Source organism: Ensifer sp. LC384, from assembly GCF_001695865.1.
Lineage (GTDB): Bacteria > Pseudomonadota > Alphaproteobacteria > Rhizobiales > Rhizobiaceae > Ensifer.
Map to the genome: position 1 here is coordinate 109,219 of NZ_MBST01000001.1, position 55,710 is coordinate 164,928.

Below are 55,710 nucleotides of genomic sequence, written 5' to 3' on the forward strand. Positions count from 1 at the left end.
CGGGCCCAAGCTTCGTGGTCACAGCGGCGCTGCGTATCGTTGGCGGCCTCATCTTCGCAGCACTCCTGCACCAGCTGTTCGCGGCGACCGGATGGCTCGCCGCACCTCTGAGCCCGGCATGGACACCGGTCAACCAGGGCTCCGACTGGATCAGCTTCACTTTCAGCACGCTGAAGACGCTCGCGACCATGCTCGTCGTCCTACTGGCCTTGAGCTGGATGATCGAGATCCTCAAGATGGTGGGCATCCTCGGCTGGCTGAACCGGGCAATGGCGCCGCTCTTCCGCCTCGCCGGGATCCAGCCGCAGACAGTGCCCTTCACCGCCGTCGGCGTGCTTCTCGGGATCTCCTATGGTGGCGCGCTGTTGATCCGCGAGGCGCGCACGGCAAGCGTCGAACCGCGCCAGGTCTTCCTCGCCTGCGTCTTCATGGGCTTCGGCCACAGTCTCGTCGAGGACACGTTGGTCGTCGTCGCGCTCGGCGCGGATTTTGCCAGCGTGTTCTTCGGCCGGCTTATCTTTGCAATCGTCGCGACGGCCTTGATCGCCAGGGTCATCGGCTCGGCGCCCGACGCGGTGTTTTTCAGGACATTCTTCCGCAAGGAAGGTTTCAAACTTGCTCCATCGGAAGCCGGTCTTGGCGGATGAAAACTTCGGCGGGGCGGCTCCTGCCGCCCATCTACAGCGCCGCGCGTCTTATCAGACGCGCAAGGGTCGCTGTAGCACTTTGAGTTGCTGCATGTTTTTATCCTTAAATCGGATACGATTTAAGGAAACATGCAGTAGCATCGAAGCCTTGCTTCACCCGACGACACGCCAAAACCAGCTTCGTAACTGTTACATCCTTGCCTAATTTTAGCATTCTGTAATCCTCCCCGTTTCACCGGAGGAGAAGCGACATGCTAAGACTTGGAACGCTATTTCTCGCCACGTTGAGTTTGACGGCAGCGTCGAATTTCAACGCTCATGCGCAGGAAACCACAGGTGAGTTGGGTTCGCCCAGCGCAACAACGACGATCGACGGCCGATACTTGCCCAACCCGCCAGCGGCCTTCGGTGGAGATATCGGACTCGACGCGAAAACCTCGAAACCCTACTGGCCGCCTCAGATCGTGCCGCGAAAGGGCGCTCCCAACATTCTGCTGATCATGACCGATGACGCCGGCTACGGCGTTGCGGGCACATTTGGCGGCGTTATTCCGACGCCGGCGCTTGACCGGGTTGCCAACGCCGGCTTGCGCTTTACGCAGTTCCATTCCACCGCGCTGTGCTCACCATCGCGCGCCGCCCTTATCACCGGCCGTAACCATCATTCGTCAGGCTTCGGCGTTATCTCCGAGCAGGCCACCGGTTATCCCGGCTATGACTCGATCATCGGCATTGAGAACGCTACGATTGGTGAAATCCTGAAGCAGAATGGCTACGCCACGTCCTGGTTCGGAAAGAACCACAACACCCCCGCCTTTCAGTACAGCACCGCTGGTCCGTTCGATCAGTGGCCGACGGGTATGGGCTTCGATTACTTCTATGGCTTCATGGGTGGCGATAGCAATCAGTGGGAGCCGTACCTGTTCCAGAACACGACCCAGATTTTCCCCTGGACCGGCAAGCCCGGCTACAATCTCGTAACGGACATGGCCGACAACGCGATCGATCATATCAAGCAGCTGAATGCGGCAGCACCTGACAAGCCGTTCTTCGTCTACTACGTGCCCGGCGCCACGCATGCACCCCACCATCCCACGAAGGAATGGATCGACAAGTTCAAGGGCAAGTTCGACATGGGCTGGAACGAGCTGCGCGAGCAGATTTTCGCCAATCAGAAAAAGCTCGGCGTTATTCCCGCAAACACGCAGCTGACCGAATGGCCGGATACCCTGCCGAAATGGGACACTTTGGACGCAGAAAGCAAGAAGCTGTTTGCGCACCAGGCTGAGGTCTTCGCTGCCTATGTTGCCTATTCGGATCACGAAATCGGCCGGGTCATCCAGGCCGTCGATGATCTCGGGAAACTCGACAATACCCTTGTCATCTACATCGAGGGAGACAACGGCACCAGCGCCGAAGGAAGCGCGATAGGAACCCCGAACGAACTGATCACGATCGAAGGCATGCAGATGCCGGTCGCAGAGCAGATGAAATTCTATGATAAATGGGGCTCCAACCAAACCTATCCGCACATGTCGGTTGCCTGGTCATGGGCCTTTGACACGCCGTTCAAGTGGACGAAGCAGGTTGCTTCACACTTCGGCGGCACGCGCCAGGGCATGGCGATGTCCTGGCCGGCACGGATCAAGGAAGCCGGTGGCGTTCGGACTCAGTTCCACCACATGATCGATATCGTTCCTACGATCCTCGAAGCAACAGGCACGACGGCCCCGGCGATGGTCGATGGCGTCGCGCAAAAGCCGATCGAAGGCGTCAGCATGGCCTATAGCTGGGACAACGCCCAGGCACCATCTGCCCGCAAGACCCAATACTTTGAAATGTTCGGCAATCGCGGCATCTACAACGACGGCTGGTATGCCTGCACGACACCGCCGGCAGCGCCTTGGTTGATGGGCAAGACAGCGATGCCCGACGTCGTCGACGGCTATAAGTGGGAACTGTACAACCTCACGGAGGACTATTCCCAGAACAACGACCTTGCTGCAAAAATGCCCGAAAAATTGCACCAGATGCAGGAACTGTTTCTGATGGAAGCGGCAAAATACGACGTCTTCCCCTTGGACAACTCGATCCTGGAACGCCTTCTTACGCCACGGCCGAGCGCCACCGCCGGACGGAAGGAGTTCAGCTACGCCGGCGTGATGTCAGGCATTCCGACAAGCAATGCACCGAGTGTCATCAACAAGTCCTATACGATCACCGCAGAGGTAACCGTTCCTGAAAACGGCGGCGAAGGTATGCTCGTCACCACAGGGGGCCGCTTCGGTGGATACGGGTTCTATCTCCTCAAGGGCAAACCCGTGTTTCTGTATAACTTCGTCAATATGGAGCGCTTCCGCTGGGAGGGTCAGGAAACCCTTTCATCCGGCAAGCACACGCTGGTCTTCGATTTCAAATCCGACGGACCCGGCATGGGCAAGGGCGGCACCGGCGTCCTGAAGGTGGACGGCAAGGAGGTTGCGAACACGAGAATACCGCACACGATCCCGGCATTGATGCCCTGGGATGAGACCTTCGATGTGGGCGTCGATACGCGCACAGGTGTCGAAGAAACTGACTATCAGGTGCCGTTCGCCTTCAACGGTGAAATTGCAAAGCTGACCGTCAATCTGCAGCCGTAACCCTTAATTTGCAGGCCCTGGACAGCCAGTTTCAGGGTCCGCGGTTCCGCTGCTGCATGTTTCCTTAAATCGGATCCGATTTAAGGATAAAAACATGCAGCAATTCAAAGTGCTACAGCGACCTTTGCGCGTTTGATAGGACGCGCGGCGCTGTAGGTCGGCGCTACGCGGCGTGAAGCAGCCACAGAGCCTCGAACGACACGGCCAGAAAACAGCAAGGTCGCCAGGACTGGCGGCTTTTGAACAACAGGTCGTACTTGACGCGCGGCGTTGTCGAAGCCGAGGCCGCGCCATTCGGGCAGCGCGGGCTCAGGATGGGTCATTCCGCGCCCGCCCCGGCGATCACGCTCGCAGGCGCCGCCGTCCGTCCGAACGTGGCGCGATAGGCCGCGGGCGTCGTCGAAAGCTGCTGGCGAAAATGGTGGCGCAGCGTCTGGGTCGAGCCGAAGCCCGAAACTTCCGCCACCTGCTCCATGCCGAGCGCGCTTTCCTCCAGCAGTTGCCGCGCCCGCGCCAGCCGTTCGCCAAGCAGCCAGCGCGCCGGCGTCGTGCCGGTGGCCGCTTCGAACCGGCGCAGGAAGGTGCGTTCGCTCATGCCCACGGATTTGGCCAGCGTCGCGATCGAAAAATCCTCGCCGAGCCGCGCCCGCATCCTGTCGATCAGCGGGCCGAGGCGCGCGCTCTCGTGCACCTCCGGCACCGCCCTTTCGATATATTGCGCCTGCCCGCCATCGCGGTGCGGCGGCACGACGAGGCGGCGCGCCACCCGGTTGGCCGCCTCGCTGCCGAAATCGCGGCGAATGAGATGCAGGCAGAGATCGATGCCGGCGGCACTGCCGGCAGACGTCAGCACCGCGCCGCTATCGACATAGAGCACGTCGGGCACCACCTCGATATCGGGGTAGAGTGTCTTGAGCTTGTCGGTATAGCGCCAGTGGGTCGTCGCGCGCAGGCCCGAGAGAAGGCCGGCTGCCGCCAGCACGAAGACGCCGGAGCAGATGGAAAGCACCCGCGCACCGCCGGCATGCGCCGCGCGCAGCGCCCGGCACAGGGCTTCAGGCACCGGCGTATCGGCACCGCGCCAGCCCGGCACGATGATGGTGCCGGCCTCTGCCAACAGATCGAGCCCGCCATCGGCCATCAGCCTGATGCCGCCCGTCGCCCTCAGTTCCCCCGGCTCGATCGCCGCGACGGCGAAGCGATACCACCCCTCGCCCATCTCAGGCCGCGGCAGGCCGAACATTTCCACCGCCACGCCAAACTCGAAGGTGCAGAGACCGTCATAGGCGAGAGCGACGACAAGGGGATTGGCGGGCGATTGTAGTGTCAAAGATGGTTTTGGCATGATCTTGAGCATATATGGCGAACCTGCCATCTGCCAGCCCTTTCCTGTGCTTGCTACAACCCTCTGCGTCAACCCGCCCACTTCGACCAAAGGAGAGCAAGATGAGCTACGTCACCGAAACCCCAGCCGCAGCACCCGAGATCGCCATTGCCCATTTCGCCCAGCGCCTGAGTGTCGAGACCGATTGTGCCGACGTCGCCCATGCCCTGAAGAGCGGCGAGCAGGACTTCGTGCTGCTGCACGCAGTCGGCACCGAGGCCGCCTATGCCCGCCGCCATGTGCCGGGCGCCATCCACCTGCCCCACCGCGAAATCACCGCAGAGCGTTTGGCCGAGTGGCCGGCCGATACCCTGTTCGTCGCCTATTGCGCCGGGCCGCATTGCAACGGAGCCGACCAGGCGGCGCTGAAGATCGCCCGGCTCGGACGGCCGGTGAAGATCATGATCGGCGGCATTACCGGCTGGGAAGACGAAGGTTTCGCTTTCGCCTCGGGTACCGCCCCGGGCGAGCCGAAGCTGCTGCTTGCCGCCTGAAGGCGGCGCTGAAGAGGCAGATGGCCCGCGGATCAGGCGATCGGCGGCCATTGCATGTCGCCCCGTCGATCGCGCGAAGCAATGCCGATCGCCAAACGGCAGCCTTGGCGGACCCGTGCGAACGCGCCAAGGTAGCCGGCAGGATCAACAATGCTTGAAGGCCCCGTGATGAGCCCGATGACGAATGCCCTTTCCACCCGCCCGTTCGAACATCGCGACGTGCCCGCGGTGCTGACACTGATGCGTGGCCTTGCCGTGTTCGAAGGCTATATCGACAAGTTCGCCGTCACCGAAAGGGATCTGATCGACCACGGTCTGTGCGATGCCCCACGCTTCGGCGTCTTCGTGGCCGAACACGACGGTCGTGTCGTCGGCATCGCCGTGCACTATGTCATTCCCTGGACCTACGACCTGAAACCGACGGTGGTTTTGAAGGAACTGTTCGTCGAGGAAGCTGCACGTTCCTCGGGCGCCGGCGCTGCCCTCATCGCCGCCCTGAAGCGCCACGCAGCCGCCATCGGCGCGCCGCGCATCAACTGGACGGTGCTTGCCGGCAACGCGCCGGCCAAACGCTTCTACCGGCGCCAGGGCGGTGGCCCCGACGAAATGTGGGAACCATGGACGATGCCGGTATCATCTGGCAGCTAACGAACTTCGAGGCAGTAAGGGCAGCGCTTTCGCAGAGACACTCATAAGCGGGCGGCCAGCACAGTGCGGCGGCGCAACGGCGCTGCGCTTCACGATGTGGAGGCGCCGCAACACATTAACCCTGCCGCATAATACCTTGAATCGATTCCGATTTGAGGCATTGTGCGGCGACGCTTGCGCCGCCCAGGCGATCGAGGAGCCGGAGGAGAGAGACCCAATGAACGCATCGGAACAGATCGACCAGTTGATTGCAGGGATCACCGACTGGCGTGGTGAAACGCTCGCCAACCTGCGCAAGATCATCCTCGGAGCGGACAAGGAAATAGCAGAGGAATGGAAGTGGATGGGAAGCCCGGTGTGGTCTCGCGAAGGGATCATTGCGGTCGGCAATGCCCACAAGGATAAGGTCAAGCTTACCTTCTCCCACGGCGCCAGCCTGCCGGACCCTGAAAACCTGTTCAACAACGGCTTCGGCGGCAAGGTGTGGCGCGCGATCGATGTTTTCGAGGGTGACGAGATCGACGAGCGCGCGCTGCAAAACCTCATCCGCGCCGCCATCGACTACAACCAGGCCAAGTCAAAGAAGAAAAAGCCTTCGGCCAGCCGGGCAAAGGCGGCCAAAAGCAAGGACGCGTGACGCCGCCGCCTCTCCTTGCACGCATCGACCCGACCTGCCGCTTCGCCAAGCGCGAGACGGCAGGCGTGGTTCGAACACGCGCCGCGCCGTTTCGCCTTCAACAGACGCCACGATCGATCAGTGCCCGCCGAGCACCAATGTCTGCACCGGCAGCATCACCGCCTGCATGCGGAGAATCATCGCATGCACCAGGCCAACCGCGTCGACCACGTGCAGATAGAACCAGCGCAACGTGCTCGTGCCCGGTGCTTCCATCTCGTCATGACTGTTGGTGTAGGCGTTGGCGATGCAACTGCTGCCGGGCGGAACGTCATCGAGCACGCCGGGGTAAAGCGGCTCCATGACCACGGTGAGTGTGCCGGGCTTTGATATCTGCGTGACGTCGATGAGTTGATCGCTGGCTCTCACCTGTCCGGAGGCGATCACCTCCTGCACCTCTGTGACGACAAGGGGGATGATGGTGAAGGGCTTGCCGACGCAGGTGGCCTCTCCGATCATGCCGACCTTCATCACCTGCGTCTCGATCTGCCCGAAGCCGGCAACCAACCGCGCCCGGCCGGCATCTTCAGGCACCAGCACGCCTGCCGGCCGCAAGAGCGGATTGACGACTTCGCCGACCCGGAGCGTGAACTGCTGCACCGTACCGGACACGCCGGCACGCACCGTGGTCTTGGTGATATCGACCTCCGCCTGCTTCAGGGCCGCTTCCGCGCTTGCCTTTTGCGAGGGCAGCAAGGACGAGATCTTCGTCTCCAGCGTCTGTTTGCTGGAAAGGGCAGCAGTGAGCGCGCCTTTGCGTCCTTCGAGCGCGACCTGCCGGCGTTCAATTTCGCGCCGCGCGACGACGTTGGGATTGAGCCGGTTCAGTTCCACCTGGGTGTCGTACTCGTCCTGGGCCTGCCGCACAGCCGCCTCTGCCTGCGTGATCGCGCCATCGGCGGCGACAAGCTCGGTGCGCGCAACGGTCATCTGTGCATCGACCTCGGCGATCTGGCGGCGCGCGACCTCGGCGGTGGCCTCCTCCTCGGTGCTGTCGAGCTTGAAAAGGGGCTGGCCAGCCTGCACCTTCTCAAAGAGCGTGGCATAGATTTCCGTCACGCGGCCGCCTGCCTCCGGCAGGATCGCCACCGTACGAAACGCCGAGGTGACGCTCTTGGTCGACGGATGGAAATAGAAGATGAGCGTGATCAGCGAGATCGTCAGGATGATGCAGGCGGTGATACCCCAGCGCAGTTCGAACCACACCGAATAGAGGGTAATCTCGCGTCCGAACCGCTTGCCCTGGACATAGCGCCGAAAGAGATAATCCGGAAAGATCGTCAGGAGCGAGCAAAGCAGAAACTCGAACATGTATCACGCCCTCCCTTCCACCGATTGAACTGGCGACGACTGATCTGGCGACGATTGACTGGCCGATGCTTTCGGCTCGCTCGCCACCGGGTCCGTCGCCATGCCCCCCGGCTCAGCCATAGTCGACTGATCGACCTTGCCCGCAATCCGCTCGAGCGAGCGGGAGATTGACGAGAGCGGCGAGGAGAAATCGGGCAGATCGATCAGCGCCAGGATCAGCGCCGCGATCCAGAAGATGTTGTTGTGGGTGAACAGGGAGATCAGCCCCAGAACCGCCACCAGCTCGTATTGGGTCTTGTGGCTCTTGTGCGCCAGCGTCTCGGGCAGAGAATGCAGCCGCAGATAGAAGGTACCGACCGCGAAGATCGCAACCACCAGAAAGATGACGACGAAATTGAATAGAAGGTCGGTTTCACCGGGTGCGGTGATGAAGACCGGCAGGTGCTCGATGGCCTTGGGATGCGCTAATTCTGCCAACTCCGTCTCCCCCAACGCAGATCAGATCATAGCCCGTTAGGCCCGTCGCGTCTGAACGGATTCAGGCGGCATGCTCGAGGCTCTCACATATGCCGCCGCCCCGAAACCGCTGCACACTCTCGGGCGACATGCATTATTTCAGATAGTTAGCATACAATTGATGCTTGTAAAGAGAAGTCTTTCTTGCCGCGCAGCCGATCACGGTTGTTATCAATCGGCCGCATCCGGGCGGACCTTGCCGATCACTGCAACGCACATCCGTCAACGCGCCGCAAGGCGATCCGTGCCTTGCAACGGCGCGTCTGTCGCACGCGATGCTTAACCCGCCGCCCTTGCCGCGACGCTATTGCCCGTCGCGCAAGGTTTCCTTCTGGGTGATCAGCCGGGCGCTGTGCTGGCCGCTGAGATAGGTCCAGAACCAGCTCCAGGCGACGGCAAAACGACTGCGCGTGCCGATGAGGAAGTAGATATGGGCGATGCCCCAGATCCACCAGGCAAGCGCGCCCTTGAGCTTGAACCGACCGAAATCGATGATCGCCGCCCGCCGGCCGATCGTCGCCAGGCTGCCCTGGTGACGGTAGCGAAAATCGCCGGGCGGCTTGCCGCCGGCAAGGCGCGCGCGGATAACCTTGGCGACATAGGCGCCCTGCTGCTTGGCGGCCGGCGCGATGCCCGGCACCGGCTTGCCGCCGTCATAGGTCACGGCGGCCGTATCGCCGATGACGAAGATATCGTCATGACCGGGCGCCTGGAGATCGGCGCCGACGATCGCGCGGCCGGCCCGGTCCTCGGCAATGCCCAGCCAGCGGGCGGCGGGCGACGCCTGGACGCCGGCCGCCCAGACGAGTGTACGGCTGGCGACGAAGCTTTCGCCGATCGTCACGCCTTCAGCGGTGCAGGCCGTCACCGGCGTTCCGGTCCTCACCTCCACGCCCAGCCTTTCCAGTTCGCGCTTGGCATAATCGGACAGGTCCTCGCTGAAGGCTGCCAGAATGCGCGGCCCCGCCTCCACCAGGATCACCCGGGCCTGACGCGTATCGATGCGGCGAAACTCGGCCGGCAGCGTACTATGGGCCATTTCGGCGATGATGCCGGCAAGCTCGACGCCGGTCGGCCCGGCGCCGATCACCGTGAAGGTCAGAAGCGCCTCGCGAACGGCGCGGTCCTCCTCGAGTTCCGCCTGCTCGAAGGCAAGCAGCACGCGGCGGCGAATGGTGGTGGCATCCTCCAGCGTCTTCAGCCCCGGCGCCACCGGCTCCCATTCGTCATGGCCGAAATAGGCATGCGTCGCGCCCGTGGCGATCACCAGCGTATCGTAGCCGATGGCCTGCCCACCCCTAAGCGTCACGGCTTTGGCGGCGGCATCGACGCCGGTCACCTCGCCCAGAAGCGTCGTCACCTCCGGCCGGTCGCGATAGAGATGGCGGATCGGCCAGGCGATCTCGGAAGTAGCGATCAGCGTGGTTGCGACCTGGTAGAGCAGCGGCTGGAACAGATGGTGGTTTCGCCGGTCGATCAGGGTGATGCGCACCGGCGCGCCCGCAAGCCCGTTGACGAGCTGCAGCCCGCCAAATCCTCCACCGACGACGACGACATGATGCCTGTCCTGCATGGCCATGATCCCGATTTGACTTTCCTCAAATGTGGGACAGCAGCGCGCCAACACAACCGCCGGCTTTGTATGTCACCCTTGCAAAATCGGTTATGGCGCTTGCGCAGGCACTGCAATAGGGTGGTTGGCTATCGGGGCCAGACCCTGCGCCGGAGCCGTCGCCGACCTTCCCGCACCGTCACTCCATCGACACGCCGCTGCCGTCAGGAAACCCAATCAAAAACATCTCGTGTAATGTCGGTGCAATCTCGCGTTTGCAAACGTCGCGATGCGGTAGGAGCGGTGTCGGCCGCCAGCTCACCGGTGCGAGACGACAGGCACGCCATCATTGCGCAGCTGAGGCGGCAAAAGCCGTCCCCCTCAGATTGCTGACGGCAAATCATGTATCTTGCACCACCGAGCGTTACGCTGTGCGGCGGAACGTTGAAAACCCAAGCTCACTGATGCTGACATGGGCGCAGTTAAGTACTCAAGGACCCTGGAATAAACGCGACGTATCGGTTTCCAGAAGAATTCTGCACGGATCGTTTCCTTGTAAGACGAATTCGGCCGTCCGATGCCGACGCTATCTTCGCTGGTTGGGCTACTGATCGTGAAGTGACGAAATATCCGACCTGGCGTCCGGATGCCGACGTTTCCCGACCGTCCACCGCCGATCCTCACCCCTTCTCAGAGCCGGCCTGCGTTGCATGAAGGAGATTGTCGCGCAACTTCACCACCGTTTGCTGCACGACCGGAAAATCATCCCCGAGGCCGATCGCATCCGTCAGCGCTGCACCAGGGTCTGTTTCGACCAGCTTGCGGCCGGCCGGCGTCAGCGTCACGCGGACCTGCCGTTCGTCGGCCGGATCGCGCCGGCGTTGCAGATAGCCCTCGGATTCGAGTTTCTTGAGGATGGGCGTCAGCGTGTTCGACTCGAGAAAAAGCTTCTCGCCAAGCGTGCCCACGGTCTGGCCGTCTTCCTCGGAAAGCGCCACCATCGCCACGTACTGGGTATAGGTCAGACCGAGCTTGTCCAGGATCGGCTTGTACGCGCGACCGAAGGCAAGGTTGGCGGAGTAGATCGCAAAGCACAGAAAGTTCGAAAGTTTCCTGCCGCCGTCTTCGGCCTGCGGTGAGGAAGGTCCGGTCGTCTCCGCACCTTTCGCTGCTGGGGATGTGGGCATGGGCATATCCTCTTCCATTGTCCTCGCTGTCCATCCCTATATAAATCGTATCCGATTAAATCGCAACGGTATTGACATCCGGATCGAGCCCGCGTATTTACATCGCATCCGATTGAAGCGGATACGCTAAAAATTAACCAGAAAGGATACCACCATGACCGAGAAGCTTCTTTTCACCGGCAAGACCCACAACACCGGCGGCCGCAACGGCGGCACGCGCAGCAGCGACGGCATGCTCGACCTCAAGCTGGCGCAACCGCACCCGGCCGCCGAGAACCTCTTCGGCGCTGCCTGGTCCGCCTGCTATATCGGCGCGATCGAGGTCGCCGCCCTGCAGAGAAAGATCAAGCTTCCGGCAGGCCTGGCGGTCGACACCGAGATCGATCTGAACGTCGATGACGGTTCCTACTTCCTGCGGGCTCGGCTCAATGTCAGCCTGCCGGAGCTGGACCGCGACGTCGCCCGCGAGCTGATCCATGCTGCCCACGACATCTGCCCCTATTCCAAGGCGACACGCGGCAACATCGATGTCGAGACCAACCTCGTCTGAGGCGGATCGTCTCTCCATTCGGCGAGAACCGTCGGCACATGCATGCAAATGAACCGGAACAATCGAAGGACGATCATGTCTGGCCCATCGCTATCGACAACACGATGGCCTGGTTGCCAGCACAGGGCGGCCCCGGAAGGGGCCGCCCAAGCCCTCCATGTCAAGCTTGCGGTTGCCTAGGGATAGGCGCTTCGCACCCGAGCCCTCACCCAAGCTCACCATTTCATCCCTGTCGCGACTGTTGGTGAAACAGCCAACGCCACCGGGTGAAATTCGCCGTGGAAATCACCCCGAAGTTCAGCCACGGCAGAACTGGCCACCGAATGTATTATCTTCGAATTAATCCGAAGTGATGGCAGAAATATCTTTCGGATGCACAGATAAAAAACAGCCACATTCGTAGCATCATTGAAATGAACGCCACCAAACGCAGATATGTACTTAGCTCTTACTTTTGACCCACAAGGGAGGGCATCATGCCTACCGTCATGGTCTATCACGATGTCAAAGACGCCAAACACTGGCTCGCTTCACCTCTCCGCAAGCAGATACTCGAACCCATCGGCGTCACGAACATTCGCACCTTTGTAGACCGCCAGGCGTCCAACCGGGTCGGCTTGGTCATGGACGTTGCCGACATGGCCAAACTGGACGCCTTCATGCAAACCAAAGCGGCAGCGGATGCGATGGCGCATGACGGCGTGCTGCCGGAAACCCTGGTGTTCCTCGTTCAATCCTAGCAATCGACGCCTCGCTGAGCCGGAACGGTTTTGCGGCTTCCATGACCAAGCCTCGGCACTGCAAAGCATCCCAAACGCGTTCCGAATTGGCTTTCTCCGCCCTGGATCAGATGCGTCCCGGACAGGACGCATGTCTCAAGCAGCTTTGGAAATACTACGCGGGAGGATGATATGACGACATTGTTCGTGAGGCACGAGGTCTCCGATTACGCGGCCTGGCGCCGTGTGTACGACGCGTTTTCGCCCATGCAAAAGGCAAACGGGGTTCTGGCGGAGGCGGTTTATCAAGCCGCCGACAATCCCAACGATGTGACGGTAACGCATGAGTTTGCGACGCTGGAAGCGGCTCAGGCATTCGGCAAGCTGGACGAATTGAAGGCAGCGATGCGCCAAGGCGGCGTGCTGGGCACACCAACCGTGTGGTTTACCAACAAGGCGTGAAGCAACCGGAAATGACATCTGCTTGGTCGGCCGGCCTCCGGAGCGCAGCAAACGCTCTTGCGCAAGGCCGCAGTCATGGCAACAGCGCATTCAGTTGCGCGTTCTCCGCCACCTGCGCCTGCATGGATCGGCGCTCGCAAAGCAGAGATTGCCTGACCTGATCATACGGTCGGCAGCCCAGCACTACCGCACCTGCGCAAGCGTCGGTTCGAAGCCGATCTCGTCGACGGTTCCCACCAGCATGATCTCGTCGCCGAGCGACCATTCGGCCGCCCGCGCCGCCATGCGCGCCGGCACTCTTTCCGAGCCGCCCGGCCCCGGTGGCACATCATAGGTGGCGTGCGCATCATGGGCGAGGATCACCTTACAGCGCCGCGCGTCAAATATGACGCGCAAAGGACGCTGTAACGCTTTAAACTTGCTGCATAATTTTCTCCTTAAATCGGATCCGATTTAAGGAATTATGCAGTAAAGCCGATATCGATCGCCCGGCGCGCCGTTGCCGCCAGGCACATTTCCGACAGCATGCCGCAGATCGCGAGGGTTTCGACCCTGTGCCTCCTCAGTTGCGCCTCGAGATCGGTGCCGTGAAAGCCATCGTCGACAGACTTGCGCACGACCGTTTCACCGGGCCTTGCATCGAAGAACAGCTGCCAGCCGTCCGTGCCCGGCTCATCCGGGGTGCCCTCGGGCCCGTCGTTCTGCAGGAACAGGACGGGGGCTTCCCTCTCCCGCGCCCGCTCCAGCAGCCGACCGACGGCCCGCTGCAGCGACAGGTGATCCGGCACCGCATCCCCGCCCGAGATGAAGGCGCGCTGCACATCGACGACCAAAAGCGCCTGCGCCAGTTTGACGTCGTTCTCGCTCACCGCCTCAATCATTCCGCATAATCGACCGGCACCGCCGTGCCGCTCTTCAGGATTTCCATCGAGATCGAAGCGGAAACGTCGAAGAGCTCCACCTTGCGCACGATCTGCTTGTAGACCACATCGTAATGCTCGACCCGCGGCAACACGACCTTGACGATATAGTCGTAGTTTCCGGTCAGTCGGTGCGCCTCGACAATCTCGGGAATGTCGCTGATCGCCCGCCGGAAGGTCTCGATCCACTCGTCGGAGTGATGCGCCGTCTTGATCATCGCGAACACGGTGGTCGGCACGCCCATGCGCTCGCGGTCGAGAACGACGATGCGCTTGGCGATATAGCCCGCCTCCTCCAGCCGCTGGATGCGGCGCGAACAGGCGGAAAGCGAAAGGTTCACCCGGTCGGCAAGTTCGCCGACCGCCATGCTCCCATCCTGCTGCAACAGCGCCAAAAGCTTCCTGTCCCGCTCATCCAGCACGCTCACCACTCCCACTTCATCGATATGCCACGCTGCATGTTTGCATAACATTGCTATCCAGCGCAATTGGATCGCGTCAAAATACCGTCCTCGCGCCATCAAAGCGAACCATTGCCGATGAAGGTCCGGCATAGTGTCCGCATCGAACAACAGCTGGCCGCATCTCGATGCGGATGGCGACAGGATCAGGGAAACAGACGATGGAAATGCGCAAGATCGGCCTTATCGGCGGCATGAGCTTTGAAAGCTCGGTGGTCTATTATCGCATGGTCAACGAAGCCGTTCGCGAACGGCTGGGCGCGCTGCATTCGGCCGAGGTGCTGCTGCACTCCGTCGACTTCCAATCGATCATCGACCTGCAGAAGGCCGGCCGTTGGGACGACGCCGCAAGAAGGCTCGCCGATGTTGCCCGCGGGCTGAAGGCAGCCGGCGCCGACTGCGTGCTGATCTGCACCAACACCATGCACCTGATCGCCGACGCGGTGCAGGCGGCCGTCGACATTCCGCTGATCAACATCATCGACGAGACTGCCGCCCGCCTCAAGGCCGCCGGCATCCGCAAGCCGCTGCTGCTCGCCACCCGCTACACCATGGAGCACGGCTTTTACGCCGAGCGCATGAAGAGCCACGGCATCGAGGTGATGGTGCCCGATGCGGACGGCCGCGCGCTGACGCACAACGTCATCTTCGACGAGCTTTGCGCCGGCAAGGTGCTGCGCCCTTCCCGCAAGGCGTTGATCGAGCTGATCGACAAGGCCGAGGCCGAAGGTGCCGACGCCGTCATCCTCGGCTGCACCGAGATCTGCCTGATCCTCGACCCGAAGGCGCTGCCGCTGCCGGGCTTCGATTCCACCGCGATCCACGCCGACGCCGCCGTCGAATTTGCCCTCGGCGTGCAGGATTTCCGCCGCGCCGCGTAAGGCTGGCAATCGCCGCCGCCTGCATCCATTCATCGCAACTGAAAATGGCCTCCAGCCTGCGTTGGGGGCCATTGCCCGTTGGTCCACACCGAACGGTCCCTGAGAGGTAATCGCCGCGTCGTGCGCACGGCGTTCGCCGCCGTTCAGGCGCGACGAAGACTCAAGCGGTTTCCTGCCCGATGCGTGGCCCGCGCAGGCCGATGCAATTGCCCCAGGGATCGCGAACCTGGCACATCCACAATTCGTCTTCGATCGCCAGCGGACCGCGATAAAGCGGCGCGCCGAGATCGTTGAAATGGGCAAGCGCCCGGTCGAAATCCTCGACCTGCCAATAGACGACCGAACCGGCCGCTCCGCTTGCCACCTTCTCGTCCGCCGGCACGATTTCCAGATGGGTCGAACCGATCTGCAGATACTCGAAATCGAAGGCGTCCAGCCGGCGCCGTTCGGCCCGTGGGAAGGCACGCTGGTACCAGGAAAGCCCACCCTCCACGTCGGCGACATGCACCAGAACCGCAGCCACAAAATCAGTCATCGCAACACCTCGCCAGCGCAAAGAATCATTTGGGGATCGGTTCACCGCCCCTGCAGGGAGCGGGCCTTATACAGGGTTTCATCCGGCGTCCAAGACGATGCGTTGCACGCTGATGCGGGGCTCGCGGTGCGCTCAGGCCGACACCGCAACAGCGCTTTCGGCGAACGGCTGCGCGCGAACGGCGTGCCAGTCGCACTCCTCGAGCCCGGCAGCCGCGAAGGGGTCGATCAGCGTGCCCGAGACGATTGAGGCCAGCAGCGCCGGTGCCGGCGGGATGCGTGCGATCGTCGCCACCAGCCGGTCGCGCAGCCAGGCAAGGGCTGTCGAATCCGACTGGTAGAAGGGTGTGAAGGCCAGCGACAGCAATTGGAACAGTGCCATATGATTGCGCCTTGCGCGGCCATAGGCGGCAAGTGCTGCATCGATGTTGTCGGTCACCGACAACGCATGGGCAAGGGTCGCGGCATCGATCAGCGCCATGTTTGCGCCCTGCCCCAGTTGCGGGCTGGTCGAATGCGCACTGTCGCCGACGAAGGCGACGCGGCCCGACACGGGCGGGCGCATGGTGCGGTGGGCATAGCGCGCCAGCGTCAGCTGGTCCCAATCATCGATTTGGTCGAGCAGGGGCGCGCAATCCGGCCAGTAGCCGCGAATGCCCGCCTTCCATCTGTTGAGGCCCGCCATCTTCACGGCGTCGGCATCGCAGACCTTGACGCTCCAGAAGAAGGCAACATGGTCGCGCGCTGCCGGCCGTGCCCGGCCCGCCGGCAGAATGCCGATCATCACCTTGGCGCGGTCGTAGCACTGTGTCAGCGCGTTTCGGTCATGGGTCAGGCCGTCACTGTCGAGCGTCGCCCAAAAGGCGCCATAGGCAAGCTCGCGCACACCGGGCGCCGTCGTTGCCCCCGCCGCAATTGTCGAGCGCGCGCCAGTCGCGTCGATGACGAGATCATAGCATCCGGTTTCCCGGCCGGAGGCATCCACCAGCACCGCCTTTGCACCAAGGGTCGTGGCGGCTGCAAGCGTCACCCCGGTGTGAACAGGGATGCCGGCCGCCGCGACGGCATCGTGCAGCACCCCGAACAGCGCCGCGCGCTGCACCGCCAGTCCGAAACGGCCGCCCGAAAGTGCGTCATAGCGCACGTCGAGCACGGTGCGGCCGCTCGTCGCGTCGGCGCCGTGCAGCCGGTCGATGCGGCTGCCGAGCGTCATCATCGCCGGCAGCAGCCCGAGCGCGTCGAGCGCCGTCAGCCCGGTCGGCTGCAACATCAGCCCGGAGCCGACAGGCGAGGCTTCCGCGAAACGTTCCAGAATTTCAACGCGGTGGCCCTGCCGGGAAAGCATGAGCGCTAAGGCAAGCCCCGCCGGCCCGGCGCCGGCAATGCCGATATCGAGTCTCTTCATACGGTCAGCAATAGCCGCTCACGGCGCCCCGTCATAGGTGTCGCGGGCCGTGCGGATTGCCGCATGGTTGGCAAGCGACCAGTCGACGAAATGCTTCAGCAATTCCAGGAGTGAGCGCCCGAGATCGGTCAGCGCATATTCCACGCTCGGCGGCTGCGTCGGAAAGACCGTGCGGCTGATATAGCCGTCGCGCTGCAGGTCGCGCAGCGTCTGCGTCAGCATGCGCTGGGAAATATCCGGGATCAGCCGCCTGAGCCCGGAAAACCTTAAAGGCCCGTCGGCCAAGGACAGGATCATCAGCGAATTCCACTTGCCGCCGATATTGTCCATGACATCGCGCACCGGACAGTTCTCGACATCCATCGGCACGCCGCAGACCATCGCCACGCGCTTGCCCTTCACATCACAGGTCAGCTTGTTCATGCCAGCCTGCCCATCTCGGTTTGCTCATCTCGGTTTGCTCATTGGGGGGGACGGTACCCTTTGTGTAACCACAGCAGAAAAAACTGCCTCCTTTACAGCTCTTACCAGATTACTAGATTAGAGCAACTATCAAAAAGAGACCTACAATCAGCATGGATGCTCTACACGGGGCAAATCGGCTGACATCACAGAGAAGAAGGAAAAGTTCATGTCCGAAACATTGCTCGTGACCGGCGCCACCGGCCAGCTCGGCAAGCTCGTGCTTGATGCGCTGCTGGCATCCGGCAAGGTCGAGCCGGCCAACATCATCGCCACCAGCCGCGACACGACAAAGCTCTCCGACTATGTCGGCAAGGGCGTGCAGGCACGCGTCGCCGACTTCGACGATCCGGCCTCGCTCGACGCGGCTTTTGCCGGCGCCGACCGCATCCTGATCATTTCCACCGACGCGCTCGACCAGCCGGGCAAGCGCCTGCGTCAGCATCTGGCTGCCGTCGCGGCCGCGAAGAAAGCCGGCGCCAAGCACATTCTCTACACCTCGATGCCGAATCCGGAGACCTCGGTCATTCCGTTTGCGCCTGATCATCTCGGCACCGAAAACGCCATCAAGGCGACCGGCATCCCCTACACGATCCTGCGCAACGGCTGGTACATGGAAAACCTGTTCATGGCGTTGCCGCATGCGCTTGAAACCGGACAGTGGTACTCGTCCTCGGGCAAGGGCCGCCTCGCCCACCTCGCTCGCGCCGATGCGGCACAAGCCGCCGCAGCCGCCCTGCTTTCCGCCGGCAATGAAAGCCGCGTTTACACGCTGACCGGCCCGGAGCTGCGCTCGACCGACGAGATCGCCGCTCTCGTCTCCAAGGCGGCCGGCAAGCCGCTCGATGTCGTGCACATTTCCGACGACGCGCTGGCCGGCGGGTTGAAGGGGGCGGGCCTGCCCGACTTCCTCATCCCGATCGTCGTCTCCTTCGACGCCAACACCCGCGAGGGCCATATCGACATGGTGACAAGCGACGTGACGACCCTGACCGGCGCTACCCCGCTGCCGCTCGCCGCCTTCCTCGAAGCCAGCAAGGCAAGACTTGCCGGCTGAGCGGTCGCCATTGAAACGAAGAGGGCCGGCAAATGCCGGCTCTCAATCTGTCGACAACCCATCGCCTGCAGACTTTTCGCAGGGTCTGTCGAGCTTCGCCCCGTCTATCGTATGGCTTCCACCGGTGAGGCATCTGCCCGCACCGCTATTTCGGCCAGAGCGAGCGCGCTGACACCCGCGATAAAGAACCCCGCCGACAGGTTAAGCGTCGAACCATCGTAAAAGGCGCCCATCGCGATCGCGAACAGGGTGGCGACAAGGCTCGATCCGGAGGCGATCAGCGACGCCCCCAGCCCCGCAACCTGTCCAAGCGAGCGCATTGCCATGGCGTTCAGGTTGCCGAACAGCACCCCGATCGCGAAGAACGCCGCAAAGCCGAGCACCATCAGCACAGTCAGTGGCGGCCGCCCGCCCCAGAAGGTTGACGCTGCCAACATCACCAGTCCCGCCGCCGCCAGGCCAACAAAGCCGGAGCGCGCCATGGTCTCCGCGCCAAAGCGTTGCACGAGCTTCGCATTGAGGAACGAGGCAAGTCCGATCCCTGCCGCCAGCATCGCAAAATACAACGGGAAGGTTTGTCCGATCCCATAGGCATCAAAGAAGAGATCGGCCGCCGTGCTGAGATAGAGGAGCTGCGCACCGAAGACGAGCCCGGTCGCCACGATCAGCAGCGTCACGCGCCGGTTTGACAGGATACGCCGCCCGTTCAGCAGGAGAAATCTCGGGCGAAAGGGAATGCGCTTGGCGGCGGGCAATGTTTCCGGTTGCCGCATGACCAGCCATAGCCCGAGAAGGCCTGCCACCCCGAGATAGACCGCGAAGACGCTGCGCCAGCCTCCGATGGCAATGATGCCCTGCGCCAAGGCAGGAGCCAGCATCGGCACGAGAATGAAGAGCGTGAACATGAACGACATGACGCGGGCCATCGCATCGCCCTCGAACTGGTCGCGGATCATCGCCCGTGTGGCGATCTTCGGCCCTGAAACCCCGATCCCCTGAAGAAACCGGCCGAAGATCACCATTTCGAGTGATCCAGCCGCCATGGCGACGACCGTTCCGAGCGCATAGACGCCAAGGCCGAGAACCAGCGCCTTCTTTCGTCCCATCGCGTCGGAGAGCGGCCCCAGCAGCAACTCTCCGAACGCCATGCCAAGGATGAAAAGGGAAATGATGTGCTGGGTGGAGAGTGGCGGCACAACGCCGACATCAGCCCCAATCTGACGCAACCCCGGCAACAGCGCGTCGATGCTGATGGAGGTCAGCGAGGTCAGAAGGGCATAGAGAGCGATGCGCTCGCGGAAACTGGTGGGAGATGTCATTGGCCGCACACAAGGGAAAAGATAGGCTCGACCTATAGCAGTCCTGCCGCAAAATGCGCGCGCCAGTCGCAAGACCGTCCACAAAACTTTGTTCTTTTGCCGCTGATATTTGCGACAGACATGGTCCCGAAAATTCAGCACCGCCTGCGGGATTTCTGCCGCGCTTAGAAATTGAGGTGTGAAACATCCACCAGGCTGACAACCGCCCGATTTTGTCGCAAGGACGCTGTAAGCGAAAGCTTCACCGACCGGTTTTCAGGGCGCAGCGACTGCATGCCTCCGTAAATCGAAATCGATTTATGGAGAAAATTATCCAGCAATTTTAAAATGTTACAGCGCCGAGCGGCGCTGCCGGAATGAGCATTCCGCCGCAGGCAGGCTCTGTGCCCGCCAGCCGCCTCATCCGGCAGCCCGGTCTGCAGCGGCGTCGGGCGTCGCGGGCAACCGGTCAGGTCAAACCGTCTGGCCGCAGGCGCGGCGGAAGCGGCGCACGGTTTCGGCCATGCCGTATTCCAGCGCATCCGCCGTCAAGCCGTGGCCGATCGACACTTCGGCCAGGTTCGGGATGTGCTTGGCAAGCAGCGGCAGGTTGGCGACCGTCAGGTCGTGCCCGGCATTGACCTCGAGCCCGAGGCTGGCGGCGATTTCCGCCGTGCGGCCGAGTTCGGCGGCGATCTTTTCCGCCTTCTCCGGGTCGTCATAGCAGCCGCCATAGGGGCCGGTATAAAGCTCGATGCGGTCGGCGCCGGTTTCCTTGGCGATGCGCAGCGCCTCCGCGTCCTCGTCGCCGTCGGCAAACAGCGAAACGCGAAAGCCCTTCTTCTTCAGCCGGCCGACGACATTGCCCAGAAGATTGTGGTTCTTACGAAAGTCCCAGCCGTGGTCCGAGGTCGCCTGCGCCGGATCATCAGGCACCAGCGTCACCTGCTCCGGCTCATGGCTTTCGACGAGGCGCAGAAATTCCTCGTTCGGGTAGCCTTCCATGTTGAATTCGGTCGAAGCGAATTCGTCGTCGATGAGATCACGGATCGGCTGCAGGTCGGAAAAGCGCACATGGCGCTGGTCGGGGCGCGGATGCACCGTCAGCCCGCTTGCGCCGGCTTCGAGAGCGATGCGGCCGAGCGCGGTGACGGACGGCCAGGGAAGATCGCGCCGGTTGCGCAGCATGGCAACGGCATTCAGATTCACGGACAGTTTTGCGGGCATGTCGGAACTTTCCAGAGGCGGGCAATGTCAATGCAATCTTCTACTGCATAATTGCAAAAACCGAAAACGGTTTGAGGCAGGATTATGCAGCAATTCCAAAGAGTACGTCCGCCGACAAAAGTCGGCTCCCGACACCGCTCGTTTGTCAGCCGTGTCTTGGGGAAACCTTGACATTGGTGAGGTCTGACATGCAAGGCGTCCCATCCGGCCCTGTGGATCAAGGCAGCAACCAGCGCGGATGCTGCCCGTTCCGGGCCGAAAATGTCGCGCCGCTACGTTCTGCCACAGGGGAAGGACGCAATTCCTGCGTTTATTTCAGATAAAACTCAAGTTTAGAGACGAGCACTCCTGACAACACCTTTTTTTGGGCCTAAATTTCCGAATCATATCGAAGTGCGGCAGTCTGCCCTTCGATCACATTCATAAAGTTTCGCGGCAAATGAACCTGGAGCAACAACCGATGACGACGGTCGAAAGACCCTGCGACGAGACGATACGGCAAAACCTTCGCCGTATCCTCGAGAGCAAGGCTTTCGCGCGTTCCGAACGCCTGCGCGCCTTTCTCGCCTATGTCGTCGAAAAAGAGATGATCGGCGAAGGCCCCCAGTTGAAGGGCTATTCGATCGCCATCGACGTCTTCGATCGCCCTCAGGCGTTCAATGCCGACAGCGACCCGCTGGTGCGGGTGCATGCGGGCAAGCTGCGCAAATTGCTCAAGGCCTATTACGAGACCGACGGCGCCGAAGACGAATGGCACCTGATCATTCCGAAAGGCACCTATGTCCCGGAATACAGCCGTCAGCCGATCGACGCGGCCAGCCCCGCCGAACCGCGGGCCCGCCAGCCGAAGCTGACGAGGAAGCGCCTTCCCGGCCAGAAATCGGCCTGGCCGCCGGCACCGTTGTCATCGCCGCTCGCCGTCCTGTCCGTGCTGCCGCTGCTCTTGTTTGCGCCCCTGCCCTCGCCGGAGATGACGCTGGACATCGATGCACAGGCGAAGCTCTTCAACGGCCGCCATTCGACCGAGCGCGTCCTGCCCTCCGTCAACGTCACCATATCCGGCGACCAGAACAGCGATGTCAAAGCCTTCGCCACCGCCCTTCGCACCGCCGCCCAGCGCCACAAGACGCTGGCGCGCGCGACCGACGGCGACACCGGGCGACCGGTATCGCGCAATGCGGCGCTGTCGTTTTCGCTGGATCTGACTTGGTACGATGCGCCCGCAGCCGGTGTGCGCGTGACCCTCAAGCATGACGGCGAAGGCGTGCCGCTGCGGCAGGATTTCATCACCCTCGAACGGCTGAAGAGCGAACCGGACCTGCTGTTTGAAAGCATGTCGCTGGCATCCGAACTGTTTTCGCTCGATGGCGATATCTACACCCATGCGAGCGAGGAACAGATCCAGAGCCCGCTGATGGATTGCATGACGGCGACCGCTCAGTATCGCAAGCTTTTGACGCGCGGCAGCTTCGAGCGGGCCTGGTCCTGCCAGCAAAGTCTGGCACCGCTGCGCGGCGATGAGCCTCTGTTCATCCTCAGCGCGAAGAGCCCGCTCCGGGTCATCGGCCACTGACGCAAGCCACGGTTCTCTCGGCCGAAGAGGCCCAGCCGCCACGGCTCAGACCAGCGTTCCCCCTGCAATATTAAGGACTATTCATATATGCGATTCGCGTATACGGTGTAGTCATGCGTTGGGAATTGGTGCCTGGTTGCTCGTCAGGCAAGCACAATTGTCAGCAGTAACCGCGCCCTTCGCGCGGTGTGCCCCAGCCGAGCAGCAGGCGCTATCGTCGACGAACGGCGGTGGCCTCGGAGCGTGGATTGGTTCCGCTCCGGTTGCACCGCACGGTCGCGGCAGGTTCCGGATGCCTGCGGCATAATCCCGTAAATCGGCAGCGATATCGGGATCAATTATGCAGCAAATCGAAGCGTGACGGCCGCCTTCGCGCCCTGAAGGAGCGCCAAGGCACCGTCAACCGGGGACAATCGATATGCCGCGAGACTACTGGAAATACGAGGGCGTGCTGGCGGCGCCCGAGCGTGTCGGCTACCTGCCCAAACTGCCGCTTCCTCACCACGATCCCTCCAGTCCGCTTGCAATCGCCGATATGGCCGATGCTTTCGGCGTCACCCACCGCACCCTGCATTTCTATGAGGAGAAGGGCCTGCTGATCGCCGCCCGCATGGGGCCGATGCGGGTCTATGGTCCGGACCATATCCGGCGCATGGCCGTCATCAACGCCTGCCGCGAAATCGACATGCCGATCGCGGCCATCCAGGAGCTGCTCTCAAGTCTCGCCGGTGCAGACGACCAGATTGAGGCCGAACGGCTGTTCAAGGAAGCGTTGCTGTCGCGACGCCGCGAACTGGCCGCCCAGCAATCCAACCTGCGCCGCCAGATGCAACGCATCGCCGAACTGCTGGAAAGCGAGGCCGGATATGGCGAGGCCTCGCCCAACGACGGCGAACACGTGCATCTCTCGCCTCTCGAAAGCGAATGCCTCACCTTCATGGCCGAAGGCTATCCCGCCTCACGCATCGCCCGGCTGATGGAGATGGACCTGGCGGCCGCCCTCACGCTCGAGGCAGGAATCATCCGCAAGTTCAGCGCCCACAACCGCTTCCAGGCCATCGCCAAGGCGGTGCTATCCGGCATGATCGCCGCGGAGTAACCGCAGGCATCTTTCTTCGCGCCGGCGCGGTTTTCTCGCCTTCATCCCTGTGCTCGCCGCAGGGATGAAGCAGTGCCGCGTCTGCGGTGCGACCAAGGTCAAAAAATCTCCGGCCATCGGTGGCGGGGTCAATTCGGGCGCAATTCCCCCTGGTTCATCAACAATGTGATGTTCTCAGCACCACGCTCATGTTACGAGGCGCTCAAACAACGTAAATGAGATACCCCGATGCTTCCCTGGATCCAGCTAGACCGCGCAACCATTCCCGGTGACGGCGACGAGTTGCGCTTGAAGCAGCGCGGCAGCGAATTTTCCATCATGCTTGGCTCGACGGAATTGATGAACAGCCGGCTGAGCGGCTCGGAAGAGGCACTGGCGACACTGAGCTGCGAGCGGATCGCAGGCCGGAAAAACGCCAGCATGCTGATCGGCGGCCTCGGCATGGGGTTTACGTTGCGCGCCGCACTCGGCGCGCTGCCGGACGATGCCCGGGTCGTGGTCGCAGAACTCGTGCCCGCCGTCGTCGAGTGGGCGCGTGGTCCCATGGTGGATCTCCACAAGGGCACGCTCGAGGATCCACGGGTCGATATCCACATCGGTGATGTCGGCGCGCTGATCCGCTCGAAGACGGCCGCTTACGATGCCATCCTGCTTGATGTCGACAATGGCCCCGATGGGCTGACACGCGCCTCCAACGACAGCCTCTATGACCACACCGGCCTTCGTGCAGCCAAAGCGGCCCTGCGCGCGAACGGCGTCCTTGCCGTCTGGTCATCCGCGCCGGATAGCGCCTTTACACGCCGATTGCGCGAGGTCGGCTTTGCCACCGACGAGGTGAATGTGCGTGCCAACGGCAAACGCGGTGGCGCCCGCCATGTCCTGTGGATGGCGACCAAACGGTAGAAAACCTGTTCAGCGACCAGCTTTTGGTTTGCCAAGACGCCATTGCGGTCGACTGCTACATTTTGCGGAACGCGCGGCTTGAGACCGAGATCGGGTTGTCGTTTGGGTCCTTCGCGTTGGCGAACTGATAGCCGTCTGCCTGGTGGATCGCTCCGAACACCAGCCCTTCGGCAGCGCTACGCTCGCAGAAGGCCCCGACATCCCTGACATCGAATACCAGCTTGACCAGCGACTGGCCGCGTCGCTGTCCCTTGGCCGCCGGGTGGATCATCAGGCTGGCGCCGCCCTCCCCTGAGATCAGCTCGATGATCCGGTCGCCCGCCTCACGGGATGCCCGAAAGCCGAAGTGCTTCTCGTAAAAGCGAACGGTTGCCTCAACGTCGTGCGCGTAAAGGATGATCCTGTTGATCGGCACTCTGGTCTCCTTGCCATCGAAGGCTCAGCACCCGCCGGCCGTCAGCGAACGATCGTCAGGCGTTCGGCGGCACGGGTGATCGCGGTATAAAGCCAGCGTTCACGGGTATCGCGGAAGGCCCAGCTTTCGTCGAACAGCACGACATTGTTCCACTGCGAGCCCTGCGCCTTGTGCACCGTCAGCGCATAGCCGAAGTCGAACTCGTCGTAGCGCTTGCGCGTCGACCAGGGGATTTCGCCCTCGACCTCTTCGAAGGCCGCCTTCAACAGCTTGATCTTGGCCGCACCGCGGTCCATGTCGTCGTCTTCCGGGCGGATCATCAGGTTGATGCCCGGCTTCACCGTTTCCTTCGACGAGCTCATGACCTGCCAGAGCGAGCCGTTGAGCAGCCCCTTGGCCGGGTCGTTGCGCAGGCAGACCAGCTTGTCGCCGGATTGCGGATATTCGCTGGTAAAGCCCTTGAGTTCGCGAAGCCGCTGGTTGTAGCGCCGCCGGGTCTTGTTGGTGCCGACCAGCACCTGGTCGGCCTCCAGCACCAGCTCCTGGTTGACCTGCCCGCGGCCGATCACATGCGTGGTGCCGTAGTCGCCATGCATGATCTCGTTGCCCTCGCGCACCTGCATCGCCAGCCGGATGATCGGGTTGTCGCGCGCCTGGCGATGGATGTCAGTGAGCAGGTAGTCCGGCTCCTGGTTGGTGAAATAGCCGCCGCCGGTGACCGGCGGCAACTGGCCGGGGTCGCCCAGAACCAGGATCGGCGTGCCGAAGCTCATCAGGTCCTTGCCGAGCGCTTCGTCGACCATCGAGCATTCGTCGACGATGATCAGCGCCGCCTTGGCGACCGGGCTTTGCCGGTTGATGGAAAACATCGGCGCGATCGAGGTCTTGCCAGTCTCCTCGTCGGAAACCTCCTCCTCGCCGCGCGGCCGGTAGATCAGCGAATGGATGGTCTTGGCGTTGCTGGCCCCCTTGGAGCGCAGCACCTGGGCGGCCTTGCCGGTAAAGGCGGCAAACAGCACATCGCCATCCACATGCTCGGCGAAATGGCGCGCAAGCGTCGTCTTGCCCGTGCCGGCATAACCGAACAGCCGGAAGAGCTGCGAGCGACCTTCCTTAAGCCATTGCGAAACGGCCTTGAGGGCCTCGTCCTGTTGCGGTGCAAATTGCATGACGCGAAGTGTCAGGATTCGGGGCGCACAAGCAAGCCCGGATTTCGGGTCGTCAAACCGCGACGACCGCCCGGCGCCGGCCGTCTTGGCACCCTCCATCGTGAAATCCTCACCAGATCAAGGCGATATCGCCGATCTATCGGGCGCGAGGATGCTCAGCGCCGCTGCGCAATGGCGCACGCCATGTCACGGGATTGCGTCTCCCAACCAGTCAGCCTCCCGCCAAGTCCGCTGTGGCACTTTCTTGCCCTGTGGCCTGCCTGCCGCTTGAATGCCCGCGCGCAATGCTGCTAACGAGCGGTTGCAGGCGTCTCGATCCCGAGACGGCCCGCGCCATCCTGATCAGGCAGGCATGAACGCGCCAGCCGACTGAGGCAATGCCGGAGAATGCGCTTGAAGCCCGACCAGCCCGCCACGCCCTCGTCTTCTCAAGTCGTCGGCATCGGCCGCCTTGCAGCGGCGCTGCAATGGCTGCTGCTCACGCTGGTCTCCGTCGTCTTTACGGTGGTCCTCGAGCTGATCGGCATCCCCGCCGGCTTGCTGATGGGGCCGATGCTGGCGGCGGTGCTCTTCGGCATGAACGGCTGCACCATCCGCCTGCCCAAGCAGATGTTCTTCTGCGTGCAGTTCATTCTTGCAATGATGATCGCCGGCGCGATGACACCCGGCATGCTCGGCACCTTTTCCGGCAATTGGCCGCTGTTCCTCGGCGTCATTCTCTCCGTCATCGCCGTCAGCACGCTGTGCGGCTGGGTGATCACCCGCATGCGCATCCTGCCGGGCACGACGGCGATCTGGGGCTCGTCGGCGGGTGCCGCCTCCACCATGCTGCTGATGGCGGATGCCTATGGCGCCGATGCGCGCCTGGTCGCCTTCATGCAGTATCTGCGCGTCATCTTCGTTGCCAGCACCGCAACGATGGTCGCCCATCTCTGGGTGACCGGCGCGGCGGCGGAAACCGCGATCGTCTGGTTCGAGCCGGTCTCCGCATTGCCGTTCCTGGCAACGCTTGCCGTCGGGCTCGGTGCGGCCTTTGCGGGCCGGATGCTGCGTGTGCCGGCCGGCGCCTTCCTGCTGCCGTTCCTCGTCGGCGCCGCCCTCAATGTCAGCGGCGTCATGACCACCGAGCTGCCGCAATGGCTGCTGGCGCTCTGTTACGCGCTGCTCGGCTGGAACATCGGCCTCGGCTTCACCCGCTCCATCCTTGCCCATGCGCGCCGCGCGCTGGTGCCGACGGTGATCTCGATCGTCGTGCTGATCTCGTTTTCCGGCCTGCTTGCCCTGCTCCTGATCAAGGTCGCCGACATCGACCCGCTGACCGCCTATCTTGCCACCAGCCCGGGCGGGCTCGATTCGATCGCGGTGATCGCCGCCTCGAGCAATGTCGACCTCTCCTTCGTCATGGCGCTGCAGAGCGCCCGCCTGATGATCATCACCATGATCGGCCCGGCGCTCGCCCGCTTCGTCGCTGATCGCGCCTGAACGCGGTTCAGCTCGTCTGCGTCGGCGCTTGAGAAATTTGTGACGATGCAACACATCCGGGAATAATCCCCGCCCTCTCCGTGTCTCATGTCAGGATCCGCGCGCCTGCGCGCTCCGCTGCAGCGCCGCGCGTCAAAGATCACGCGCAAAGGACGCTGAGGAATGATGCAGTAGAAACAACTTGAGGAAGGAAAGCTCCCATGAGAACGTTACCCCTAGCGATTGCCATTTCCCTTGTCGCCGGCGCCGCCTTTGCGGCACCTCCGGTCAAGACGGTGGAAACGGCAAAGGGCAATGTGCTGGCCGCAGCAAACGGCATGACGCTTTACACCTACAAGGACGACAAGGGCGGCGTTTCCAGTTGCTATGACGAATGCGCGAAGAACTGGCCGCCGTTCATGGTCGAAGGCGATGCGGCGGCCGAAGGCGCCTTTACGATCGTCGAGCGCAAGGATGGAGCCAAGCAGTGGGCAAAGGACGGCATGCCGCTCTACTTCTTTATCAAGGACGCGAAGATGGGTGACATTACCGGAGACGGCTTGAAGGGCGAATGGGATGTCGTCAAGCCGTGACGGCGCAAATGCGGATGCGGGGGAGCATGACCCCGCATCCGACCGGTTCGAGGAGGACGTGCTGGCGCTGATGCCGGCGCTCCGGCGCTATTCGCGCAGCCTCGTGCGCTCGGATCCGGACGGTGAGGACCTGCTGCAGGATTGTGTCGAGAAGGTTCTGGCGCGCCGCGCCCAGTGGCGTGGCGTCAACCTGCGCGCCTGGGCCTTCACCATCATGACCAATCTCAGCCGCAACCGGCACCGGCACACGGCGCTGCACCCGCAGGTCGAGCTCGACGACGATCTCGGCCTGCAGGCCGAAACCCATGAGAGCGATCCGCTCGAACGCTCGCGGCTGGAACGGGCGCTGAACGGCCTTTCGACGGAAAACCGCTCGGTGCTGATGCTCGTGGTGATCGAGGGATACCGATACCAGGATGTGGCCGACATGCTGGCCATTCCGATCGGCACGGTGATGTCGCGCCTGTCGCGAGCGCGCCACCAGCTTGCCGAAGCGATGAAGGACGACAACGTGATCAGCATGCGGAGACCGAAATGACGGACGAATTGAACACCGTCTCCGACGACGACCTCCACGCCTATGTCGATGGCTTCCTGAGCGAGGCGGACCGGGCGCGGGTCGAGTTATGGCTTGGGCGCAACCCCGCGCGCGCCGAGGAAGTCCGTCAATGGCAGGGCCAGGCAACCGAGCTTCGTGCCATGTTCTCCACCTATGCCCGCAGCGACGAGCGCGACCGGACGCTGCTTTCAGGCGCGAGCGGCAGGCAGGCTGCCCTTCCTTCGGGCAATCGATGGAATGCGAGCCTTGGTGGCCGTATTGCCGCCGGTCTGCTGCTCTTTGCCGCCGGCGCCCTCACCGGGCTTTATGCCCCGCATATCCTCGCCCCCGGACGCCCTGAACAGGTGGCCCAGGTGGGTGAAAGCCTGCCGCGGCAGGCGCAATCGGCCTTCCTGATTTATGCAAGCGAGGTGCGCCACGCCGTCGAGGTCGGGCCGGACCAGCAGACCCACCTTGCCACCTGGCTCGGCAAGCGGCTCGATCATCCGCTCAACATCCCCGACCTGTCGAAGCTCGGTTTTTCGCTCGTCGGCGGCCGGCTTCTGCCGGTCAACGGCAAGGCGGGCGCGCTGTTCATGTATGAGGACGCGAGCGGCCAGCGGCTGACGGTGCTTCTCGGCCGCAACCCCGACAACCGCGAAACGAGCTTCCGCATCGACAGCAGCGGCGGCGTCGAAACCTTCTACTGGATCGACGGGCCGATCGGCTACGCCGTCACCGGCGAAGTGCCGCGCGCGCTTTTGCAGAAGGTCGCCGACGAATGCTACCGCCAGTTCGAGAAGACTGCGGCGTCTTGAACGCCGTTCCCTCGCCGGCGTCTCTCAAGATTGGGTGCTACCTTCAGCGCACGTCGTGTTCGGTCAACGGCTTGAGCCTTCAGGGACACCTGTAATAAATCCGCCCGTATGCATCGACAGCCTGCACGCAGCCGGGGGCGTAGACTGCTGCACCGACCGCAGCTCCCGCGGCGACGGTCCGGCGCGTCGTCCGGCGCGCCACTCCAGCGTAGCTTACCGGCGTCAGCGGGCGTCCGACACGGGCCTGGGCTTCGGAGATGAAAGAGCCGGTCCCAATTGTCGGAAGATCGCCCAAGAGCATCATGGCAATACCGCCTGCCAGGGCGGCGAGTCTCGTGCGGCGGGTCATTGGTTCGCTCCTTCTGGAACTTCGTCGATATGGGGCATCGCCTTCGCATCCACCTGCTTGCTGTCGGCCGGCGGTGCGAACGAGAAATCATCCTTCGCCCCTCCACTCCAGGAATTGATGACGAGCGTATACTGCGGCGCAGCCCCCACGGCCTTGGAGGTGATGACATACTTGCAGGGAATTGGTTCTGGCCCGGTGCGCACCCACAACTGCCAGTCCGTATCCGCGTTGCGGAAGGCGAGGTGCTCGCACTCCACTCCGCCAACCACGCCGGTGCCTATATGCTTGGCATCGATGACGCCGGCATTGAGCGCATCGTAGACGTTCGACAGAATCAGGTCGGCTCCGGGCAACGCATGGCCGTCTGCTTCAAGCTTCGAAACCAGATCGTCGATCGTCCCCGGCACATCGGTCTGCATAAAGACTTTGGCGTCCTTCGCGTGAATAGTCATCTGCTTGCCGTCGAAAAACATCTCGATATCGGCGAAACCGCCTGTGCGGGCGGCATGCACCTTGTCCGGGCGGCTGACGGAAACCTGACCCGAACTCGCGAACTGAACCTTCTGCATTTCGGGCGTCACAACCTCAATGTCGGAGTTGAAGGTTGCAGTGAAGGCCTGCTGCTTCGCCAGGTAATCCGACATGGATTTAAGAATGGCGCGGGCATCATCCTCCGCATGCGCAGCAGGCACGAACAGTGCCAAGGCGAGTATTCCTGTGGCTAGTCGACTTTCGGATCTCATGTCTTCCTCCGCTATTGATACGACCTGAATGGACTCAATCGCTGGGACTTTGCACGGATGGTCTTGAACAACTTGCTGGTCAGGAGGGATGTTGGGACGGCCGGCGCCGCATCGCGCAATTCTTTTGGATGTGATCGGCCGGCGACCTCATCCTCGCATTTGATCATCGTTGACAAAGCCGCGTTCGCCAACATCTTTTCCTTGCCATGGCTCAAGCGCCGGATTGCATTGGCTTCTTTCTTCCCTAGCAGAGGCTATCGGAGGCATGCCCTGGGCCGCGTAGCGCCCTTGACGTTGCAGTCATCGATGACTGCGCTGCTCGTCCCGTCTTGGCGTCGAGCCAACAACTGCCCGGCACAATCACCGCAGCGGATCGTTCTCAATGAGGATCGGCTTTCCGTGCGGGGTCGCTTCGGCCGCGCGCTGCCAGCTCTTCGTCAGGGTGTCCAGCTGACCGTTGGAGGTGATCGAAAGCTCGGTGACGAGCCGCGACAGCGCCGACACCCAGCAATCGAAATAATCGCTGGCATCGGCCTTGCGGCCGGGCTTGTAGAGTTCGGCCGAAAGCGCCTCTGCCCATTCGCTCCAGGAAAAGACGCCCTTTTCGTGCAGCCGCACGGTCATCGCGAAGACGGAAGCCTGCCACGGCTCGGCAAAGACCGGATCGCCCTCGGGCGATTTCGGCAGCTCGGCGGAAGCGGTAAGCGGCGATGTCGTCTTACAGGTGCTCAAGATAACTCTCCCAGGCATCGATCGAGACGATCAGCGTCGGATCGGCGCCCTCGCCCCAGATCTCGTCGCCGTCGAACACCACGGTATAGAGCCACTGCGCATTCTCGCCCCGGCCATGGGCGTTATCGTCAGGGAAGACGAAGGAGCCCTGCACCGCCTCGATCGTGCCGACCTTGGCGCGCGCATAGCGCGGCAGCCGCGTATGGGTCGTCGGATTGAAGTTTTTGGTGCGCACCCGCTCGCCGACGACGAAGCGCGGGCGCGCATCGACCGGCCGGTCGCAAGGCCCGCCCTTGGCAAGGGCCGCCGGCACCATATCGGCCTTCAGCACGCGCTTGGGCTCGGCGCCTTTTTCGAGCATGTGGCCGCCGTCGAGCTCGGCCTGGGTGACGAAGCCGTGCCGTTTCAACAGCGCTTCCAGCGCCCGCGTCCAGATCTCGTAATAGCTCGCCGAAAGGTAGGTCGCCGGCGGCAGGCATTCGCGCGCGTGCCGGCTCTCGTCGATCGTCCAGGCACCGAAAGCGCCGCAGGAGAGCGTCACGCCGAGCGCCCGCTTTTCCCATTCGGCGTGAAAATAGGGCTCGTTCGTCTCGGGCGCGACCGGACCCAGCCCATGCTGCCCGCCGAGATCGTGCGGGCCGTTCATCGCTGCGTCTCCGGAGAAAGCGCAAGCCCGGTGCCGATCATCGAGTCGCGGGTCACGAGGTCGGCAAGCTCCTCCTCGCTGAGACCATCGGTCCCCGCTGGCCGCTCGGGCACCACGAGATAGCGCAACTCCGCCGTCGAATCCCACACGCGGATGCGCCTGCCCTCGGAGAGCGTCAGCCCGAATTCCGCAAGCACACCGCGCGGGTCGATGACCGCGCGCGAACGATAGGGCGGCGCCTTGTACCAGACCGGCGGTAGGCCGAGCACCGACCAAGGATAACAGGAGCAGAGGGTGCAGACGACGAGATTGTGCGTGTCTGCCGTGTTGAACACGGCGCGCATGTGCTCGCCCTGCCGGCCGGTATAGCCGAGGCTGGCGATCGCCGCCGTCGCGTCGCGCTTCAGCCACTCGGCGAAATCGGGATCCACCCAGGCCTTCGCCACCACCCGGGCGCCGTTGCGCGGGCCGATCTTCGTCTCGTAAGTCTCGACGATGGCATCGATCGCCGCCGGATCGATCAACCCCTTTTCCGTCAACACGGTCTCCAGCGCCTTCACCCGCGCTTCCATGTCGGTAAAATGGTTGTCGTGATGATGATCGCCGTGATCGTGGTCATGCCCGTGGTCATGCGCAGACATTCCGTGGCTCCTCTGCCGGAAACGCCGTTACAGCGCCGCGCGTCTAACATTGCGCATCAAGGACGCCGTAACACATTAAACTTGCTGTATAATTCTATCCGTCATTCGACGCCGACTTGAAGAATTGGGCACTAGTCCTACCGCATAAACGGAAAAACCGGAATCGTTTTCGCTATTTTAGCATCGGCCAGAGGCTGACGACGAGCAGCACCGCCATGGTGATATTGAACCATTTGAGCCGTGCCGGCTCCGACAGCCATTGGCGCAGGACCGAGCCGAAGCCGGCCCAGGTCGAAACGCTCGGGAAGTTGACGAGCGCGAAGACGAGTCCGACGACGAGAACGCTGAAGAGATAGCTTGCGCTATCGGTATAGGTCGCCATCGCCGAGACGGCCATGACCCAGGCCTTCGGGTTGACCCATTGGAAGGCGGCCGCCTGCAGGAAGGTCATCGGGCTCGCACCGGCCGTGCCTTCGCCAAGCGAGCGCGAGGTGCCGATCTTCCAGGCGATCCAGACGAGATAGGCGCCGCCGGCAAACTTCAGCGCGGTGTAGAGAAGCGGAACGGAATGCAAGAGCGCCCCGAGGCCGAAGCCGACGGCGATCAGCAGCACGAAGAAGCCGGCACCGATGCCGAGCATATGCGGGATGGTCCGCGTAAAGCCGAAATTCACGCCCGAGGCAAAGAGCATCATGTTGTTCGGTCCCGGTGTGATCGACGTCGTGAACGCGAACAGAAACAGCGCCAGGAGTGTGTCGGCTTGCATGGTCTTCCTCCGATTGAATTAGGTCAACATAGCTGACCTAATTCCCGCAACCAGCCCGGAATTGTCACGGTGACAACATCAGGCAACCACGAGCCCGATAGAGTTAAACAGGAGCGAATACCCCCCGCACCTTGGCAAGCAGGTCGCGAGGGGCAGCGCCATCAAAGCATCTTCTTACCAGCCGGTTGCCTATTCGGGCTCTTGTCCTGCCGCTCACGCGTGTAGAAGTTTCCCCCCGGCTTCCTGTTTCCGTCGGCGACTTCGACCGCTTGTGACTTGCCCTGATTTACGACAACGTCCGTGTCGTTGAACGACACGGACGGGGACGTTGCGGCCAGCGCCGATCCCGCCAGTGCGATCGACGTCAACGCTGCTATGATCACCTTGTTCATTTCCATCTCCTCGGTTCATCGAGAATGCTCGCTCGCGAGCAGCGTGCCACGGTTGTAGACACCACGTCGCGGTGTACGCTCCGAGGGGGGGGGACGTGACATACGGCATCTGCCGTATTTCGGCGCCGGTGTCGGTGGAGAAGCCGGCCATGGTTAGGAATTTGTTGACGCCGCATCATGGCGGACGATCGCAACAAACTGGCCAAATCCAGCGAGCGGTCTAAATTGCAGGAGGCCCGGCCGATTCCGGTTCGAGCCGTCTCGATCGGTCGTTTACGAGGAAGTCCGCGATGCATGATCCGATACCGACGACCACCCTGCCCGACGGACGCTCCGTCCCGGTTCTCGGCCAGGGCACCTGGCGCATGGGCGACGAACGTTCGCGCGCCGCAGACGAGGTGAAGAGCCTGCAGGCCGGGCTCGACCTCGGCATGACGCTGATCGACACCGCCGAAATGTACGGAAACGGCGCCTCGGAGCACATCGTCGGCGAAGCCGTGCGCGGCCGGCGCGACGACGCCTTCATCGTCAGCAAGGTGCTGCCGTCCAACGCCAGCCGGATCGGCACCGAGGCCGCCTGCGAGCGCAGCCTGAAACATCTCGGCATCGACCATATCGATCTCTATCTGCTGCATTGGCGCGGCGGCTATCCGCTCGCCGAAACGGTGGCCGCATTCGAAGCGTTGAAGAAGGCCGGCAAGATCGGCGCCTGGGGCGTTTCCAACTTCGATGTCGACGACATGGAAGAGTTACTGGCGGTTCCTGGCGGCAGACACGTCGCCGCCAACCAGGTGCTCTACAACCTCTGTCGCCGCGGCATCGAATACGATCTCCTGCCCTGGTGCCAAAAGCGCGGCGTCGCGATCATGGCCTACTCGCCGCTCGACGAGGGTCGATTGCTGCGCAATCCGGACCTGGTCCACATCGCAAAAGCGCATCAGGCAACCCCGGCGCAGATCGCGCTCGCCTTCCTCAAAACCCGCCCCGGCGTGATCTCGATCCCCAAGACCGGATCGGCGACACGCGCCCGCGAAAACCGCGACGCGATGGACATCCACCTGACGCCTGAAAACCTCACCGCCCTCGACAACGCCTTCCCGCCGCCGAAGCGCAAGCGGTCGTTGGAGATGATTTGAGGAGAAAAGCAGAAAAATCGACGGCTGCAGTCAGGGCTCCGCCCGCCCCTCATCCGGCCTGCCGGCCACCTTCTCCCCGCCTGCGGGGAGAAGGATAGACGCGGCAAACTCGAGGTCGCTACCCCCTCTCCCCGCTTGCGGGGAGAGGGCTGGGGGGAGGCGCACCCCCACCCGCCTGGCTCAGATAAAGGTCACCCCCTACCCGCTGACCGAAAATCACATGCCCTGCGGCCCGCGGTTCATCGCGGCGATGCCGGTGCGGCAGACTTCGATGAGGCCGAGCGGCTTCATGATGGCGATGAACTGTTCGATCTTCGAGGGCTTGCCGGTGATCTCGAACACGAAGTGATCGATATTGGCATCGATGACCGAGGCGCGGAAGGCATCGGCCAACCGTAGGGCCTCGACACGATGGTCGCCCGAGCCATGCACCTTGACGAGCGCCAGTTCGCGCTCGACCGGGCGGTCGTGGCCAAGCGTGCCGGCGCGCACGGTCAGATCGACGACGCGGTGCACCGGAACCAGCCGCTCGAGTTGGTTCTTGATCTGGTCGAGCACGTGCGGCGTGCCGCGCGTGACGATGGTGATGCGCGAGAGATGCGCCTCATGTTCCGTTTCCGAAACGGTCAGGCTCTCGATGTTGTAGCCGCGGCCGGAAAACAGGCCGATGACCCGGGCGAGAACGCCCGGTTCGTTGTCGACGAGAACCGAAAGCGTATGCGTTTCGGCGACCTCGGTTTCCTTGGCGATGAAATAGGCGGAACCGGTCGGTTGAAGGTGTGCGCTCATTGTCTTGTTTCCTGTCCCTATCTCAAACCAGCTGGCGGCCCTTGGCGTCGATCGCGTTGGCGACCGCTTCGTCGGTGGCTTCGTCCGGCAACAGCATCTCGTTGTGGGCCTTGCCCGATGGGATCATCGGGAAGCAGTTGGCGAGGTTGGCAACGCGGCAATCGAAGATGACGGGTGCCGGCGTGTCGATCATCTGGCGGATCGCAGCGTCGAGTTCGCCCGGCTTGTCGCAGCGGATGCCGACGCCGCCATAGGCTTCGGCCAGCTTGACGAAATCAGGCATCGCCTCGGTGTAGGAGTGCGACAGGCGGTTGCCGTGCAGCAGCTGCTGCCACTGGCGCACCATGCCCATGTACTGATTGTTGAGGATGAAGATCTTGACCGGCAGGCCGTACTGAACCGCGCAGGACATTTCCTGGATGCACATCTGGATCGAGGCGTCGCCGGCGATGTCGACGACGAGGGCGTCGGGATGGGCGACCTGGACGCCGATGGCGGCCGGGAAACCGTAACCCATGGTGCCGAGACCACCCGAGGTCATCCAGCGGTTCGGCTGCTCGAAGCCGAAGAACTGGGCGGCCCACATCTGATGCTGGCCGACCTCGGTGGTGATGTAGGTATCGCGGCCCTTGCTCAGCTCATAGAGCCGCTGGATCGCGTATTGCGGCATGATGACGTCGTCGTTGGCCGCATAGGCCAGCGAGTTGCGCGCACGCCACTTGACGATGCCTTCCCACCAATCGGCCAGCCGCGTCTTGTCGTCGGCCTTCTTGGCCGCGCGCCACAGCCGAACCATGTCTTCCAGAACCGAGCCGACATCGCCGAGGATCGGCACGTCGACGCGAACGTTCTTGTTGATCGATGACGGATCGATGTCGATGTGGATCTTCTTGGAGTTGGGCGAAAAGGCGTTGAGGCGGCCGGTGATGCGGTCGTCGAAGCGCGCGCCGATGCAGACCATGACGTCGCAGTCATGCATCGCCATATTGGCTTCGTAGGTGCCGTGCATGCCCAGCATGCCGAGCCAGTTCTTGCCGGAGGCCGGATAGGCGCCCAACCCCATCAGCGTCGAGGTGATCGGGAAGTCGGTGAGCTCGACCAGTTCGCGCAGCAGGTGCGAGGCTTGCGGGCCGGAATTGACGACACCGCCGCCGGAATAGATGATCGGACGGCGGGCCGTCTTCATCAGTTCGACGGCTTCCTCGATCTTCTTCAGGTCGCCCTGCGTCTTCGGCTGGTAGCTCGTCTGGGCCGGAACGGCGGACGGCGGCGTGTAGGTGCCGGTCGCAAACTGCACGTCCTTCGGGATGTCGACAACGACCGGGCCCGGACGGCCGGACTGGGCGATGCGGAACGCCTCATGGATGATGCGGGCGAGATCGTTGACGTCGCGAACCAGCCAGTTGTGCTTGGTGCACGGCCGGGTGATGCCGATCGTGTCGCATTCCTGGAAAGCATCCGAGCCGATCAGCGAGGTCGGAACCTGGCCGGAGATGCAGACGAGCGGGATGGAATCCATCAGTGCGTCCTGCAGCGGCGTGACCGCATTGGTCGCACCGGGACCGGAGGTAACCAGCATGACGCCGACCTTGCCGGTGGAGCGGGCATAACCTTCGGCCATGTGGCCGGCGCCCTGCTCGTGGCGAACGAGGATGTGCTGGATATCCTCCTGCTGGTGGATCTCGTCGTAGATCGGAAGCACGGCGCCACCGGGATAGCCGAAGATATGCTCGACGCCGTTGTCCCTCAGTGCCTGGAGAACGATCTCCGCGCCTGTCATCTGGTTCTCTGTACCGCTCATTGACTTGCTTCCGTCCCTTTTCCCAGTTGGGTGCTTAGCTTGTTTGGAGGCATAAAAAAAGGCCCCGTCAGGAGCCTCGTTTAGCGCATGGGTGGCTACCGCCGGATGGTTACACCATCCTGCCCATGCGCCGTCCCACCACAAGAATAACCGCAAAATTTATCATGGGACGATTTGATAAACACAAAAGCCGGGAGCGTCAACGCCTTTTCGGAACCGCCGCGCATGACGGCACCCGGCGCCGAAGCGAGCGTGCATCGTCGGGATGCGCGCGCCTGCGACGTCTGTTCGCACGCAGCGTCGGGCCGCGCCACTTGAAACCTTGCGCGGCTCCTCCACTTTCCTTACTGCATGTTTCCTTAAATCGTACCGGATTTAAGGAAACATGCAGCACTTCAAAGTGCTACAGCGACCTTTACGCGTCTGATAAGACGCGCGGCGCTGTAGAGCGGGATGAGGAAAAGTGTATGCGGTTTTCCGCCCGCATCCCGCTCGAACTTATGAGAAGCGATCACGTTTATGATCTTGGGTCGATCCGACCCAAGATCATCGTGATCTAAGAATGTTGCCAACGCTACGAACATGGGAGCCCTGCTGCATCATCCCGAAACGGGCATCGATCGAAGGACATGCAGAAAGCCAAACGTTACAGCGACCTGCTGGCCACAGATATTTCAACAGAGCACATCGCCCTGCTGTTCGTCCGCGGTGACCGGCAGCGTTGAGAGTGTCGAGGGCCTCCTCTTCGTTTTCTCGATGAAGGGAGATGGAAATGGCAAAGGTCGTTTGCGTCCTCTACGACGATCCGGTCGAGGGATATCCCACAAGTTACGCGCGGGATGGGCTGCCGAAACTCGAGCGCTACCCCGGCGGCCAGGCGCTTCCCACGCCCAAGGCCATCGATTTTCAGCCGGGAACTCTGCTGGGCAGCGTCTCCGGTGAACTGGGCCTGAGGCCGTTTCTCGAAAGCCTGGGACACAGCCTGGTCGTCACCGCCGACAAGGACGGTCCCGACAGCGTCTTCGAACGCGAGCTCGTCGACGCCGAGATCGTGATCTCGCAACCCTTCTGGCCGGCCTACCTGACCGCCGAAAGGATCGCCAAGGCGAGCAAGCTGAAACTCGCGATCACCGCCGGCATCGGCTCGGATCACGTCGATCTCCAGGCCGCGATCGACCGCGGCATCACCGTCGCGGAAGTGACCTACTGCAACTCGATCAGCGTGTCCGAACACGTGGTCATGATGATCCTCAGCCTGGCGCGCAACTATATCCCCTCCTACCAATGGGTCGTCAAAGGCGGCTGGAACATCGCCGATTGCGTCGCCCGCTCCTATGACATCGAGGGCATGGAGATCGGCACGGTCGGTGCCGGGCGGATCGGCAGCGCCGTGCTTCGCCGGCTGAAGCCGTTCGACGTCAAGCTGCATTATACCGACCGCCACCGGCTGCCCGACGCGGTCGAGAAGGAACTCGGCGTTGTCTTCCACAAGACGGCGGCGGAGATGGTGCCCGTCTGCGATGTCGTCACCATCAACGCGCCGCTCCACCCGGAGACGGAAGACCTCTTCGACGAAGCGATGATCGCCAGGATGAAGCGCGGTGCCTATCTGGTGAACACGGCTCGCGGCAAGATCTGCAACCGCGACGCCGTCGCGCGGGCACTCGAGACCGGCCAACTTGCCGGCTATGCCGGTGACGTGTGGTTCCCGCAGCCACCGCCGAAGGACCATGCCTGGCGGTCGATGCCGCACCACGGCATGACGCCCCATATTTCGGGATCGTCGCTGTCCGCCCAGGCGCGTTACGCCGCAGGCACGCGGGAGATCCTGGAATGCTGGTTCGAAGGCAGGCCGATCCGCGAGGACTATCTGATCGTCGCCGGCGGCAAGCTCGCCGGCACCGGCGCGCACTCCTATAGCGCGGGCGATGCGACGCGAGGGTCTGAAGAGGCGGAGCGCTTCAAGGGCTGAGAGCGGCCGGTTGTCTTGGGCGCTCCCAGCCGGTCCGACAGGCTGCACCAGGCCATGCTTGCCATCGCCATGGAAACAAAGCCGATGGTCATGGCGCCGGAGACGCCGGTGCCACACGCCTGTTGTGACCGGGCGCCCCTCCTCAGGCCGGAAGGCGCTCCTCGTAGTCCTTCATCAGCCGGCTCCAGCCGTCCCAGAAAGGTTGCGGTTCCTCGCCGTTGGCACGAGCAGCCAGAACGTCGAGATGCATGTGCCAGCCGGCACCGAACATCAGCATGGTGGCACGATCGGCAATGCTGCGATGGGTCACGGTCAAGAGCACTTTGTTGCCCACCGGCGCGAGCTCGAAGGAAACGTCGCCGCTGCCGGCCCAGCTTATGGAGAGTTTTCGCGGCGGGTCGAGTTCGGTGATTTGGCTTGCCATCCGGTGTTCTTCCGGGAAGCCGGCCGGGCGCTCGCCAGGCGGGTTGCTGAGCTCGTCGTTCCGCCACACGAGTTCCACCGGCGCGCCGACCTTCATCTGCATCTGCCCGGACGCCAACCACTGCTTGCGCAGGTCGCTTTCGGTCAGATAGGCCCAGACCCGCTCGATCGGGCCCGGCAGGAGCCGCGTCAGCTTCAAGGTGTCAGGTTCGCTCAGCACGCCATAGGCGTCGAGGCTCGCGAGATCGTTCATCGGTCGTCTCCTTTTTGGGTTTGCGGGGCTTGGGTTTGTCGGGCTTGGGTTCAGCGGGCCGGGTTCGGCCGGCTGAGTTTCGATTGGCGGTGAGCCGGTCTGTCCACGGCCGATCGGGCCATGGCTTTCTGCGGATGGACGCACATGCTGGCGCAATGCGCTTTCGAGCCGGTCGAGACGGCTGGTCCAGAAGCGTTCGTGGGCATTCGGCAGGTGATCGGGGTGAAAGACGAACATCATCTCAGGCACCTATAATTCAACCAGTTGGTTGAATGTACGCTCGCGCAACCAGATAGTCAACCGTTTGGTTGAATGATTGATCGCCCCCCTCTCCACCGGCGCGCAAATGCACGAAACCACTTGTTAAATCCCCGGCGCTAACATGGAGAACCGTTGTGCCGGGGTTTTGCGTTGCTGAACAATGATCTTCATTCCTCGATCCGTGCCGGAGAGCAGGATCGCCGTGACGGCTTGAAGCGAGGCAACCGCTTTCTCGGGCGCGTCGTCGCCTGCAGCGGCTCGCGCGCAACCATCGCCGCCGTCGCCGAAAACGGCGAGACCTCGCTGACGGAACTCTGGTCGGTCGGCCGGCTGATCTCGATCACGGTCGGAAAGAACCGCGTCGTCGCGCTGGTCTATTCCATGCAGACGGCCAGCAGCGAATGGGGCGAAGAGACCAACAACACCTTCCGCATCGAGGTCGAGCTGATGGGCGAAGTCCATGTCGGCCCCGGCGGCCGCGAGGAGTTTTCCGCCGGCATCAGCCAATACCCCTATCTCGGCGCCGTCGCCCACCGCATTCGTGCCGCCGATCTCGCCCGCATCTACGATTCCGGCCAGGATGATTGCTGCATCATCGGCAAGCTGACCCAGGACGAGAGCCTCGATGCGACGATCCACGTGCCGTCGATGCTGGCCAAGCATTTTGCCATCGTCGGCACGACAGGCGTCGGCAAGTCGACCGCCGTGACGCTGCTGCTGAACAAGGCGATTGCCGCCGATCCGAAACTGCGCGTGCTGATCCTCGATCCGCACAACGAATTCGCCGCCGCCTTCCCGGAGCTCTCAGTCGTCATCGACCCCGATACGCTCGACCTGCCCTTCTGGTTCTTCCGCCTGGAAGAGTTCGCCGAGGTGATCTTCCGCGGCCGGCCCGCGATCCCCGAAGAGCTCGATATCCTGCGCGACGTCATTCCCGACGCAAAGAAAGCGTTCAAGGGCAGCGCCGAGTCCGGCCTCGTGCGGCGCCAGACGGAAAAAAGCTCGATTACCGCCGATACGCCGGTGCCCTATCGCATCGCCGACCTCTTGGCGCTGATCGACGAGCGCATCGGCCGGCTCGAAGGGCGAAACGACAAGCCGCACCTGCGCTCGCTCAAGGTCAGGATCGTCTCGGCGATCAACGATCCGCGCTACCATTTCATGTTCTCGTCGAACACGATCTCCGACACGATCCAGGACACGATCGCCAAGGTCTTCCGCATCCCCGGCGAAGGCCGGCCGATCGCCACGTTCCAGCTTGCCGGCATCCCGTCGGAAGTCGTCAACTCCGTCGCCTCGGTTCTCTGCCGCATGGCATTCGAAATCGGCCTTTGGAGCAATGGCGGCATCCATATGCTGGTCGTCTGCGAAGAGGCCCACCGCTATGTGCCCGCCGATCCCTCGCTCGGCTTCCTGCCGACGCGCCAGGCGATTGCCCGCATTGCCAAGGAAGGCCGCAAATACGGGGTCTCGCTCGGCATCATCACCCAGCGTCCAGGCGAACTCGATCCGACGATCCTGTCGCAGTGCTCGACGGTCTTTGCCATGCGGCTGGCCAATGACCGCGACCAGGACATCATCCGCTCGGCCATCCCCAATTCGTCGACCTCGACCACCAGCTTCATCTCGTCGATCGGCAACGGCGAAGCCATTGCCTTCGGCGAGGCAGTCGCCGTGCCGATGCGCATGCGCTTTACCCGCGTCAACGAGGAGCGGCTGCCCCGCGCCCACGGCATCACCGACCGGATCGACGAGGACGCGCCGCCGACCGTCGACATCCGCTCGATCGTCAACCGCATGCGGGCAATCGCCGGCCCGAACATCTCGAATTTTCAACAGAGCTATCTGGCGGCAACCAACGCCGGCGAACAGGAAGAGCGGCTCTGGGCCACCGAACTCGGCCCCGAGGCGCGCGACGAGCCCGAGGATGCCAGGTTCGACGAAGCCACAGCCGAGATCGAGCCCTACCGCCTCGATATGCTGCCGCGCGCACCCGAGCCCAGCAATCCGCAGCTCGAGCGCTTCAACCAGATCCGCCAGCAGCTTCTGACCGAAACACCGGAGCCGACGGCCGGCCATCGCCCACAGCCACCGGCCGATCCCTATCCTGCCCGCCCCGCTGCCGAACCGCGACGCGAAGGTTCCCTGCGTGACAGCCTGCTCAAGCGGCCGCTCGGCAGCATCATTCGCAAGCCCTGAGGCGCGCGTGCGCCTTGGCAGCGCAGGCCCGGCAGCGCCTTGAAGGCGGCCCCGAACTTTGCCGGTCGGATAACCGGCGACAGGGACGCTTCACCCGGGTCAAGGGTCGCTTTGGCATCTCCTGCAAATCAATCTGCCTGAGCAAACAGGCGGACCGCGCCATCCTTCCACCTCCGGTTTAACCCACGGTTTCTTGGCATTGCTAAATTGCCGCTACGCGCCCAAACTGATGGCATAGAATCACGGCCGGGGTGCACGGAGTCGGTGCATGAAAGCCGACTGAGGGGATCAAACATGCGACACGCCGGGTTGAGATGCGCTGTAGCCTTGTCTGCAATCTTCGCGACGACGGCGCAGGCGCAGGATTCGAACCAGGAACTGGCCAAGAAGCTGTCGAACCCCGTCGCCTCGATGATCAGCGTTCCCTTCCAGTTCAACTATGACCGCGGCTATGGATCGAGCGACGGCAGCAAATCGACGCTCAATATCCAGCCGGTCATTCCCTTCTCGCTGAACGCCGACTGGACCGTGATTTCGCGAACCATTCTGCCGGTGACCTCGCAGAACGACATCGAGGGACCGAGCGGCTCGCAGTTCGGCCTGGGCGACACGACGCAGAGCTTCTTCCTCTCGCCCGCCAGGCCGACGGAAAGCGGTATCATCTGGGGCGCGGGCCCGGCCTTCCTGATCCCGACGGCGACCGACGATCTGCTCGGCAGCGAAAAATGGGGCATCGGCCCGACCGTCGTCGTGCTCAAGCAGGAGGGCGAATGGACCTATGGGGCGCTCGCCAATCATATCTGGTCGTTTGCCGGCAGCGACGAGCGCAACGACATCAGCTCCACCTTCCTGCAGCCGTTCCTGTCCTACACGACGAAGGATGCCTGGACTTTCTCGCTCAACACCGAATCCACCTATGACTGGAAGGCCGACGAGTGGAGCGTTCCGATCAACGTCAACATCTCCAAGCTGATCACGATCGACAAGCAGCCGATCAGCCTTGGCGCCGGGTTGCGCTATTGGGCAGCAGCACCCGACAACGGCCCCGAGGGCCTGGGCGTCCGGATGACGCTGACCTTCCTGTTTCCTGAATGACGCCAGAGATCGGCCGCGCTGCAACGCCGCGTCTGTCGTCGGCAGCCGCGTCTGTCGTCGGAATGCGTGCCTGTGCGCGAGCTCACAAAAGCTTGGGCGGCAGCAGGTAGAGCGTCATGGCGAAGATCAGATAGACCATCAACATCAGCACGCCCACAAACCAGGCGGCACGGCCGCTGATCGTGACGATGATGGCCGTCATCGTGGCGATGAGCACCATGATCACCGCGCCCGGCCAAAACTGCAGGTCCATCGGCGTTGGGCCGACAACGTAACTCAACAGCACGAGAACGGGAGCAACGAAAAGGGCGATCTGGGCCGCGCTGCCGAGCGCAATGCCCACGCTCAAGTCCAGCCGGTTTTTGCGAGCACCTGAAAATGCCGAAGCCATTTCCGCGGCCGCTCCCACCAGTGCCACGACGATAAAACCAACGAATGCGGGCGTCATTCCGAACGTCTCTGCCGCCTGCTGCACCGATTCCACGAACACTTCGCTGACCAGGGCGACCATGACCGTCACGGCGGCCAGCGTTGCAAGGGCCACACTCAACGGCCATGGAGCCTCATCCGAGGCGGCGGCGTGGTCTACGCTGCCGAAGAATTCGCGATGGCTCTTCAGGGAGAAGAGCAGACCCAGCCCATAGGCGATGATCAGAAGGATCGCCAGACCGAAGCTCAGTTCTTGCATGAAGTCGGGTGCTGCCGCGACACTGTCGGCCCCCGCCAATGCCGACGGTACGATCAGTGCGATCGTTGCCAGGAAGAGCAGGTTCGTTTGCAGCCGAGCGCTGACGTGATTGTAGTCCTGAACGTGATATTTCAGGCCGCCGAGCAGGAATGAAGCACCGAGCATGAAAAGCGTGTTGCAAACGATAGCGCCGGCCAATGAGGCCTTCACCAGCGTGTATTGACCAAGCCGCAAGGCGGCCAGCGCAATGATAAGCTCGGTCAGATTGCCGAGCGTCGCGTTGAGAAGGCTGCCAACCGTGTCGCCGGTCCTGGCGGCGACGGCTTCGGTGGCATGGCTCAACAAGGTTGCCAATGGAACGATCGCCAAGACCGAAAGCAAAAAAAGCAGCGTGTGCGCATCGGGTGCGGCGCTGTGCGCCACAAGCACCAGCGGCGCCAGGACCAGGAACCAGAGAACCGGAGTGTGCCGAATTTCTTTCCAAAGCTGACTCATGACACCCCCAACTCATCGAGGCTTCTCGACCGGACGGCGGACGGCGACAGTGAACAAGGCTCAGTCTAGCGGCTCTCGCTCGCTGCGACCATTCGCCGTGGCCCTCAGCGCCTGGACACTGACGGCTGCAACAAGGCCAGTGAGCACAATCCCCGTAAGACCGATCATGACGGCCAGCACGCGCGAAGAAGCATGGCTCGGCACCAGATCGCCGTAACCGATGGTCAGACCAGTGACGAAGGTGAAATACAGGGTGTCGGTCATCCGCCATCCCTCTATCCGCCCAATCAAGAGGCCGCACCCAACCATGATGCAAAGAACGCCGGACAGGATTGGCCAGACAACGCCAAGCTGTCGATAGAGCGCGATAAAGAAGATCCGTCTTATGTGCTTAGACCCCATCGGACCCTGCCCGAGAAACGAAAGCCGGCTATCCCTACTGCATGTCTCCTTAAATCGTATCCGCTTTAAGGACAAAAACATGCAGCAATTCAAAGTGCTACAGCGACCTTTGCGCGTCTGATAAGACGCGCGGCGCTGTAGGATGACCGTCTGAAAGACATTTCCAACTTATGCCGACGACCAGATTACCGCTGCAGTCCATATACAATTTAGGGTGATCTAATGTGGATAAATGTCAACTCGGTAACGGTAACGACCTATGGATTCTGTCATCGTGAGACGATCACATCTGGCAGAGCTCACATTGCCTCGGCAGCACTCTCGATGCGCTGCCAGCTATCGTCGAGCTGGTTGCGGAACCAGGTCATCTGCCGCTTGGCATATTGCCGGGTTGCCGCAGAGCCGGTCTCGACCACCTCGGCCTCATCAATCTCGCCGCGCAGGAGTGCTGCAATTTGGGCAACGCCGATCGCCTTCATCACCGGCATGTCCTGATTGAGGTTCAGCGCCAAGAGCGCGCGCACCTCGCCGATCGCCCCGCCTGACAGCATCAAGCCGAAGCGGCGGTTGATGCGGTCGTGCAGCACCTTGCGACCCGGTAGCACTACCAGCTTTCGCGCCCGCTGCGGATCGATGATCTGAGGGCCGCTTTTCTGCTGGTAGACGCGGATCGACTGGCCGGTCGCCTCCACCACTTCGAGCGCACGCACGATACGCTGGCCGTCGCCGACCTTCAGCGTGCCTGCCGTCTGCGGATCGCGCACGGCAAGCTCGGCATGGAGCCCTTCCGGCCCCTCTTGCCTCAGCCGCTCGCGCAGCCCGTCGCGAATGGCGGCTGGAATTTCGGGCATGTCGGCAAGCCCACCGGTCAGCGCCTTGAAATAGAGCCCAGTGCCGCCGACGAAGACCGGCAGGCGACCGTCCTTGCGCAGCGCGCCGACCAGCGCCTCGGCCTCGCGCAGCCATCCCCCGGTCGAATAGGCCTCGCCGGCCGGCACATGGCCGTAAAGACAGTGCTCGACACCGCCCATGTCGGCCTCGTCGGGGCGCGCCGTCAGCACCCGCAACGTGTCGTAGACCTGCATGCTGTCGGCGTTGATGACGACGCCGCCATGCCGGCGCGCCAATTCGACCGCAAGCGCGGACTTGCCGCTGGCGGTCGGCCCGGTTATCAGGATCGCGTCCGTATCGGTTTCAAGGTTGTTGTCCATGGCTCTCGTTGCCACGCTTATCGCCAATCCGTCAAATCCTGTTCTGACGCCAGCGCTCGCGGAAGCCGCCGCTGACGCCGTCAAGGCATCCGGTCTCTATTGGCTTGCCGATGGCATCGCCTGCGACCTCGCGCTCACCGACGGCACAGATCCCTTTGCCGCCGAGGCGGCGCTGCGCGGCGCCCTCAGCGGCTTGGCCGTCGATGTCGCCGTCCAGGACACCGACACCAGGCGCAAGAAGCTTCTGATCGCCGACATGGATTCCACCATGATCGGCCAGGAATGCATCGACGAACTTGCCGCCGAAGTCGGGCTCAAGGACAAGGTCGCCGCCATTACCGCGCGCGCCATGAACGGCGAGATCGCCTTCGAGCCGGCGCTGATCGAGCGCGTCGCGCTTCTGAAGGGCCTGCCCTCGAGCGTCGTCGGCGATGTCATCGCCAGGCGCATCACGCTGACGCCGGGCGGCCCTGAGCTGATCGCCACCATGAAGGCGAAGGGCTACTACACCGCGCTCGTATCCGGCGGCTTCACCGTGTTTACCGGCCCGGTCGCAGACATGCTCGGTTTCCAGGAGAACCGCGCCAATACGCTGATCGAGAAGGACGGCACGCTGACCGGCGAGGTCGCCGAACCGATCCTCGGCAAGCAGGCCAAGGTCGACGCCCTCCTTGACATTGCCGGCCGGCTTGGTATCTCGACCGACGAAGCGCTTGCCGTCGGCGACGGCGCCAACGACCTTGGCATGCTGCAGCTGGCCGGCACCGGCGTCGCGCTGCACGCCAAGCCCGTGGTCGCCGAGCAGGCGAAGGTCCGCATCGACCATGGCGACCTCACGGCCCTTCTCTATCTGCAGGGCTATCGAAAGACCGATTTCATCAGATGATCGTTTCCGAGACCGAACGGCTGCGCATCCGCGCCTGGAAGGAAAGCGACCGTGATCTCTTCTTCGAGATCAACAGCGATCCCAAGGTGATGGAATTCTTCCCCCATCGCCGCAGCCGGGAGGAATCCGACGCGCTGTTCGACCGCGTCGGCCGCGGCATTGCCGAAACCGGGCTCGGCTTCTTTGCGGTGGCGCTCAAGGCCGACGACCGCCCCATCGGCTTCTGCGGCCTCGCCTATACCGACCTTGAACCCTGTCTGCCGAAAGGCACCGTCGAGATCGGCTGGCGGCTCGCGCTACCCTTCTGGGGCAAGGGCTATATCAGCGAGGCCGCGCGCGATCTCCTGCGCTACGGCTTCGAGGAGCAGGGTCTTCGCGAAATCGTCTCCTTCGCCATCCCCGAAAACATCCGCTCGACCGCCGTCATGGCCCGCCTCGGAATGCACCGGGACCCGACACGCGACTTCAACCACCCGCGCATTCCCGCCGACAAGCCACAGCTCGTTCACCATGTGCTCTACGCGACGACCAGGGCGGACTGGCAGGCGCAGCGGGCAAAGCGCGGGGCGTGATCGCGCCATAAGCTGCGGCTTGCGGAGTTCGCTGCTGCATGTTTCCTTGAATCGTAGCCGTTTCAAGGACAAAAACATGCAGCAATTCAAAGTGCTACAGCGACCTTTGCGCGTCTGATCAGACGCGCGGCGCTGTAGTTGCTCGCCGCTTGTCGCCTGGCGCTTGCCCCTCACTGTCCTGCCGGACATCTCTCCCCGCCAACGGGGAGAGAAACGCAAGCCGCACTCATCTCGCCAACCCGCAACGTTTGAGCGGCGCCAACCGGTTGCATCCGGGCCTTCTCCCGCCTGCGGGGAGAGATGCCCGGCAGGACAGTGAGGGCCCAATCCATTGTTTCCGTTGAAACGGTCAAGACCATCGGCCTTCTCCCCGTGCGCGGGGAGAAGGTGCCGGCAGGCGGATGAGGGGCAGCCCCATCCAGCGCACTTCACAGAACCACTCGAAGCTCAATTCCCGCGCCCTGCCCCCGGATATGTCCGCTCGACCCACGCCACAAACGCCTGTGCCGCCTCCGACAATGCGTCGAAACGCCGGACCACCAGCCACAAGGCGCCATAGGGCACGGAGATATCGAACGGCTGCAGCAAGCGCCCCGCCTCAACGTCGTCGCACACATGATCGCGGTCGATCAGTCCGACACCGTTGCCGCGCAGCGTCGCCTGCAGGACCATGGCGCCATCGTTGAAGATCGCGCCGCGTTCGATGCGCACCGGCCCCGCCCCGGCGGCGGCAAACCATTGCTCCCAAAGCTCGCGATTGTCCTCGGACAGGAGCGCATGCTGCATGAGATCAACCGGAGTCAAAAGCGGCCTGCCGGACCGGGTGAGCCCCGGCGCAATCACGGGGATCATCTCGACCTCAGCAAGTCGTCGCGCTTCGACGCGCGGCCAGGACGAGAACTTGACGCTGTGGCGAATGGCGATATCGGCGTCGCCGCTGCGAAACTCCACCAGCCGCGGGTCGGCGTCGATCAGCAGGTCGATCTCCGGATGCTCGCCCTGGAACTCAGCCAGATGCGGCACCAGCCAGCAACCGGCAAAGGAAGGCTCGGCGCTCACCCTCAGCACCTGATTCGCCTTGCGCCCGGAGAGCGCCTCCAGACTGTCGCCGACCATGTCGAAGGCAGAGGTCAGCACCGAAAGCAGCGACCGCCCCTCCGCCGTCAGGCTGACGCTGCGGTGGCGCCGTTCGAACAGCGGCCGGCCGACAAGGTCTTCCAGCTCGCGGATCTGCCGGCTGATTGCGGCCTGCGAGACGAAAAGTTCGCCCGCAGCCAGCGTGAAGCTTTCGAGCCGGCCCGCCGCCTCGAAACTCCGCAATGCTGTCAGGGGCAGACGGCCGCGCTTCATGCATAACCTCAAGTCATCCGAAGCCGACTGTAAACTCGTTTGAGACCTGGCGGCAAGTGCGTTGAAATGAGGGGACAGAAAGGAGGATCCGGCCATGTCTGCCATCCTCGAGATCCTGATCGACGCGTTGCGCCTGTTGACCTTTCAGCCGCCAACGCGCCAGACACGCCACACCGGATCGGACGAGGCAGCTTGTGCGGGTGCACGCTACAGCGCCGCGCGTCAAATATGACGCGCAAAGGACGCTGTAACTCCTTAAATCTGCTGCATAATTTTCTCCTTAAATCGATTCCGATTTAAGGAATTATGCAGTATGCCGGCGACTGATCTGGCTTGGCCCGCCATGCCGTCCTGCCGGCAAGATGCGGCACGGGGTACCTCAAAGTGATCGGTCGATAAGAGCCCGTCGCCGCAGCACGCGAACTGCCAAAACGGGACGCGCAAAGGATGCTGTTCACTTGCAGACAGCCGCGTGCCTCCCTCTTCAAATCGATGCCGGCTCAGCGCACGGGCCGCATTGAATCGAAATCTCAGGGATCGGAATCGACCTGCGAAAGAGTGGCGCGATGGACCTGAAAGGATTCAGGAAAATGCCATCGCGCCGCGCCGTCCTATTCCATGCGCACCGTGACGAAGCGCAGTTCGCCGGTCTTGTTGGAAAGCATCAGCAGCGCATTGCGCCGGCCGTCGGATTTCAGCTCTTCGACGCGCTCGGACACGTCGTCGGGCGTATCCATCGCTTCCTGGCCGACCTCGACGATAACGTCGCCCGGCTCCACCCGGCGTTCGGCTGCGGCAGACCCCGCCTGCACCTCGGCGATCACCACGCCTTCGACATCGTCGGAGATGCCGAACTTCTTGCGGCTTTCGGCATTGAGCGTGGTCAGCTTCATGCCGAGCACCGTGTCGGTGGCGGGCAGCACGGCCGCAGGCGGCTGGTCGCCCTTCTTGTCCTCGCCGCCTTCATCATTGGTGGTCGCCGCGGCGTTGGCGATGTCCTCGCCGTCCTCCAGCCGCCCGAGCGTGACCTTGACCGTCTGCTCCTTGCCATCGCGTATGATCACCACGTCGACGGCCTTGCCGACGGTGCTTTCGGCGACCGCGCGCGGCAGGTCGCGCATCTCGCTGACATCCTTGCCGTCGAACTTGATGATGACGTCGCCGGCCTTGATCTCATCCTTGGCGATCGGCCCGCCCTCGATGATGCCCGACACCAGCGCGCCGCGCGGCGAGGCCATCTTCAGGCTTTCGGCGATATCGTCCGTAACCGGCTGGATGCGCACGCCGAGCCAGCCGCGCCGCGTCTCACCGAAGTCCTTCAGCTGCAGCACGACATTGGCGGCAAGCTCGGTCGGTACCGAGAAGCCGATGCCGATCGAGCCGCCCGACGGCGAAATGATCGCCGTGTTGATGCCGATCACTTCGCCCTGCATGTTGAACAGCGGGCCGCCGGAATTGCCGCGGTTGATGGCAGCGTCCGTCTGGATGAAATTGTCGTAGGGGCCGGCATTGATGTTGCGGCCGCGCGCCGAGATGATGCCGACGGACACCGAACCGCCGAGGCCGAACGGGTTGCCGATCGCCATGACCCAGTCACCGATGCGCATCTTGCGGGAATCGCCGAAGGGAACCGCCTTCAACGGCGTTTTCGGCTCGACCTTGAGCACCGCGAGGTCGGTCTTGGGATCCTTGCCGACCAGCTTGGCCTTGAGCTTGCTGCCATTGGCGAAGATCACCTCGATATCGTCGGCACCTTCGATCACGTGATTGTTGGTGACGATGACGCCGGCCGGATCGATGACGAAGCCGGAGCCGAGCGAATTGACGGTGCGCTGGCGGTTGCCGCCCTTGTCGCCCTGTCCCTTGAAGAACTCATCGAAGAAGTCCTGGTAGGGCGAGCCTTCGGGCACCTGCGGCGTCGGCGCATCGTCGTCGTTCTTGACGCTCTGGGACGTCGAAATGTTCACGACCGCATCGAGCAGGCCGGCCGCAAGGTCGGCGACGGATGCGGGGCCATTGCTCGGCGGACGAACGGCGGCCGTCTGCGCCATCGCCGTGTTGGAAAGAAGCAGCGTGGCGGCCAGCGCCAGCGCGCCGAAGGTTTTCGATCGAGTGGACAATTCGCGGAGCTCCTCACGTTGTCTCGGCGGTGCGGTACCGGCAGCGATACCGCGTCATGCGATGCTCTGCAGCCCATGCGCCCGACGAAGCGCAAGTGTCGCTGCAGCGACTTTGGTTTGCCGCATAGCTTATCCCGCGATCGATCCAGATCGAAGGAATTATGCAGTGGCGACAGCGACGCGATCCGGGGATCGCGCTCCGCCCGATCTTCCAGTGAAGATACGGCGGAATTCAGAAGCGTCCAGACACGATTTTCTGATCCGCCCGAAAGAGCGGATGCTGGGCGGCGATCAGATGGTGATCTCGTGCCCGTGTTCTTTCAGCGCCTGCACCGCCTTGTCGAGATCGGAACCGGCCACGAAGATATAGTCGGTGCTGAAGGTCGAATTGGCAAAGACGCCGACACCCGCGGCCGATAGCGGCCTGAGCACGGAAGAAAGCACGCCGGGCACGTCGAAGCTGAAATGCTGTTCGATGCGGAAGCAGCGCCAGCCGAGCGAACTCTGGGTGCTGGAGGGCACGCGCGCGGCGCGGCAGACGAGGGTCATTTCCTCTCGCGAGCTGGACACGGTCCAGAAACCCGGCCCCGGCAGCCATTCCGGCATCTGGGAACCGACGTTGAGACGGGTGATCGCATATTCGGCATCGACCAGCCGGATCAGCAGTTTATGTGGCATTTCGCATTATCCTCGAAGCAACCAGACAAGTCCGACCCCGGCGGCGACGGAAAATACCCCGGCCAGTCGAAGCTGATGCTCCGGGACATACGGCAAACGCTTGGCCAATTCTACTAAAACCAAAGGGGCCAGTGCGTACACCAGCCCCTCGATGATCAGGAAAAAAGCAATCCCGGTCAGAAAGTCGGACATTGTCCGCCTAGTTCCCGGTCGTCGGTTGCGTGGTTGTCGCAGCCGGCGCGTTGCCTTCCGAGTCATTGAAGTAACGGAAGAACTCCGAATGCGGCGACAGCACGAGCGTCGTGTCCGAGCTGCCGATCGACTGCGTGTAGGCGGTCATCGAACGGTAGAATTCGAAGAACTTCGGGTCGCGCGCAAATGCGTCGGCAAAGGTCTTCGTCCGTGCGGCTTCGCCTTCACCACGCAGGATTTCCGATTCGCGCTGGGCGTCGGCGACGATCTCGACGACCTGACGGTCGGCGATGGCGCGGCGACGCTGGCCGGCTTCGTTACCCCGGGCTCGGATCAGTTCGGCTTCTGCCAGACGCTCGGCCTTCATGCGGTCGAAGGTCTGCTGCGAGACTTCCTGCGTCAGGTCCGTGCGACGGATGCGAACGTCCTCGATGTTGAGGCCGAGCGATTCGGCGTCGGTTTTGAGGTCGGCGCGAACTTCGCGCATCATCGATGCACGCTCGTCGGACAGGGCCGCCTCGAAGCCGCGCAGACCGTAGACGCGACGCAGCGATGCGTCGAGACGGGTGCGCAGACGTGCCTCGGCAGAATCGCGATCGCCCGAAACGGTTTCGCGGAAGCGGCGGGGATCGGCGATCTTGTAGACGACGAAGGCGTCGACTTCATAGAACTTGCCGCCCGAGACCTGTACGCGGATGTTGTCGAGATCGAAGCGCAGGGCCTGTGCCTCGACATACTGAACGCGGTCGGCATCCATGAAGGCGAAGGGCAGCTTGAAGTAGAGACCCGGCTCCGTCTTGACGTCCTGGATCTGGCCGAAGCGGACGACGATCGCCTGCTGGCGCTGGTTGACCACGAAGATCGACGAATAGAGACCGACGAAGACGACGGCAAGCAGGATCAGGATGATTGAAGTACGATTGTTGATCACTGTGCGCCTCCCGACTGTGCCGGCCGACCGATTTCATTCAGCGGCAGATAGGGCACGACGCCCTGCCCGTTCTTCTCGTCGATGATGACCTTCTTCGACTTGCCGAGGATGCCCTGCATCGTTTCGAGATAGAGACGCTTGCGGGTTACGTCAGGCGCCTTGGAATATTCGTCATAGACCGAGATGAAGCGCTGGGCCTCACCTTCCGCTTCCTTGACGACGCGATCCTTGTAGGCGGCTGCCTCTTCGCGGATCTGCGCGCCCTGACCGCGGGCCTTGCCGAGGATCTGGTTGGCGTACTGGTTGGCTTCTTCGACGAAGCGGTCTTCGTCCTGCTCGGCACGCTGCACTTCGTCGAACGCGTCGGCGACTTCGCGCGGCGGAGCCGCATCTTCGATCGCCACGGTGTTGACGGAAACGCCGGCGCCGTAGCTGTCCATCGTTGCCTGGATCGTGCTCTTCACGTCGGCGGCGATCGCCTGACGGTTGTCGCGGAAAATATCCTGGGCCGGACGACGGCCGACCACTTCGCGCATCGCGCTTTCGGCGACCTGCTGCAGCGTGTCAGCCGGATTCTCGACGTTGAAGAGGTAAGCCTTCGGATCCGTGACCGAGAACAGCACCGAGAACTGGACGTTGACGATGTTCTGGTCGCCGGTGAGCATCAGGCCGGCATTGGACTGACCGCTGTTGCGGCCGCCGATATTCTGCTGCTGCTCGGTGATCTTGACGAATTCAACGGTTTCCAGCGGCCAGAAATGATAGTGCAGGCCCGGCATCGAGATCTCGTCCTTCGGCTTGCCGAAGCGCATTTCGACGCCCCGTTCATCCGGCTGGACGGTATAGATCGAGTTGATCAGGATGAAGCCGACGATCAGCAGGCCGACGATGGCGAAGACGCCGCCGTTGAAACCGCCGGGAACGACGTTCTTCAGCTGATCCTGGCCACGGCGAATGATCTCCTCGAGATCTGGCGGGCCGCCTCTGCCGCCGCGCGGCCGGTTCGGCCCCTGGCCCCATGGCCCCTGATTGCCGCCGCCGCCGCCCCAAGGGCCGCCGCCGCCATTCTGATTGCTCCAGGGCATCAAAACCTCTCTTTTGAAAACTTCTCACGATGAACTGCCGCGCGAGCGCACGTTCGTCCACGATATGAACCCGTTATAAGTATGACAGGCATCGCTTTCAACGCGATACGCCAGAGTTCACCGTAAATGGTTCAAAATAGTTGACGAATGGGCCATTCGAGCGCCGCGCGTCGCATATGCCGCACCAAGGACCCTGCAACACGTGAAGATCGCTGCATAACCCCTCTTTCAACCGGCACCGACCTAAAGGGTTATGCGCCAGCGACAACCCGGCGGCGCCAGGTCACGAAATGCATGGCATGGCTGTCTTTCTCGCCCTGCGGCAGATCTTCCTCGAACACCTTGTCGAAGATAGCCGGATCGATATCCGGGAAGCGGGCATCGCCTTCGATGTCGGCCGGAACCTCGGTGATATGAAGGACATCAGCCACGCCGATCGCCTGGCGATAGATCTCGCCGCCACCGACGACGCAGGCTTCGTCCACACCGGCTGCCAAGGCTTCGCGCCGCGCCGTGGCCAGCGCTTCTTCCAGCGAGTGCACGACGATCGCACCCTCGGCGGAAAAATCGGCACTGCGGCTGATGACGATGTTCGCCCGGCCCGGCAGCGGACGGCCGATCGAGGCCCAGGTCTTGCGACCCATGATCACGGGCTTGCCCATCGTCAGCGCCTTGAAGCGCTTGAGGTCGGTCGGGAGCCGCCACGGCAGATCGCCCTCGCGGCCGATGACGCCGTTGGCGGCAACCGCGGCGATGAGGGAGATTTTCGGCTGGTTGGTGCTGGTATCAGTCATGGAACCCATTCGGTTTGCTGTCGATTTCTCTTGCCCTGACATAGGCTGCCCGGTCCGTGACCACCCGGATGTAGCGGTCGACGACCTCGCTCTCGGGCAGGATCTTTCGCATCCATTGCAGCGCGCTTGCAAGCAGCAGGTCGGCCGCGCTCATCGTCGGGCCGAGCAGATAGGTCTGCCGGCTGAGCACGTCGATCACATGGGCGCACATTTCGCTGTAGAGCCGCGCCTGCGCCGGATTATTGATCGTCGCGCCGGTGATATGCGCAAGCGCCGTCGGCTCGATCACGCCGGCATAATAGGCAAGCCAGGAGAGATAGGCGCCGCGCTCGGGATGGCCAGGCGCCCGGCCGAGGCTGCACTCCGGATGAAGATCGGTGAGGTATTGCACCACGGCCGCCGATTCCCAGATCAGCGCACCCTTGTGCAAGAGCGCCGGCACCTGCTTGTGCGGATGCGGGTTGTCGTCGTCGGGCGCGCCGGTGCCATCCCAGCGGCGGATCGAG

General features: G+C 62.7%; 60 protein-coding genes (2 of these 60 cut by a window edge). 24 read left to right on the forward strand and 36 right to left on the reverse strand.

Features of this window, described 5'->3' with window-relative positions:
* Both BC363_RS00565 and BC363_RS00570 read left to right on the forward strand, forming a co-directional pair.
* A protein-coding gene (locus BC363_RS00565; RefSeq protein WP_065786886.1) for a nucleoside recognition domain-containing protein crosses the window boundary here: on the forward strand, positions 1-647 show its 3' portion. It extends 349 nt beyond the left edge of the window; the window shows 647 of its 996 coding nt (coding positions 350-996); its start codon lies off the left edge, out of view; the stop codon is at positions 645-647.
* 251 nt (positions 648-898) lie between these two features.
* Complete coding sequence (locus BC363_RS00570; RefSeq protein ID WP_065786885.1) at positions 899-3,289, forward strand: arylsulfatase; 2,391 nt, start codon at positions 899-901, stop codon at positions 3,287-3,289.
* Between the two features lie 319 nt (positions 3,290-3,608).
* Here the strand turns inward: BC363_RS00570 and ftrA are convergent, their stop codons facing one another.
* Positions 3,609-4,646: a transcriptional regulator FtrA gene (gene ftrA, locus BC363_RS00575; protein WP_202618524.1), complete on the reverse strand. Its 1,038-nt coding sequence runs from the start codon at positions 4,644-4,646 to the stop codon at positions 3,609-3,611.
* A gap of 89 nt (positions 4,647-4,735) precedes the next feature.
* On the opposite strand from ftrA, the gene BC363_RS00580 reads away from it, so the two are divergent.
* From BC363_RS00580 to BC363_RS00590, 3 genes are all read left to right on the forward strand, one after another.
* Positions 4,736-5,167 carry a rhodanese-like domain-containing protein gene (locus BC363_RS00580; RefSeq protein ID WP_065786884.1) on the forward strand — a complete coding sequence of 144 codons (432 nt, stop codon included), beginning with the start codon at positions 4,736-4,738 and terminating at the stop codon, positions 5,165-5,167.
* Between the two features lie 150 nt (positions 5,168-5,317).
* Complete coding sequence (locus tag BC363_RS00585; RefSeq protein ID WP_083223733.1) at positions 5,318-5,815, forward strand: GNAT family N-acetyltransferase; 498 nt, start codon at positions 5,318-5,320, stop codon at positions 5,813-5,815.
* A gap of 94 nt (positions 5,816-5,909) precedes the next feature.
* Positions 5,910-6,452: a DUF1801 domain-containing protein gene (locus tag BC363_RS00590; protein ID WP_348272185.1), complete on the forward strand. Its 543-nt coding sequence runs from the start codon at positions 5,910-5,912 to the stop codon at positions 6,450-6,452.
* Between the two features lie 117 nt (positions 6,453-6,569).
* Here the strand turns inward: BC363_RS00590 and BC363_RS00595 are convergent, their stop codons facing one another.
* The 4 genes from BC363_RS00595 to BC363_RS00610 all read right to left on the reverse strand — a co-directional run bounded on the left by BC363_RS00595 (position 6,570) and on the right by BC363_RS00610 (position 11,057).
* Positions 6,570-7,802 carry an HlyD family secretion protein gene (locus BC363_RS00595; RefSeq protein ID WP_065786882.1) on the reverse strand — a complete coding sequence of 411 codons (1,233 nt, stop codon included), beginning with the start codon at positions 7,800-7,802 and terminating at the stop codon, positions 6,570-6,572.
* A gap of 3 nt (positions 7,803-7,805) precedes the next feature.
* Positions 7,806-8,279: a hypothetical protein gene (locus tag BC363_RS00600; RefSeq protein ID WP_065786881.1), complete on the reverse strand. Its 474-nt coding sequence runs from the start codon at positions 8,277-8,279 to the stop codon at positions 7,806-7,808.
* A 343-nt stretch (positions 8,280-8,622) separates the two neighbouring features.
* On the reverse strand, positions 8,623-9,891 hold the full coding sequence (locus BC363_RS00605; RefSeq protein WP_065787033.1) for an NAD(P)/FAD-dependent oxidoreductase: 1,269 nt from the start codon (positions 9,889-9,891) through the stop codon (positions 8,623-8,625).
* Between the two features lie 659 nt (positions 9,892-10,550).
* Positions 10,551-11,057: a MarR family transcriptional regulator gene (locus BC363_RS00610; RefSeq protein WP_065787032.1), complete on the reverse strand. Its 507-nt coding sequence runs from the start codon at positions 11,055-11,057 to the stop codon at positions 10,551-10,553.
* Between the two features lie 154 nt (positions 11,058-11,211).
* Here BC363_RS00610 and BC363_RS00615 point away from each other — a divergent pair, with 154 nt between their 5' ends.
* The 3 genes from BC363_RS00615 (at position 11,212) to BC363_RS00625 (ending at position 12,788) form a co-directional block, all read left to right on the forward strand.
* On the forward strand, positions 11,212-11,607 hold the full coding sequence (locus BC363_RS00615) for an Ohr family peroxiredoxin (protein ID WP_065786880.1): 396 nt from the start codon (positions 11,212-11,214) through the stop codon (positions 11,605-11,607).
* A 476-nt stretch (positions 11,608-12,083) separates the two neighbouring features.
* Positions 12,084-12,347: a hypothetical protein gene (locus BC363_RS00620; protein ID WP_065786879.1), complete on the forward strand. Its 264-nt coding sequence runs from the start codon at positions 12,084-12,086 to the stop codon at positions 12,345-12,347.
* A gap of 171 nt (positions 12,348-12,518) precedes the next feature.
* Entirely contained in the window at positions 12,519-12,788 is a 270-nt protein-coding gene (locus BC363_RS00625) for an antibiotic biosynthesis monooxygenase (RefSeq protein WP_065786878.1), read from the forward strand.
* 183 nt (positions 12,789-12,971) lie between these two features.
* On the opposite strand, the gene BC363_RS33150 is transcribed toward BC363_RS00625, so the two are convergent.
* The 3 genes from BC363_RS33150 to BC363_RS00635 form a co-directional block, all read right to left on the reverse strand.
* Positions 12,972-13,151 carry a hypothetical protein gene (locus tag BC363_RS33150; RefSeq protein ID WP_202618511.1) on the reverse strand — a complete coding sequence of 60 codons (180 nt, stop codon included), beginning with the start codon at positions 13,149-13,151 and terminating at the stop codon, positions 12,972-12,974.
* A 98-nt stretch (positions 13,152-13,249) separates the two neighbouring features.
* Entirely contained in the window at positions 13,250-13,657 is a 408-nt protein-coding gene (locus BC363_RS00630) for an isochorismatase family protein (RefSeq protein ID WP_202618512.1), read from the reverse strand.
* 8 nt (positions 13,658-13,665) lie between these two features.
* Positions 13,666-14,130 carry an Lrp/AsnC family transcriptional regulator gene (locus tag BC363_RS00635; protein WP_065787031.1) on the reverse strand — a complete coding sequence of 155 codons (465 nt, stop codon included), beginning with the start codon at positions 14,128-14,130 and terminating at the stop codon, positions 13,666-13,668.
* A gap of 200 nt (positions 14,131-14,330) precedes the next feature.
* Between BC363_RS00635 and BC363_RS00640 the strand changes: the two genes are divergently transcribed.
* Positions 14,331-15,050 carry an aspartate/glutamate racemase family protein gene (locus BC363_RS00640; protein WP_083223732.1) on the forward strand — a complete coding sequence of 240 codons (720 nt, stop codon included), beginning with the start codon at positions 14,331-14,333 and terminating at the stop codon, positions 15,048-15,050.
* Between the two features lie 160 nt (positions 15,051-15,210).
* On the opposite strand, the gene BC363_RS00645 is transcribed toward BC363_RS00640, so the two are convergent.
* The 3 genes from BC363_RS00645 to BC363_RS00655 form a co-directional block, all read right to left on the reverse strand.
* On the reverse strand, positions 15,211-15,585 hold the full coding sequence (locus BC363_RS00645) for a glyoxalase/bleomycin resistance/dioxygenase family protein (RefSeq protein ID WP_065786876.1): 375 nt from the start codon (positions 15,583-15,585) through the stop codon (positions 15,211-15,213).
* A gap of 132 nt (positions 15,586-15,717) precedes the next feature.
* On the reverse strand, positions 15,718-16,989 hold the full coding sequence (locus BC363_RS00650; protein ID WP_065786875.1) for an NAD(P)/FAD-dependent oxidoreductase: 1,272 nt from the start codon (positions 16,987-16,989) through the stop codon (positions 15,718-15,720).
* Positions 16,990-17,007: 18 nt separating this feature from the next.
* Positions 17,008-17,412 carry a helix-turn-helix domain-containing protein gene (locus BC363_RS00655; protein ID WP_065786874.1) on the reverse strand — a complete coding sequence of 135 codons (405 nt, stop codon included), beginning with the start codon at positions 17,410-17,412 and terminating at the stop codon, positions 17,008-17,010.
* Between the two features lie 208 nt (positions 17,413-17,620).
* Between BC363_RS00655 and BC363_RS00660 the strand changes: the two genes are divergently transcribed.
* Positions 17,621-18,508 carry an SDR family oxidoreductase gene (locus tag BC363_RS00660; RefSeq protein ID WP_065786873.1) on the forward strand — a complete coding sequence of 296 codons (888 nt, stop codon included), beginning with the start codon at positions 17,621-17,623 and terminating at the stop codon, positions 18,506-18,508.
* A gap of 104 nt (positions 18,509-18,612) precedes the next feature.
* Here the strand turns inward: BC363_RS00660 and BC363_RS00665 are convergent, their stop codons facing one another.
* Both BC363_RS00665 and BC363_RS00670 read right to left on the reverse strand, forming a co-directional pair.
* The gene (locus tag BC363_RS00665) at positions 18,613-19,827 is read right to left on the reverse strand and encodes a multidrug effflux MFS transporter (protein WP_065786872.1); all 1,215 of its coding nucleotides are present in this window, start codon (positions 19,825-19,827) and stop codon (positions 18,613-18,615) included.
* A gap of 453 nt (positions 19,828-20,280) precedes the next feature.
* Positions 20,281-21,033, reverse strand: coding sequence for a pyridoxine 5'-phosphate synthase (locus BC363_RS00670; protein WP_065786871.1), 753 nt, complete (start codon positions 21,031-21,033; stop codon positions 20,281-20,283).
* Positions 21,034-21,493: 460 nt separating this feature from the next.
* Here BC363_RS00670 and BC363_RS00675 point away from each other — a divergent pair, with 460 nt between their 5' ends.
* The 3 genes from BC363_RS00675 (at position 21,494) to BC363_RS00685 (ending at position 24,608) form a co-directional block, all read left to right on the forward strand.
* Entirely contained in the window at positions 21,494-22,606 is a 1,113-nt protein-coding gene (locus BC363_RS00675; RefSeq protein WP_065786870.1) for a hypothetical protein, read from the forward strand.
* A gap of 418 nt (positions 22,607-23,024) precedes the next feature.
* The gene (locus tag BC363_RS00680; protein ID WP_065786869.1) at positions 23,025-23,705 is read left to right on the forward strand and encodes a MerR family transcriptional regulator; all 681 of its coding nucleotides are present in this window, start codon (positions 23,025-23,027) and stop codon (positions 23,703-23,705) included.
* Between the two features lie 228 nt (positions 23,706-23,933).
* Complete coding sequence (locus tag BC363_RS00685; RefSeq protein WP_065786868.1) at positions 23,934-24,608, forward strand: MnmC family methyltransferase; 675 nt, start codon at positions 23,934-23,936, stop codon at positions 24,606-24,608.
* Positions 24,609-24,663: 55 nt separating this feature from the next.
* On the opposite strand, the gene BC363_RS00690 is transcribed toward BC363_RS00685, so the two are convergent.
* Both BC363_RS00690 and BC363_RS00695 read right to left on the reverse strand, forming a co-directional pair.
* Entirely contained in the window at positions 24,664-25,023 is a 360-nt protein-coding gene (locus BC363_RS00690; RefSeq protein ID WP_065786867.1) for a VOC family protein, read from the reverse strand.
* Positions 25,024-25,064: 41 nt separating this feature from the next.
* On the reverse strand, positions 25,065-26,192 hold the full coding sequence (locus BC363_RS00695) for an ATP-dependent RecD-like DNA helicase (protein WP_065787029.1): 1,128 nt from the start codon (positions 26,190-26,192) through the stop codon (positions 25,065-25,067).
* 393 nt (positions 26,193-26,585) lie between these two features.
* Here BC363_RS00695 and BC363_RS00700 point away from each other — a divergent pair, with 393 nt between their 5' ends.
* The 4 genes from BC363_RS00700 to BC363_RS00715 all read left to right on the forward strand — a co-directional run bounded on the left by BC363_RS00700 (position 26,586) and on the right by BC363_RS00715 (position 29,602).
* Positions 26,586-27,674: an AbrB family transcriptional regulator gene (locus tag BC363_RS00700; RefSeq protein WP_065786866.1), complete on the forward strand. Its 1,089-nt coding sequence runs from the start codon at positions 26,586-26,588 to the stop codon at positions 27,672-27,674.
* A gap of 200 nt (positions 27,675-27,874) precedes the next feature.
* On the forward strand, positions 27,875-28,246 hold the full coding sequence (locus tag BC363_RS00705; protein ID WP_065786865.1) for a hypothetical protein: 372 nt from the start codon (positions 27,875-27,877) through the stop codon (positions 28,244-28,246).
* On the forward strand, positions 28,230-28,784 hold the full coding sequence (locus BC363_RS00710) for an RNA polymerase sigma factor (RefSeq protein WP_065786864.1): 555 nt from the start codon (positions 28,230-28,232) through the stop codon (positions 28,782-28,784). Before BC363_RS00705 ends, BC363_RS00710 begins: the two co-directional genes overlap by 17 nt.
* Complete coding sequence (locus BC363_RS00715) at positions 28,781-29,602, forward strand: anti-sigma factor (protein WP_065786863.1); 822 nt, start codon at positions 28,781-28,783, stop codon at positions 29,600-29,602. Before BC363_RS00710 ends, BC363_RS00715 begins: the two co-directional genes overlap by 4 nt.
* 79 nt (positions 29,603-29,681) lie before the next feature.
* Here BC363_RS00715 and BC363_RS35735 read toward each other — a convergent pair whose 3' ends face one another.
* The 7 genes from BC363_RS35735 to BC363_RS00755 form a co-directional block, all read right to left on the reverse strand.
* Positions 29,682-29,906, reverse strand: a complete 225-nt coding sequence (locus tag BC363_RS35735) for a hypothetical protein (RefSeq protein WP_083223755.1) — start codon at positions 29,904-29,906, stop codon at positions 29,682-29,684.
* Positions 29,907-29,947: 41 nt separating this feature from the next.
* On the reverse strand, positions 29,948-30,655 hold the full coding sequence (locus tag BC363_RS00725) for a DUF2092 domain-containing protein (protein ID WP_244512650.1): 708 nt from the start codon (positions 30,653-30,655) through the stop codon (positions 29,948-29,950).
* A 399-nt stretch (positions 30,656-31,054) separates the two neighbouring features.
* Positions 31,055-31,426, reverse strand: coding sequence for a nitrile hydratase accessory protein (locus tag BC363_RS00735; RefSeq protein ID WP_065786859.1), 372 nt, complete (start codon positions 31,424-31,426; stop codon positions 31,055-31,057).
* Complete coding sequence (gene nthB, locus BC363_RS00740) at positions 31,413-32,072, reverse strand: nitrile hydratase subunit beta (protein ID WP_065786858.1); 660 nt, start codon at positions 32,070-32,072, stop codon at positions 31,413-31,415. The genes BC363_RS00735 and nthB overlap by 14 nt, the downstream gene beginning before the upstream one ends.
* Complete coding sequence (gene nthA, locus BC363_RS00745; protein WP_065786857.1) at positions 32,069-32,713, reverse strand: nitrile hydratase subunit alpha; 645 nt, start codon at positions 32,711-32,713, stop codon at positions 32,069-32,071. Before nthA ends, nthB begins: the two co-directional genes overlap by 4 nt.
* A gap of 172 nt (positions 32,714-32,885) precedes the next feature.
* Positions 32,886-33,479, reverse strand: coding sequence for a LysE family translocator (locus tag BC363_RS00750; protein ID WP_065786856.1), 594 nt, complete (start codon positions 33,477-33,479; stop codon positions 32,886-32,888).
* Between the two features lie 161 nt (positions 33,480-33,640).
* Positions 33,641-33,871 (reverse strand): hypothetical protein, encoded by a 231-nt coding sequence (locus BC363_RS00755; RefSeq protein WP_065786855.1) that lies wholly within the window; start codon positions 33,869-33,871, stop codon positions 33,641-33,643.
* A gap of 290 nt (positions 33,872-34,161) precedes the next feature.
* Here BC363_RS00755 and BC363_RS00760 point away from each other — a divergent pair, with 290 nt between their 5' ends.
* Entirely contained in the window at positions 34,162-35,007 is an 846-nt protein-coding gene (locus tag BC363_RS00760) for an aldo/keto reductase (protein ID WP_065786854.1), read from the forward strand.
* Between the two features lie 216 nt (positions 35,008-35,223).
* Here the strand turns inward: BC363_RS00760 and ilvN are convergent, their stop codons facing one another.
* A complete protein-coding gene (gene ilvN, locus BC363_RS00765; protein WP_065786853.1) occupies positions 35,224-35,796 on the reverse strand; it encodes an acetolactate synthase small subunit in 573 nt (190 codons plus the stop codon).
* A 22-nt stretch (positions 35,797-35,818) separates the two neighbouring features.
* Entirely contained in the window at positions 35,819-37,597 is a 1,779-nt protein-coding gene (locus tag BC363_RS00770) for an acetolactate synthase 3 large subunit (RefSeq protein ID WP_065786852.1), read from the reverse strand.
* Between the two features lie 772 nt (positions 37,598-38,369).
* On the opposite strand from BC363_RS00770, the gene BC363_RS00775 reads away from it, so the two are divergent.
* The gene (locus BC363_RS00775; RefSeq protein WP_065786851.1) at positions 38,370-39,569 is read left to right on the forward strand and encodes an NAD-dependent formate dehydrogenase; all 1,200 of its coding nucleotides are present in this window, start codon (positions 38,370-38,372) and stop codon (positions 39,567-39,569) included.
* Between the two features lie 142 nt (positions 39,570-39,711).
* Here BC363_RS00775 and BC363_RS00780 read toward each other — a convergent pair whose 3' ends face one another.
* Positions 39,712-40,245, reverse strand: coding sequence for an SRPBCC family protein (locus tag BC363_RS00780; RefSeq protein ID WP_065786850.1), 534 nt, complete (start codon positions 40,243-40,245; stop codon positions 39,712-39,714).
* A gap of 411 nt (positions 40,246-40,656) precedes the next feature.
* Between BC363_RS00780 and BC363_RS00785 the strand changes: the two genes are divergently transcribed.
* Positions 40,657-42,705 (forward strand): ATP-binding protein, encoded by a 2,049-nt coding sequence (locus BC363_RS00785; protein WP_065786849.1) that lies wholly within the window; start codon positions 40,657-40,659, stop codon positions 42,703-42,705.
* Positions 42,706-42,999: 294 nt separating this feature from the next.
* Positions 43,000-43,800, forward strand: a complete 801-nt coding sequence (locus BC363_RS00790) for a hypothetical protein (protein ID WP_065786848.1) — start codon at positions 43,000-43,002, stop codon at positions 43,798-43,800.
* Between the two features lie 82 nt (positions 43,801-43,882).
* On the opposite strand, the gene cax is transcribed toward BC363_RS00790, so the two are convergent.
* The 3 genes from cax to miaA form a co-directional block, all read right to left on the reverse strand.
* Positions 43,883-44,983 carry a calcium/proton exchanger gene (gene cax, locus BC363_RS00795; protein ID WP_065786847.1) on the reverse strand — a complete coding sequence of 367 codons (1,101 nt, stop codon included), beginning with the start codon at positions 44,981-44,983 and terminating at the stop codon, positions 43,883-43,885.
* 60 nt (positions 44,984-45,043) lie between these two features.
* Positions 45,044-45,385, reverse strand: coding sequence for a potassium channel family protein (locus BC363_RS00800; RefSeq protein ID WP_202618513.1), 342 nt, complete (start codon positions 45,383-45,385; stop codon positions 45,044-45,046).
* Between the two features lie 299 nt (positions 45,386-45,684).
* Positions 45,685-46,596, reverse strand: a complete 912-nt coding sequence (gene miaA / locus BC363_RS00805) for a tRNA (adenosine(37)-N6)-dimethylallyltransferase MiaA (protein ID WP_065786846.1) — start codon at positions 46,594-46,596, stop codon at positions 45,685-45,687.
* Here miaA and serB point away from each other — a divergent pair.
* On the forward strand, positions 46,595-47,482 hold the full coding sequence (serB, locus tag BC363_RS00810; protein ID WP_065786845.1) for a phosphoserine phosphatase SerB: 888 nt from the start codon (positions 46,595-46,597) through the stop codon (positions 47,480-47,482). The two genes, miaA and serB, sit on opposite strands and share 2 nt — an antisense overlap.
* Positions 47,479-48,054 carry a GNAT family N-acetyltransferase gene (locus tag BC363_RS00815; RefSeq protein WP_065786844.1) on the forward strand — a complete coding sequence of 192 codons (576 nt, stop codon included), beginning with the start codon at positions 47,479-47,481 and terminating at the stop codon, positions 48,052-48,054. The genes serB and BC363_RS00815 overlap by 4 nt, the downstream gene beginning before the upstream one ends.
* 447 nt (positions 48,055-48,501) lie before the next feature.
* Here BC363_RS00815 and BC363_RS00825 read toward each other — a convergent pair whose 3' ends face one another.
* A complete protein-coding gene (locus tag BC363_RS00825; protein ID WP_065786842.1) occupies positions 48,502-49,404 on the reverse strand; it encodes a LysR substrate-binding domain-containing protein in 903 nt (300 codons plus the stop codon).
* A 94-nt stretch (positions 49,405-49,498) separates the two neighbouring features.
* Here BC363_RS00825 and BC363_RS35000 point away from each other — a divergent pair, with 94 nt between their 5' ends.
* Positions 49,499-49,636 (forward strand): hypothetical protein, encoded by a 138-nt coding sequence (locus tag BC363_RS35000; RefSeq protein ID WP_161491352.1) that lies wholly within the window; start codon positions 49,499-49,501, stop codon positions 49,634-49,636.
* 379 nt (positions 49,637-50,015) lie between these two features.
* Here BC363_RS35000 and BC363_RS00830 read toward each other — a convergent pair whose 3' ends face one another.
* The 7 genes from BC363_RS00830 to BC363_RS00860 all read right to left on the reverse strand — a co-directional run.
* Positions 50,016-51,524, reverse strand: a complete 1,509-nt coding sequence (locus BC363_RS00830) for a DegQ family serine endoprotease (RefSeq protein ID WP_065786841.1) — start codon at positions 51,522-51,524, stop codon at positions 50,016-50,018.
* Positions 51,525-51,815: 291 nt separating this feature from the next.
* Positions 51,816-52,202: an ACT domain-containing protein gene (locus tag BC363_RS00835; RefSeq protein ID WP_053253329.1), complete on the reverse strand. Its 387-nt coding sequence runs from the start codon at positions 52,200-52,202 to the stop codon at positions 51,816-51,818.
* A gap of 6 nt (positions 52,203-52,208) precedes the next feature.
* On the reverse strand, positions 52,209-52,394 hold the full coding sequence (locus tag BC363_RS00840) for a DUF2065 domain-containing protein (RefSeq protein WP_025427670.1): 186 nt from the start codon (positions 52,392-52,394) through the stop codon (positions 52,209-52,211).
* A gap of 7 nt (positions 52,395-52,401) precedes the next feature.
* Complete coding sequence (locus tag BC363_RS00845; protein ID WP_065786840.1) at positions 52,402-53,325, reverse strand: protease modulator HflC; 924 nt, start codon at positions 53,323-53,325, stop codon at positions 52,402-52,404.
* Positions 53,322-54,410, reverse strand: a complete 1,089-nt coding sequence (hflK, locus tag BC363_RS00850; protein ID WP_065786839.1) for an FtsH protease activity modulator HflK — start codon at positions 54,408-54,410, stop codon at positions 53,322-53,324. Before hflK ends, BC363_RS00845 begins: the two co-directional genes overlap by 4 nt.
* 251 nt (positions 54,411-54,661) lie before the next feature.
* A complete protein-coding gene (locus BC363_RS00855) occupies positions 54,662-55,204 on the reverse strand; it encodes a dihydrofolate reductase (RefSeq protein ID WP_065786838.1) in 543 nt (180 codons plus the stop codon).
* On the reverse strand, positions 55,197-55,710 hold the 3' portion of the coding sequence (locus tag BC363_RS00860; RefSeq protein ID WP_053253333.1) for a glutathione S-transferase. The gene runs 92 nt beyond the window's last position; only the last 514 of its 606 coding nucleotides appear in the window; the start codon falls outside the window, past its right edge — the gene reads right to left on this strand; its stop codon occupies positions 55,197-55,199. The genes BC363_RS00855 and BC363_RS00860 overlap by 8 nt, the downstream gene beginning before the upstream one ends.

Coding starts and splice junctions, on each gene's coding strand:
- BC363_RS00840 (WP_025427670.1), bottom strand. CDS start 52,394: ATGTCCGACTTTCTGACCGGGATTGCTTTTTTCCTGATCATCGAGGGG.
- BC363_RS00645 (WP_065786876.1), bottom strand. CDS start 15,585: ATGACTGATTTTGTGGCTGCGGTTCTGGTGCATGTCGCCGACGTGGAG.
- BC363_RS00595 (WP_065786882.1), bottom strand. CDS start 7,802: ATGTTCGAGTTTCTGCTTTGCTCGCTCCTGACGATCTTTCCGGATTAT.
- BC363_RS00715 (WP_065786863.1), top strand. CDS start 28,781: ATGACGGACGAATTGAACACCGTCTCCGACGACGACCTCCACGCCTAT.
- BC363_RS00615 (WP_065786880.1), top strand. CDS start 11,212: ATGACCGAGAAGCTTCTTTTCACCGGCAAGACCCACAACACCGGCGGC.
- hflK (WP_065786839.1), bottom strand. CDS start 54,410: ATGCCCTGGAGCAATCAGAATGGCGGCGGCGGCCCTTGGGGCGGCGGC.
- BC363_RS00665 (WP_065786872.1), bottom strand. CDS start 19,827: ATGACATCTCCCACCAGTTTCCGCGAGCGCATCGCTCTCTATGCCCTT.
- BC363_RS00695 (WP_065787029.1), bottom strand. CDS start 26,192: ATGCAATTTGCACCGCAACAGGACGAGGCCCTCAAGGCCGTTTCGCAA.
- BC363_RS00625 (WP_065786878.1), top strand. CDS start 12,519: ATGACGACATTGTTCGTGAGGCACGAGGTCTCCGATTACGCGGCCTGG.
- BC363_RS00670 (WP_065786871.1), bottom strand. CDS start 21,033: ATGCCCGCAAAACTGTCCGTGAATCTGAATGCCGTTGCCATGCTGCGC.
- BC363_RS00675 (WP_065786870.1), top strand. CDS start 21,494: ATGACGACGGTCGAAAGACCCTGCGACGAGACGATACGGCAAAACCTT.
- BC363_RS00580 (WP_065786884.1), top strand. CDS start 4,736: ATGAGCTACGTCACCGAAACCCCAGCCGCAGCACCCGAGATCGCCATT.
- BC363_RS00710 (WP_065786864.1), top strand. CDS start 28,230: ATGTCGTCAAGCCGTGACGGCGCAAATGCGGATGCGGGGGAGCATGAC.
- BC363_RS00780 (WP_065786850.1), bottom strand. CDS start 40,245: ATGAACGATCTCGCGAGCCTCGACGCCTATGGCGTGCTGAGCGAACCT.
- ftrA (WP_202618524.1), bottom strand. CDS start 4,646: ATGCTCAAGATCATGCCAAAACCATCTTTGACACTACAATCGCCCGCC.
- nthB (WP_065786858.1), bottom strand. CDS start 32,072: ATGAACGGCCCGCACGATCTCGGCGGGCAGCATGGGCTGGGTCCGGTC.
- BC363_RS00640 (WP_083223732.1), top strand. CDS start 14,331: ATGGAAATGCGCAAGATCGGCCTTATCGGCGGCATGAGCTTTGAAAGC.
- BC363_RS00610 (WP_065787032.1), bottom strand. CDS start 11,057: ATGCCCACATCCCCAGCAGCGAAAGGTGCGGAGACGACCGGACCTTCC.
- BC363_RS00825 (WP_065786842.1), bottom strand. CDS start 49,404: ATGAAGCGCGGCCGTCTGCCCCTGACAGCATTGCGGAGTTTCGAGGCG.
- BC363_RS00775 (WP_065786851.1), top strand. CDS start 38,370: ATGGCAAAGGTCGTTTGCGTCCTCTACGACGATCCGGTCGAGGGATAT.
- miaA (WP_065786846.1), bottom strand. CDS start 46,596: ATGGACAACAACCTTGAAACCGATACGGACGCGATCCTGATAACCGGG.
- BC363_RS00855 (WP_065786838.1), bottom strand. CDS start 55,204: ATGACTGATACCAGCACCAACCAGCCGAAAATCTCCCTCATCGCCGCG.
- BC363_RS00605 (WP_065787033.1), bottom strand. CDS start 9,891: ATGCAGGACAGGCATCATGTCGTCGTCGTCGGTGGAGGATTTGGCGGG.
- BC363_RS00815 (WP_065786844.1), top strand. CDS start 47,479: ATGATCGTTTCCGAGACCGAACGGCTGCGCATCCGCGCCTGGAAGGAA.
- BC363_RS00680 (WP_065786869.1), top strand. CDS start 23,025: ATGCCGCGAGACTACTGGAAATACGAGGGCGTGCTGGCGGCGCCCGAG.
- BC363_RS00770 (WP_065786852.1), bottom strand. CDS start 37,597: ATGAGCGGTACAGAGAACCAGATGACAGGCGCGGAGATCGTTCTCCAG.
- serB (WP_065786845.1), top strand. CDS start 46,595: ATGGCTCTCGTTGCCACGCTTATCGCCAATCCGTCAAATCCTGTTCTG.
- BC363_RS00650 (WP_065786875.1), bottom strand. CDS start 16,989: ATGAAGAGACTCGATATCGGCATTGCCGGCGCCGGGCCGGCGGGGCTT.
- BC363_RS35000 (WP_161491352.1), top strand. CDS start 49,499: ATGTCTGCCATCCTCGAGATCCTGATCGACGCGTTGCGCCTGTTGACC.
- nthA (WP_065786857.1), bottom strand. CDS start 32,713: ATGTCTGCGCATGACCACGGGCATGACCACGATCACGGCGATCATCAT.
- BC363_RS00660 (WP_065786873.1), top strand. CDS start 17,621: ATGTCCGAAACATTGCTCGTGACCGGCGCCACCGGCCAGCTCGGCAAG.
- ilvN (WP_065786853.1), bottom strand. CDS start 35,796: ATGAGCGCACACCTTCAACCGACCGGTTCCGCCTATTTCATCGCCAAG.
- BC363_RS00590 (WP_348272185.1), top strand. CDS start 5,910: ATGTGGAGGCGCCGCAACACATTAACCCTGCCGCATAATACCTTGAAT.
- BC363_RS00835 (WP_053253329.1), bottom strand. CDS start 52,202: ATGCCACATAAACTGCTGATCCGGCTGGTCGATGCCGAATATGCGATC.
- BC363_RS00655 (WP_065786874.1), bottom strand. CDS start 17,412: ATGAACAAGCTGACCTGTGATGTGAAGGGCAAGCGCGTGGCGATGGTC.
- BC363_RS00760 (WP_065786854.1), top strand. CDS start 34,162: ATGCATGATCCGATACCGACGACCACCCTGCCCGACGGACGCTCCGTC.
- BC363_RS00755 (WP_065786855.1), bottom strand. CDS start 33,871: ATGAACAAGGTGATCATAGCAGCGTTGACGTCGATCGCACTGGCGGGA.
- BC363_RS00620 (WP_065786879.1), top strand. CDS start 12,084: ATGCCTACCGTCATGGTCTATCACGATGTCAAAGACGCCAAACACTGG.
- BC363_RS00750 (WP_065786856.1), bottom strand. CDS start 33,479: ATGCAAGCCGACACACTCCTGGCGCTGTTTCTGTTCGCGTTCACGACG.
- BC363_RS35735 (WP_083223755.1), bottom strand. CDS start 29,906: ATGATGCTCTTGGGCGATCTTCCGACAATTGGGACCGGCTCTTTCATC.
- BC363_RS00570 (WP_065786885.1), top strand. CDS start 899: ATGCTAAGACTTGGAACGCTATTTCTCGCCACGTTGAGTTTGACGGCA.
- BC363_RS00705 (WP_065786865.1), top strand. CDS start 27,875: ATGAGAACGTTACCCCTAGCGATTGCCATTTCCCTTGTCGCCGGCGCC.
- BC363_RS00800 (WP_202618513.1), bottom strand. CDS start 45,385: ATGGGGTCTAAGCACATAAGACGGATCTTCTTTATCGCGCTCTATCGA.
- BC363_RS00585 (WP_083223733.1), top strand. CDS start 5,318: ATGCTTGAAGGCCCCGTGATGAGCCCGATGACGAATGCCCTTTCCACC.
- BC363_RS00790 (WP_065786848.1), top strand. CDS start 43,000: ATGCGACACGCCGGGTTGAGATGCGCTGTAGCCTTGTCTGCAATCTTC.
- BC363_RS00685 (WP_065786868.1), top strand. CDS start 23,934: ATGCTTCCCTGGATCCAGCTAGACCGCGCAACCATTCCCGGTGACGGC.
- cax (WP_065786847.1), bottom strand. CDS start 44,983: ATGAGTCAGCTTTGGAAAGAAATTCGGCACACTCCGGTTCTCTGGTTC.